This is a genomic window from Streptomyces physcomitrii (assembly GCF_012273655.1).
GTDB lineage: Bacteria > Actinomycetota > Actinomycetes > Streptomycetales > Streptomycetaceae > Streptomyces > Streptomyces physcomitrii.
The window spans coordinates 170,200-227,870 of the sequence record NZ_JAAWWP010000001.1 but is presented as its reverse complement, the minus strand read 5'-3'; the positions used below and the strand labels follow the sequence as shown (position 1 = coordinate 227,870).

At 72.2% G+C, this 57,671-nt stretch carries 45 protein-coding genes, 3 tRNA genes and 3 pseudogenes (2 of these 51 only partly in view); 36 read left to right on the top strand and 15 right to left on the bottom strand.

Features of this window, described 5'->3' with window-relative positions; all coding sequences use genetic code 11:
* Together HFV08_RS01005 and HFV08_RS01000 are read left to right on the top strand one after the other, a co-directional pair.
* On the top strand, positions 1-236 hold the end of the coding sequence (locus tag HFV08_RS01005) for an SDR family oxidoreductase (RefSeq protein WP_168534840.1). 742 nt of this gene lie to the left of the window's left edge; 236 of the gene's 978 nt are visible here — the last part of the coding sequence; its start codon lies off the left edge, out of view; the stop codon is at positions 234-236.
* Positions 237-372: 136 nt separating this feature from the next.
* Positions 373-1,128, top strand: a complete 756-nt coding sequence (locus HFV08_RS01000) for a nuclear transport factor 2 family protein (RefSeq protein WP_168534838.1) — start codon at positions 373-375, stop codon at positions 1,126-1,128.
* Between the two features lie 47 nt (positions 1,129-1,175).
* On the opposite strand, the gene HFV08_RS00995 is transcribed toward HFV08_RS01000, so the two are convergent.
* Positions 1,176-2,069, bottom strand: coding sequence for a spermidine synthase (locus HFV08_RS00995; protein ID WP_376770538.1), 894 nt, complete (start codon positions 2,067-2,069; stop codon positions 1,176-1,178).
* An 81-nt stretch (positions 2,070-2,150) separates the two neighbouring features.
* Entirely contained in the window at positions 2,151-2,609 is a 459-nt protein-coding gene (locus tag HFV08_RS00990; protein ID WP_246341418.1) for a hypothetical protein, read from the bottom strand.
* A gap of 358 nt (positions 2,610-2,967) precedes the next feature.
* On the opposite strand from HFV08_RS00990, the gene HFV08_RS00985 reads away from it, so the two are divergent.
* The 7 genes from HFV08_RS00985 to HFV08_RS00955 all read left to right on the top strand — a co-directional run bounded on the left by HFV08_RS00985 (position 2,968) and on the right by HFV08_RS00955 (position 11,242).
* Entirely contained in the window at positions 2,968-4,455 is a 1,488-nt protein-coding gene (locus HFV08_RS00985) for a tetratricopeptide repeat protein (RefSeq protein WP_168534836.1), read from the top strand.
* A gap of 360 nt (positions 4,456-4,815) precedes the next feature.
* Entirely contained in the window at positions 4,816-5,802 is a 987-nt protein-coding gene (locus HFV08_RS00980) for a phosphatase PAP2 family protein (protein ID WP_168534834.1), read from the top strand.
* Positions 5,702-7,120: a hypothetical protein gene (locus HFV08_RS00975; RefSeq protein WP_376770550.1), complete on the top strand. Its 1,419-nt coding sequence runs from the start codon at positions 5,702-5,704 to the stop codon at positions 7,118-7,120. The genes HFV08_RS00980 and HFV08_RS00975 overlap by 101 nt, the downstream gene beginning before the upstream one ends.
* Positions 7,117-8,934, top strand: a complete 1,818-nt coding sequence (locus HFV08_RS00970) for a hypothetical protein (protein ID WP_168534832.1) — start codon at positions 7,117-7,119, stop codon at positions 8,932-8,934. The genes HFV08_RS00975 and HFV08_RS00970 overlap by 4 nt, the downstream gene beginning before the upstream one ends.
* A 92-nt stretch (positions 8,935-9,026) precedes the next feature.
* Entirely contained in the window at positions 9,027-10,328 is a 1,302-nt protein-coding gene (locus tag HFV08_RS00965) for an AAA family ATPase (RefSeq protein WP_210429753.1), read from the top strand.
* A 246-nt stretch (positions 10,329-10,574) separates the two neighbouring features.
* Complete coding sequence (locus HFV08_RS00960; RefSeq protein WP_168534828.1) at positions 10,575-10,943, top strand: DUF8844 domain-containing protein; 369 nt, start codon at positions 10,575-10,577, stop codon at positions 10,941-10,943.
* 101 nt (positions 10,944-11,044) lie between these two features.
* Complete coding sequence (locus tag HFV08_RS00955; RefSeq protein ID WP_168534826.1) at positions 11,045-11,242, top strand: hypothetical protein; 198 nt, start codon at positions 11,045-11,047, stop codon at positions 11,240-11,242.
* Positions 11,243-11,293: 51 nt separating this feature from the next.
* Here the strand turns inward: HFV08_RS00955 and HFV08_RS00950 are convergent, their stop codons facing one another.
* On the bottom strand, positions 11,294-12,016 hold the full coding sequence (locus HFV08_RS00950; protein WP_168534824.1) for a DUF2470 domain-containing protein: 723 nt from the start codon (positions 12,014-12,016) through the stop codon (positions 11,294-11,296).
* Positions 12,017-12,247: 231 nt separating this feature from the next.
* Between HFV08_RS00950 and HFV08_RS00945 the strand changes: the two genes are divergently transcribed.
* The 3 genes from HFV08_RS00945 to HFV08_RS00935 all read left to right on the top strand — a co-directional run bounded on the left by HFV08_RS00945 (position 12,248) and on the right by HFV08_RS00935 (position 14,078).
* A complete protein-coding gene (locus HFV08_RS00945; RefSeq protein ID WP_168534822.1) occupies positions 12,248-12,982 on the top strand; it encodes an SAM-dependent methyltransferase in 735 nt (244 codons plus the stop codon).
* 164 nt (positions 12,983-13,146) lie between these two features.
* Positions 13,147-13,986: a bifunctional DNA primase/polymerase gene (locus HFV08_RS00940; RefSeq protein ID WP_168534820.1), complete on the top strand. Its 840-nt coding sequence runs from the start codon at positions 13,147-13,149 to the stop codon at positions 13,984-13,986.
* A gap of 18 nt (positions 13,987-14,004) precedes the next feature.
* A tRNA-Lys gene (locus tag HFV08_RS00935) sits at positions 14,005-14,078 on the top strand.
* A 93-nt stretch (positions 14,079-14,171) separates the two neighbouring features.
* Here HFV08_RS00935 and HFV08_RS00930 read toward each other — a convergent pair.
* Positions 14,172-15,548, bottom strand: coding sequence for a M6 family metalloprotease domain-containing protein (locus HFV08_RS00930; RefSeq protein WP_312885257.1), 1,377 nt, complete (start codon positions 15,546-15,548; stop codon positions 14,172-14,174).
* 709 nt (positions 15,549-16,257) lie between these two features.
* Here HFV08_RS00930 and HFV08_RS00925 point away from each other — a divergent pair.
* Positions 16,258-18,234 carry a putative bifunctional diguanylate cyclase/phosphodiesterase gene (locus HFV08_RS00925; protein ID WP_168534818.1) on the top strand — a complete coding sequence of 659 codons (1,977 nt, stop codon included), beginning with the start codon at positions 16,258-16,260 and terminating at the stop codon, positions 18,232-18,234.
* A gap of 30 nt (positions 18,235-18,264) precedes the next feature.
* Here HFV08_RS00925 and HFV08_RS00920 read toward each other — a convergent pair whose 3' ends face one another.
* A complete protein-coding gene (locus HFV08_RS00920) occupies positions 18,265-19,368 on the bottom strand; it encodes an LLM class flavin-dependent oxidoreductase (protein WP_168534816.1) in 1,104 nt (367 codons plus the stop codon).
* 284 nt (positions 19,369-19,652) lie between these two features.
* Entirely contained in the window at positions 19,653-20,150 is a 498-nt protein-coding gene (locus tag HFV08_RS00915; RefSeq protein ID WP_168534814.1) for an FBP domain-containing protein, read from the bottom strand.
* Positions 20,151-20,310: 160 nt separating this feature from the next.
* On the opposite strand from HFV08_RS00915, the gene HFV08_RS00910 reads away from it, so the two are divergent.
* The 4 genes and pseudogenes from HFV08_RS00910 to HFV08_RS32455 all read left to right on the top strand — a co-directional run.
* Positions 20,311-20,883 (top strand): TetR/AcrR family transcriptional regulator, encoded by a 573-nt coding sequence (locus tag HFV08_RS00910; RefSeq protein WP_168534812.1) that lies wholly within the window; start codon positions 20,311-20,313, stop codon positions 20,881-20,883.
* Positions 20,884-21,655: 772 nt separating this feature from the next.
* Positions 21,656-28,690, top strand: coding sequence for an HYD1 signature containing ADP-ribosyltransferase family protein (locus HFV08_RS00905; RefSeq protein ID WP_210429699.1), 7,035 nt, complete (start codon positions 21,656-21,658; stop codon positions 28,688-28,690).
* Between the two features lies 1 nt (position 28,691).
* Positions 28,692-28,982: a DUF6881 domain-containing protein gene (locus tag HFV08_RS00900; RefSeq protein WP_168534810.1), complete on the top strand. Its 291-nt coding sequence runs from the start codon at positions 28,692-28,694 to the stop codon at positions 28,980-28,982.
* 84 nt (positions 28,983-29,066) lie between these two features.
* Positions 29,067-29,444 (top strand): annotated as a pseudogene (locus HFV08_RS32455) (polymorphic toxin-type HINT domain-containing protein); the annotation flags it as partial.
* 817 nt (positions 29,445-30,261) lie between these two features.
* On the opposite strand, the pseudogene HFV08_RS32680 reads toward HFV08_RS32455, so the two are convergent.
* Positions 30,262-30,387 (bottom strand): annotated as a pseudogene (locus HFV08_RS32680) (tyrosine-type recombinase/integrase); the annotation flags it as partial.
* Positions 30,388-30,535: 148 nt separating this feature from the next.
* Between HFV08_RS32680 and HFV08_RS32450 the strand changes: the two are divergent.
* A pseudogene (locus tag HFV08_RS32450) lies at positions 30,536-31,048 on the top strand (polymorphic toxin-type HINT domain-containing protein); the annotation flags it as partial.
* A complete protein-coding gene (locus HFV08_RS00875; protein ID WP_168534804.1) occupies positions 31,045-31,329 on the top strand; it encodes a hypothetical protein in 285 nt (94 codons plus the stop codon). The pseudogene HFV08_RS32450 and the gene HFV08_RS00875, both read left to right, overlap by 4 nt.
* Positions 31,330-31,854: 525 nt before the next feature.
* On the opposite strand, the gene HFV08_RS00870 is transcribed toward HFV08_RS00875, so the two are convergent.
* Positions 31,855-32,334, bottom strand: coding sequence for an ATP-binding protein (locus HFV08_RS00870; protein ID WP_168534802.1), 480 nt, complete (start codon positions 32,332-32,334; stop codon positions 31,855-31,857).
* A gap of 156 nt (positions 32,335-32,490) precedes the next feature.
* Here HFV08_RS00870 and HFV08_RS00865 point away from each other — a divergent pair, with 156 nt between their 5' ends.
* From HFV08_RS00865 to HFV08_RS00855, 3 genes are read left to right on the top strand one after another with little or no spacing between them, the layout of a single operon-like run.
* A complete protein-coding gene (locus HFV08_RS00865) occupies positions 32,491-33,381 on the top strand; it encodes a helix-turn-helix domain-containing protein (RefSeq protein ID WP_168534800.1) in 891 nt (296 codons plus the stop codon).
* Complete coding sequence (locus HFV08_RS00860; protein ID WP_168534798.1) at positions 33,378-33,566, top strand: DUF397 domain-containing protein; 189 nt, start codon at positions 33,378-33,380, stop codon at positions 33,564-33,566. The genes HFV08_RS00865 and HFV08_RS00860 overlap by 4 nt, the downstream gene beginning before the upstream one ends.
* Positions 33,567-33,585: 19 nt before the next feature.
* Positions 33,586-33,774: a DUF397 domain-containing protein gene (locus HFV08_RS00855; protein WP_376770537.1), complete on the top strand. Its 189-nt coding sequence runs from the start codon at positions 33,586-33,588 to the stop codon at positions 33,772-33,774.
* A 96-nt stretch (positions 33,775-33,870) separates the two neighbouring features.
* Here the strand turns inward: HFV08_RS00855 and HFV08_RS00850 are convergent, their stop codons facing one another.
* Positions 33,871-34,608, bottom strand: a complete 738-nt coding sequence (locus tag HFV08_RS00850; protein WP_168534796.1) for a maleate cis-trans isomerase family protein — start codon at positions 34,606-34,608, stop codon at positions 33,871-33,873.
* A gap of 33 nt (positions 34,609-34,641) precedes the next feature.
* Complete coding sequence (locus HFV08_RS00845; RefSeq protein ID WP_168534794.1) at positions 34,642-35,541, bottom strand: maleate cis-trans isomerase family protein; 900 nt, start codon at positions 35,539-35,541, stop codon at positions 34,642-34,644.
* Between the two features lie 237 nt (positions 35,542-35,778).
* Between HFV08_RS00845 and HFV08_RS00840 the strand changes: the two genes are divergently transcribed.
* The gene (locus tag HFV08_RS00840; RefSeq protein ID WP_168534792.1) at positions 35,779-36,726 is read left to right on the top strand and encodes a D-2-hydroxyacid dehydrogenase; all 948 of its coding nucleotides are present in this window, start codon (positions 35,779-35,781) and stop codon (positions 36,724-36,726) included.
* Between the two features lie 159 nt (positions 36,727-36,885).
* Positions 36,886-38,289, top strand: coding sequence for an amidase (locus tag HFV08_RS00835; RefSeq protein WP_168534790.1), 1,404 nt, complete (start codon positions 36,886-36,888; stop codon positions 38,287-38,289).
* A gap of 31 nt (positions 38,290-38,320) precedes the next feature.
* On the opposite strand, the gene HFV08_RS00830 is transcribed toward HFV08_RS00835, so the two are convergent.
* Positions 38,321-38,824, bottom strand: coding sequence for a DUF3830 family protein (locus HFV08_RS00830; RefSeq protein WP_040249030.1), 504 nt, complete (start codon positions 38,822-38,824; stop codon positions 38,321-38,323).
* A gap of 117 nt (positions 38,825-38,941) precedes the next feature.
* Between HFV08_RS00830 and ehuB the strand changes: the two genes are divergently transcribed.
* From ehuB to HFV08_RS00805, 5 genes are all read left to right on the top strand, one after another.
* The gene (gene ehuB, locus HFV08_RS00825; protein WP_040249032.1) at positions 38,942-39,874 is read left to right on the top strand and encodes an ectoine/hydroxyectoine ABC transporter substrate-binding protein EhuB; all 933 of its coding nucleotides are present in this window, start codon (positions 38,942-38,944) and stop codon (positions 39,872-39,874) included.
* Positions 39,871-40,608: an ectoine/hydroxyectoine ABC transporter permease subunit EhuC gene (gene ehuC, locus HFV08_RS00820; protein WP_040249035.1), complete on the top strand. Its 738-nt coding sequence runs from the start codon at positions 39,871-39,873 to the stop codon at positions 40,606-40,608. Before ehuB ends, ehuC begins: the two co-directional genes overlap by 4 nt.
* Positions 40,605-41,252 carry an ectoine/hydroxyectoine ABC transporter permease subunit EhuD gene (gene ehuD, locus HFV08_RS00815; RefSeq protein WP_168534788.1) on the top strand — a complete coding sequence of 216 codons (648 nt, stop codon included), beginning with the start codon at positions 40,605-40,607 and terminating at the stop codon, positions 41,250-41,252. Before ehuC ends, ehuD begins: the two co-directional genes overlap by 4 nt.
* On the top strand, positions 41,242-42,057 hold the full coding sequence (gene ehuA, locus HFV08_RS00810) for an ectoine/hydroxyectoine ABC transporter ATP-binding protein EhuA (protein ID WP_168534786.1): 816 nt from the start codon (positions 41,242-41,244) through the stop codon (positions 42,055-42,057). The genes ehuD and ehuA overlap by 11 nt, the downstream gene beginning before the upstream one ends.
* Before the next feature lie 162 nt (positions 42,058-42,219).
* Positions 42,220-42,293: transfer RNA gene (locus HFV08_RS00805), tRNA-Lys, on the top strand.
* 133 nt (positions 42,294-42,426) lie between these two features.
* Here HFV08_RS00805 and HFV08_RS00800 read toward each other — a convergent pair.
* Together HFV08_RS00800 and HFV08_RS00795 are read right to left on the bottom strand one after the other, a co-directional pair.
* Positions 42,427-43,143 carry a nucleoside/nucleotide kinase family protein gene (locus HFV08_RS00800; RefSeq protein ID WP_168534784.1) on the bottom strand — a complete coding sequence of 239 codons (717 nt, stop codon included), beginning with the start codon at positions 43,141-43,143 and terminating at the stop codon, positions 42,427-42,429.
* Positions 43,144-43,352: 209 nt separating this feature from the next.
* Positions 43,353-44,495: a hypothetical protein gene (locus HFV08_RS00795; protein WP_246341417.1), complete on the bottom strand. Its 1,143-nt coding sequence runs from the start codon at positions 44,493-44,495 to the stop codon at positions 43,353-43,355.
* A gap of 330 nt (positions 44,496-44,825) precedes the next feature.
* Here HFV08_RS00795 and HFV08_RS00790 point away from each other — a divergent pair, with 330 nt between their 5' ends.
* From HFV08_RS00790 to HFV08_RS00780, 3 genes are all read left to right on the top strand, one after another.
* On the top strand, positions 44,826-45,395 hold the full coding sequence (locus HFV08_RS00790; protein ID WP_168534780.1) for a dihydrofolate reductase family protein: 570 nt from the start codon (positions 44,826-44,828) through the stop codon (positions 45,393-45,395).
* Between the two features lie 248 nt (positions 45,396-45,643).
* On the top strand, positions 45,644-46,810 hold the full coding sequence (locus tag HFV08_RS00785) for an outer membrane protein assembly factor BamB family protein (RefSeq protein WP_168534778.1): 1,167 nt from the start codon (positions 45,644-45,646) through the stop codon (positions 46,808-46,810).
* Between the two features lie 491 nt (positions 46,811-47,301).
* Positions 47,302-48,168: a hypothetical protein gene (locus HFV08_RS00780; RefSeq protein ID WP_168534776.1), complete on the top strand. Its 867-nt coding sequence runs from the start codon at positions 47,302-47,304 to the stop codon at positions 48,166-48,168.
* Between the two features lie 273 nt (positions 48,169-48,441).
* Here the strand turns inward: HFV08_RS00780 and HFV08_RS00775 are convergent, their stop codons facing one another.
* Together HFV08_RS00775 and HFV08_RS00770 are read right to left on the bottom strand one after the other, a co-directional pair.
* On the bottom strand, positions 48,442-49,356 hold the full coding sequence (locus HFV08_RS00775) for an SPFH domain-containing protein (protein WP_168534774.1): 915 nt from the start codon (positions 49,354-49,356) through the stop codon (positions 48,442-48,444).
* Positions 49,357-50,581: 1,225 nt separating this feature from the next.
* Positions 50,582-52,114, bottom strand: a complete 1,533-nt coding sequence (locus tag HFV08_RS00770) for a peptidoglycan-binding protein (RefSeq protein ID WP_168534772.1) — start codon at positions 52,112-52,114, stop codon at positions 50,582-50,584.
* Between the two features lie 205 nt (positions 52,115-52,319).
* On the opposite strand from HFV08_RS00770, the gene HFV08_RS00765 reads away from it, so the two are divergent.
* The 4 genes from HFV08_RS00765 to glxA form a co-directional block, all read left to right on the top strand.
* A tRNA-Lys gene (locus tag HFV08_RS00765) sits at positions 52,320-52,393 on the top strand.
* 116 nt (positions 52,394-52,509) lie between these two features.
* Complete coding sequence (locus tag HFV08_RS00760) at positions 52,510-53,298, top strand: FadR/GntR family transcriptional regulator (RefSeq protein WP_168534770.1); 789 nt, start codon at positions 52,510-52,512, stop codon at positions 53,296-53,298.
* 327 nt (positions 53,299-53,625) lie between these two features.
* Complete coding sequence (locus tag HFV08_RS00755) at positions 53,626-55,842, top strand: glycosyltransferase family 2 protein (protein ID WP_246341416.1); 2,217 nt, start codon at positions 53,626-53,628, stop codon at positions 55,840-55,842.
* Positions 55,843-55,895: 53 nt separating this feature from the next.
* Positions 55,896-57,671, top strand: the 5' portion of a protein-coding gene (gene glxA, locus HFV08_RS00750) for a radical copper oxidase GlxA (RefSeq protein ID WP_168534768.1). It continues 162 nt past the right edge of the window; only the first 1,776 of its 1,938 coding nucleotides appear in the window; the start codon lies at positions 55,896-55,898; its stop codon lies off the right edge, out of view.

The window sequence follows — 57,671 nt, the reverse complement described above, 5'->3', positions numbered from 1 at the left end:
CGTCCGCGCCCGCGGACTTCGCCCTCTCCGAGACCCCGCGCTATGTCGGCCGCGCGATCGTCGCGCTGGCCACCGACCCGGAGCGCACCCGCTGGAACCAGCGCTCCCTCGACGTCGGGAGCCTGGCCAGGGAGTACGGCTTCACCGATGTGGACGGCTCGCAGCCGGACAGCTGGCGCTATATCGAGGAGGTGCAGGAACCGGGGCTGGCGGCGGACTACGCGGACTTCCGGTAGGGCGGCGAGGCGGACGCGGCGGAGGTCGGCGAAGACAGGGGCCGGTGAAGGCAGGGGTCTGCGAAGGCAGCGGCGGGCACCGGAAGTCACCGGCCGGCCTTGACCTCAAGTCCGGTTCAGGTCACACGATCGAGGCATGACTTCCTCCACGTATCGACGCACCGATCCGGGACCGGCCCTCGCCGACCTCGTCAGCCGCTACTTCGCCTCCCTCGACGACTGCCGTACGGACCTGGAGTGGGCCCGGCGCTTCTTCACCGAGGACGCCACCACGGTGACGCCGATCGGCACCGTCGCGGGGGTGGCGGAGATCGCCGCGCACACGCGCACCGCGCTGGGCAGATTCGCCGCCACCCAGCACCTCTCCGCCGACCTCGTCAGCCGCTATTTCGCCTCCCTCGACGACCGCCGTACGGACCTGGAGTGGGCCCGGCGCTTCTTCACCGAGGACGCCACCACGGTGACGCCGATCGGCACCGTCGCGGGGGTGGCGGAGATCGCCGCGCACACGCGCACCGCGCTGGGCAGATTCGCCGCCACCCAGCACCTCTCCGCCGACCTCCTGCTCTCCTCCGGGACGCCGACCGGGACCGGCGACCGGCCGGAGACCCGGGAGCCCAAGGAACCCGCGGAACCCGCGGAACCCGGCGAGGTCAGCCTCGCCTGGAACGCGCTGATGACGCACATCCACCGTGCGTCCACCCTGGAGCGACGGGGCCCCGAGGCGGCTCCGCTGTTCACGGTGGGCGGCCGGTGCCGCGCCGAGGCCAGGCTCACCGAGCGGGGCTGGCGCTTCACCCGCCTGTCCATCACCCCGCTCTGGCACACCGGTCAACCGCCCGTCCTCCCCGAGGAGTTGGAGCGGGAGCTGCCCCAGATTCCGGGCGGCTGACCGCGCCGTCGCCATTCGAGGGCGCCGGAGTGCGGGGCGGGCCGCCGCTACTCGAAGGCGCCGGGCGGTGGGGCGGGGGAGGCGACCGCGTCCGCGTCGGTGACCGGGGCGGCGCCGCCCGTGAAGTCGGTGAGTTCCCGGGCGTGCAGCAGGCGTCCGGGGTGCGGGTCCGAGGCCGCGCGGCGGGTGAGTTCGGCCACCGGCAGCGGGACCGCGGAGCAGGCGAGCACCGCGTTGCCGAAGCGCCGGCCGCGCAGCACGGCCGGGTCGGCGAGCAGGGCCAGCTCCCCGAACACCCCGGCGGCGGTGGCGATCTGGCGCCGCAGATGGGTCAGCGGCGGGCCGTCGGCGAGGTTGGCGGCGGCGGTGCCGGTCGGCGCCAGGACCCTGCGCAGTTCGGTGTAGAACTCCCCGCTGGTCAGATGCGCCGGGGTGCGGGCACCGCCGAAGACATCGGCGAGCACCAGGTCCGCCCAGCCGTCCGGCAGCCTGCCGAGGATCTCCCGGGCGTCGCCGGTGCGCACCCGGATCCGGGCGGCGGGGTCGAACGGCAGCTCCCGGCGCACGAGGTGGACGAGGGCGCCGTCGCGTTCGGCGACCTGCTGGGTGGAGCGGGGGCGGGTGGCGGCGACATAGCGGGCCAGCGTGCAGGCGCCGCCGCCGAGGTGCAGCACGCGCAGCGGCGCACGCGGCGGCGCGAGGGTGTCGATGAGGTGGCCCAGCCTGCGCTGGTAGGCGAAGCCGAGATACGCCGGGTCGTCGAGGTCGACGTAGGACTGCGGGGCGCGGTCGAGGAGCAGGGTCATGGCGCGCGGGCGCTCCCGGTCCGGGACCAGCTCGGCGAGCCCGCCCTCGACCTGCTCGGCGATGGTCCACGCGGCGCCGGCGGATCGCCTGCCCCTGTCCTTCGCGGCACCCTTCGCCGCTCGCCTGCCCGCCACGGGCCCATTATCGGCCGCCGCTCCCGGTGGGGCGCGACGGCCCCGGGACGGCACCTCGGGGGAAGGTGCCGCCCCGGGAGATCAGCGGCAGTTGTCGGCTGCCTCGATGGTGCGCGCCGCCTCGCCGAGCGCCGCGCGCAGCTCCGCCGGGTCGGTGACCGGGTCGGCGTCGCCCGGCGGGACCAGCCAGTCGGTGCCCTTCGGCGGCGCCTCGGCCGCGCGGCCGAGCGGGAGCCCGCCGCCCGCGGTGCGGGTGCAGTCGCTGCCGGGCACGTCCCAGCACTCGGCGGTGCCCCGGGGGACCACGAAGCTCAGGGTGTCGTGGTCGTCGTCGTGCAGGACCGGGCCAACCCCCTCGCAGGACTGGCGGCGCAGGATGTCCACGGCCTCAAGTCCCTGCCGGGAGGGCACGGTCACCACCTCGCGCGGGTCGGCGGCGGCCCGGCACTCCGGCGTCGGCGGGGGTGGCAGGGCCGCGGCCGTCGGGTGCGGCGCACGCGATGTGTCCGCGGGCGCGGGCAGCGCGCTCTCCACGGGCATCGGCGTTCTCGCTGTGCTGGTCTCGCACCCGGGCTCCCACACGAAAAGCCTCCTCGCAATTCCCTGCTGTGCTTGCAGGAACGGTTCGCTCGGTCTCCGCATGGTTCAACGCCGGGCGGCGCGGGCGGCTACGGCACAACACCACCGCAAAGGATGGCAGTTCATGGCACATCGCGGGTCGGATATCCGTTTTGTACAGAAACTAGGTGTATCCAATCCGTCACACACGGTACGTTCGGGCCCGCCGGTGCGGCCGGCGGCACCGGAGCCGCCGGGACCGGGACACGAGAGGCCCGGACCGCGCCGTACACCGGAGGTCGGGCCCGCAGCCGCGGGAGAGTTCGCAGGGAGAGGTCACATGGCGTCTTCACCGGTCACCGGGCCGGCCCCCGTACCGGGCGGACCCCGGCCCAATCTCGCCTTCCGGGAACTGCGCGGACCGCGCTCACCGGGCGAGTTCGCGGCCGCGGTGCGCCGGGCGGCGCGCGAGATCGGCGAGCGCGTCAGCTGCGACGCGCGGTACGTGGGCCGGGTGGAGGCGGGCGAGATCCGCTGTCCCAACTACGCCTACGAGCGGGTGTTCCGGCACATGTTCCCCGGCCGTACCCTGGCGGACCTGGGCTTCGCCGCCCGCTCGGCGGTCCGCGGCCGGAGCCCGTCCGCGGACCGGGCGAAGCCCTCGGGAACCGCCGGTCTCCCCGGCCCCCGGAGCCCCGGCGCACCGCCGGAGCGGCACGGCGGACCGTACGGGACGCGCCGCGGCGCCGAGATCGACAGCGGTACCGAGATCCAGAGCAGTACCCGGAGCGATGAGGAGAGCGACGTGCAGCGTCGCGCGTTCATGACCGGCGGCACCGCCGCCTTCGCCGCCGCGCTCGGGCCCTTCGGCCCGGGCGCCGATTCCGCCGTCGCGGTGCGCAGGGCCGGGGAGAGCGAGGTGCGCGCGCTGGAGGAGGCGGTCCGCGGCATCCGGCTGCTCGACGACCGGCACGGGGCGGACGGACTGTACCGGCGCGCGGGCGCACCCCTGCGCGCCGCCTACGCGCTGCTCGACGCGGGCGCGAGCCGGGGCTCCACGGCCGGTCGGCTGCACGCGGGTGCCGGTGAACTCGCCCTCTCCGTAGGCTGGTTGGCCCATGACTCGGGGCGCCACGAGGACGCGCGCTCGCACTACGCGGAGGCGCTGGCCACCGCCCGGATCGCCGGGGACGCGGCCCTGGAGGCGCACGCCTTCAGCAATACGGCCTTCCTCGCCCGGGACGCGCACCGCCCGCGCGAGGCGGTACGCGCGGCGCAGGCCGGTCTGCGCGCGGCCCGGGAGCTCGGCTCGGCCCGGCTGCTCAGCCTGCTGACCCTGCGCGAGGCGGGCGGCTGGGCCGGGCTCGCCGACCGGGCGAGCTGCGTACGCGCGCTGGCGGCGGCGCGGTCGCTCTTCGCCGCGGGCCCGGCCGAGGCGGACCCGGAGTGGATGAGCTTCTTCGGGGCCGCCGAGTTCGAGGGGTTGCAGGCGCAGTGCTGGTCGGCGCTGGGCGACTGGCGCACCGCCGCCGCGCACGCCCGCCGCGCGGTCGGCCTCCAGGACCCGCACTTCACCCGCAACACCGCCCTGTACACCGCCGAGCTGGCCCAGGACCTGGCCCGGGCCGGACGCCCCGACGAGGCGGCGGCCGAGGGCGGCCGGGTGCTCGACCTGCTCGGCGTGGTGCAGTCCACCCGGATCCAGTCCATGCTCGCGAGCGCCGCCCGGGTCCTGCTGCCGCAGCGCAAGGCCGCGGGCGTCGGCGACTTCCTCGCACAGCACACCGCGTTCCTCGAACGGCAGACCGCGCTGCCCCGCCGGGCGTGAGCTTCGCCACGTCCCGCCCGCCGGCACGCACGGGCCGCACGGCGCCCGGGAACGACCCGCGATACTGACGGCCCGTGTCCGGGCGGCCCGATGCCCCCGGCCGCGCCCGGCCGTTCGTACGGGCGTGCGGTGAAGGTCGTGCGCCCGGGCTGTGCGCGCCCGGGAACCCGCTGGAACAAATGGGTCGGAAACTGGCAGGATTGCCCACTTGTGGCGCGTGCCGCCCCGCGTGCCCCGTGCAACCCGGGGCGGTCCCACTGCGTCTTTGTCGACCGGGGCGCCCCCTGGTCGCACTCGCAGGGACCCTAAGGTGGGGCGACTGGGCCGCGGGCCGCAGCAGCCAAGGAGGAGGGCGATCACATGCCGCACAGCAACGCGGCGGACCCCGGCGCACCGGAGAAGACACCGCTGCGCTGGTGGACCGAACTGCCGCTGCTGGTGTTGGTGTATGCCGCCTATACCGCGGGACGGCTGCTGGTCCGGGGGAACGAGGAGGCCGCCGTCGACCACGGCCTGGCCATCCTGCGCGTGGAGCAGGCGCTCCGCATCAACGCCGAGCACCCGCTGAACCGGCTCTTCCGCGCCGAGACCTGGATCGGGGTCCCGGCCGACTTCTGGTACGCCTCGCTGCACTACGTCCTGACCCCGGTGGTCCTGGTGTGGATCTTCCGGCGCCGCAAGGACCTGTACCGCCGGGCGCGTACCTGGCTGATGACCTCCACCATGGTCGGACTGATCGGCTTCACGCTGCTCCCGACCTGTCCGCCGCGGCTCCTGGACGCCAAGTACGGCTTCCTGGACACCATGGCGCAGTACTCCGACTACGGCTGGTGGGGCGGCGAGGCGAGCGCCCCGCGCGGCATGGGCGGCATGACCAACCAGTTCGCCGCGATGCCGAGCCTGCACGTCGGCTGGGCGCTGTGGTGCGGGGTGCTGCTCTGGTACTGCGGGCGCGGTCCGCTGATGAAGACCGCCGCGGTGGTCTATCCGCTCGGCACCACCATCGTCGTGATGGGCACCGCCAACCACTACTTCCTGGACGCCGTCGCGGGCGCCGCCACCATGGGGGTCGGCCTGCTGCTCACCCGTCCCGTGCTGCGCCTCGCCCAGCGGGTACGCGAACTCCTCGGCGGGCGCCCGGTGAAGACCGCGGCGCGGCCGTCCCGTTCGGTGATTGTCGGTGCCGAGTGCCAGACTCCGGTGGGTGAGCGAATTCCCGGACAGCGCCAGGAGGCGCAGCAGCCAGGTGCCCGTCCCGCGGACTCCACCGAGGAGTCCGGCCGGGTCGGCGCCCGCGAGCCCGACCGGGCCGGCACCGGCGAGGGCGCTCCGGCAGCGGCTCGCTGAGCTGCGGGGCCCGGAGCACCCGCCCCGGCCCCTGGACGCCCGCGCCCTCGCGGCCCTCGCCGCCAACCCCGGCTGCCGCCGCCGCGCCCTGCTCGACGGCGCGGGCGTGGACAAGACGGCGCTCGCCGCGGCGATCGGCTCCCCCTCCGCCTTCGGCCAGTCGCAGTTCGCCCTGGTACGGGGCAATGCCTTCGAGGCACGGGTCAAGGCCGACGGCGGCGCCGCCCTGCTGCGCCTGGTCCACGCGCACACCGCCCCGGAGACCGAGGCACCGGATCCGGCCCGCTCCCGGGTGCCCGATCTCGCAGCGAACGGGCCCGAGGGCCGGGTGGGCCGTACCGCGCTGGCGCTGCGGGAGGCCGTGGCGGCGAAGGCCTGGACCCTGCTCGACCATCCGCTGCTCACCCTGGACGTGGCCGGTTCACCCGCCTATCTGGAACCGGACGCCCTGGTGGTCCACCCCGGCGGTCGCTGCACCGTCGTCGAGATCAAGTCCTTCCCGATGATCGACGGCACCGCGGACCCGGCGAAGGCGGGCGCGGCGGCCCGGCAGGCCGCGGTCTACGTACTCGCCCTCGAAGGCCTCCTGCGGCGTCTGCCGGAGGAGGACCCACCGGAGCCGGAACGACCGGCGGCCGAAACCGGCGAGCAGGCGCGGGCCGGTGAGCAGACACTGACCGGCGAGCAGACGGGGACCGGCGAGCAAGTGCTGCTCGACGACAAGGTGCTGCTCGTCTGCCCGAAGGACTTCTCCAATCTGCCCGCCGGGGCCCCGGTGGACATCCGCAGGCAGCTGTCGGTGACCCGCCGCCAGCTCGCCCGGCTGACCCGGGTCGAGGAGATCGCCGAGGAGCTGCCCGAGGGCACCAGCTTCGACATCGGGCGTCCGCCGCGGGAGCTGACCGCCTCCCTGGAGAAGGTGCCCGCGGCCTACGCCCCCGAGTGCCTGGCCGCCTGCGAACTCGCCTTCCACTGCCGGGCCCGTTCGCGCGCCGAGGGGCAGGTCACCGTCCTGGGCCGCGGGGTACGGGCCGAACTGGGCGCCCTGACCACGGTCGAGGAGGTCCTCGCCACCGCCCGCGGCGCCCGGTGCCCCGGCCCGGATCGACAGGGCCTCGACCCGGCGTCCGCGGAGCCGACCGCCGCCACGGCCACCCCCGCCCCCACCGCGGCCGACCCCACCGCCCGGGCCCTGCGCCGCGCCGCCGCCCTGCGCGCCGAGGCCCTGGCCGGTGCGGGGCCGAGGCACAGTGCGGCCCTGGAGCACGGTCACGGTCACGGTGCGGGCGCCGGGCAGGGCGGGGAGGAGCGCGCATGAGCCTGCTCACCGACCTCGCCCGCCTCGAAGCGGTGCACAGCGGCCGGGCCCAGCCGGCCGCGACCGTGCTGCACCGCCACCTCTCGCCCCGCCCGCTGGTCCTGGTGCCGCTGACCACCGCGGGCGAGACCGGCGCCCCGCTCGGCGCCCTCCTCGGCACCGACCGCGAGGCGCCCCGGCTGCTGCTGGTACCGCAGCCCCGCGACCGCGAGCTGCGCTTCACCTTCCTGACCCGGCTCGCGGATCAGGTACTGCCCTACGTGGAGGAGTACGCCCGGGACGCGGAGGTGCCCGAGCCGAGCCGGGCCCGGCCGAAGAAGGCCGCCGAGGACGGCGAGGAGGCCGAACCGGAACCCGAACTCTGCACGGACGCCCCGCAGTTGATCGTGCCGAGCCGGGGCGGCATCGAGTGGGTGCGCCTGCTCGGCCGCTCGATGCGCTTCCGCCGCACCGCCGAGCAGGACCCGGAGAGCAGCCACCCCGCCCCGCCCCATGTCCCCCTGCTGGGCCGCTGGTTCACCCACTACGCGGAGCGCTCCCGGGTGCCGGGGTCGAGCCTGCTGCTCGCCATGACCGACCTGCTCTCCCGGCACTGGGCCACCGGTCAGAGCAGCCTGGAGGACCAGCACCTCGGGGCCCTGCTCGCCTGGATCGACGCCCGGCCGGACGACCCCGGCGGCAGGGGCGGCGCCGAGGCCGCCCTGCACGCCGAGACGGCCCGCGACGCGCGCGGCCAGCTGTACTGCCCCCCGGCGGGCCCGGCCACCGACCCGGCCTTCGACAACCGCCTGCTCGCCCCGGCGATCGAGGCCTACGACCGGGCCCGCGGCGCCTACGCGGCTGCCGGGGACGGCACCGCGGCGGACCGGGCGCTCGGCCAGGTCTCCGCCGCCGAACGGGAGATCGGGGCGCTGGTGGAGTCGGTCACCCGCCCCGCCTGGGAGGCCGTCTGGCGGGGCGTCGACCTGCTGCGCACGCTGCCGCCCGCCGCCCACACCGAGGAGCGCTGGATCCGCGACCGCTGGTCCTTCACCGCGCACCGCGACCGGCTGGCCGCGGGCGAACCCCCGCAGCCGCGCCGCGACGACGCGGTCACCGCCGCCCGCAAACTCGCCACCCGGGAACGCGAACAGGCCCGCCTGGAAGCCCAGGAGGCCCTCGACGACCCGCTGGCGATGGCGGTGCGGCGGCTGTCCGGCGAGGCCTTCGCGGGCGAGGTCACCGAGGTGCTGCCCGCCTGGTCCGAGGGCAAGCGCCCGAGCCCCCGCCCCCTGGTGACGATCCGCACCGAGGACCGCCCCTACCTCGCCGAGGGCATCAAGGCGTACCGCTCCCTGGACGGCAAGCAGCAGACGGCCGAGTTCGTACGGTACGAGGCGGAGTCCGTACCGTCGGAGAGGAAGTCCGCGGGGGACGCGGAGACATCCGTACGGGACGAGAAGGAGTCCGTACGGGACGAGAAGGAGTCCGTACGGGACGAGGAGACGGTGGAGGGCGCGGACGGAGCCTGGGACGGAGCCGGGTCCGGGTCCGGGGAGCGGGCCGCGGTGGCTGTCGAGGCGCAACTCGCGGCGGAGGGGGCGTACTCGGTGGTGCTGCGGATCACCGATCGGATGGGCCGGGCCCGGGAGCCCGCGCCGGGTTCGGTGCCGGAGAAGGGCGACCGGGTCTGCTTCACGCTCTTCGCCCATGAGCAGCGCGGCGGCGGCCGGCTGCCCGAGCCGGAGGACACCCCCTGGACGCACGGCGGCCCGCCCGGCGCGGACGCCCCCGCCGAGGCGCCCGATCCGCTCACCGGGGAGGACCTGCTGTGACCACCGCGCCCGCCACCGGCCGCCCGGACCCCGGGCCGGGCCCGCGGGACCCGGCCGAGTTCGCCGCCGCCGACCCGGGCGCCGCCGCGGACCTGGCCACCGCGCGGATCCTGCACCACACCCTGCACGGCGAGGCGCGCGGGGTGGTCGTGGACTCCCCGCCGGGAGCGGGCAAGTCCACCCTCGTCGTCCGGGCGGCCCGCGAACTGGCCGCCGCGGGACGGCCGTTGATGGTCATCGCGCAGACCAACGCGCAGGTCGACGACCTGGTCCTGCGGCTCGCCGCCAAGGACCCGGAGCTGGGCGTCGGACGGCTGCACAGCAGCGAGGCCGAACCGTACGACCGCGCCCTGGACGCGCTGCCCGCCGTACGGACCTCCGCGAAGGCGGGCGATCTGGCCGGGCTCGACGTGGTGCTCTCCACGGCGGCGAAGTGGGCGCATGTGCGCACCGAGGAGCCCTGGGGCCACGCCATCGTGGACGAGGCCTACCAGATGCGCTCGGACGCCCTGCTCGCGGTGGCCGGGCTCTTCGAGCGGGCCCTGTTCGTGGGCGACCCGGGCCAGTTGGACCCCTTCGCGGTGGTCGGCTCCGAGCAGTGGGCGGGCCTCGCCTACGACCCCTCCGCCTCCGCGGTCTCCACCCTGCTCGCGCACAATCCGGAGCTCCCGCAGTTGCGGCTGCCGGTCTCCTGGCGGCTGCCCGCCTCGGCCGCGCCGCTGGTCTCGCGGGCCTTCTACCCGTTCACGCCGTTCACCAGCGGCACCGGACCCGGGGCGCGCGGGCTCGACTTCGCGGTGGCCTCGGACGGTTCGGGCCCGGACCGGGTGATCGACGAGGCGGCCGGCTCCGGCTGGGGCCTGCTCGAACTCCCCGCCGCGCGCACCCCGCGCACCGACCCCGAGGCGGTGGACTCCCTGGCCCGGGTCGTCGCGCGGCTCCTGGAGCGCGAGGGCCGGGCGCGTTCGGAGACGGCCGAGGAGCCGGTGCCGCTCACCGCGGCCCGGATCGCCGTCGGCACCGCCCACCGCGACCAGGCCGCCGCGGTGCGCGCCGCCCTCGACCGGCTCGGCGTCCGGGGCGTCACGGTGGACACCGCCAACCGCCTCCAGGGCCGCGAGTACGAGGTCACCGTGGTCCTGCACCCGCTGTCCGGGCGGCCCGACGCCACCGCCTTCCACCTGGAGACCGGCCGCCTGTGCGTGCTCGCCTCCCGGCACCGCCAGGCCTGCATCGTGGTCTGCCGCGCGGGCGTGCCCGAACTCCTGGACGCCCACCCCTCGACGGAGCCGGTGCAGCTCGGCGTCAGCGTGAAGTTCCCGGACGGCTGGGAGGCGAACCAGGCGGTACTGGCCGAGCTGGGCGGGCACCGGGTGGCGTGGCGGCCCGGCTGAGGCGCGGCGCGGGCCGGTGCGAGGCGGGCCGATGCCGTACGCGGCGGGCGGCGGCCGGGGCGGCGTCATCCGCACCCGGCACCGTGCCACGGCGCCCGGCGGGCGGATCCGAGCCCTCACCCGGACCGGCGGACCGGAGAACCGGCCCTCTTGCGCCGACCAGGACAATGGAGGGTGGTCCGCTCGCCGAGGGGTGGCGGGCGGCGGGTCCGTGCCCGGGCCGAGGAACGTACGAGGAGGATCATGATGGCGGAGCCCGAGCGGCCCCGGACCGAGCCGCGGCTGCGACCCGCACCGCTGCTCTTCGAACCGGCAGCGGCGGCGTCCGACCCGGAGCACTTCTTCGACCTGGAGTCGATCGAGGACCCGCACCACCTGCTGGACCGGGCGACCGAGCTGACCCACGCCTTCCGCGCGGCCACCGACCGCTCGATGGAGTTCCAGGCCCTGGCCGCCGCCCAGCTCGCCGACCCCCGCCGCTTCGACCGCCTCACCCCGGGGAGCATCGCGGACCGCGCCGGGTGGACCGAGGACTACGCCCGCAAGATGATCGAGTTCGGCCGGCGGCTCCAGCGCGGCGGCGAGGGCGGACTCGGGGACCAGGCGCTCGGTTAGCGGAGGTCCTCGGCATCCCGCACGGCGCCCGGCACGAACTCTCGCCGCGCCACTTCCGTCCCGGCAGCCATGCCCCGCCCCGTCCTGGGTAGTCGAGCCCCATGGACGAGGGCGGAGCGGAGATCACCACCACCGAGTGCCGGGGCTGCGGTGCCCAGGTGTCGGGGCTCGGCGGGCGGTACGCTTGCGGGGTCTGCGGCTGGGTCAACCACTGGTCGCAGGGCAGCGGTGACCTGCCGGGCCCGGAGGCGGACCCGGACCATCCGCGCCCCGGCCGCCGCGGGCGCACACCCGCCTGAGCGGACGCCCCTCCGGACCCGCCCGGCTGATGGACGTACGCGGCGGGCTGTTCAGCGACGCGGTGCGAGGCGGTGCGGGCAGGCCGCCGCGCGGTCGAGCAGCAGATGCAGGCGCTCGACGGCCTCGCCCGCGTGGGTCGCGGGCTCGGGGAAGACCAGGCGGGCGTCGCAGCCGCCGCGGAAGCGTTCGAGGCGCAGCACGATGCCGTACCGGTCCAGGCGCAGCGGACGTACCCGCACCACCCCGAGGAGCTTCTTCACCGGCAGCAGCCGGGAGAGCAGTTCGACGGCGTCGGCGTGCGCGGTGTCGAGGTGGCCGAGCATGTCCGCCTCGAAGGTCGCCAGCGGATCGGGCTCGGCGGCGGCGAGTTCGGCGGGCTCCACGGTGTACGGGCGGTTGTGCTCCTCCAGGCAGGCCCGGGCGAGCGTGAAGGAGAGGACGCCCTCCTCGGCGCCCGGGGCGAGGCTTCCCGCGAGGGTGAGCCGGGCGCGGACCCGGTCGCGTACGACGCTGGGGGCGATGTCGGTGAACTCCATCACCGCGGGCAGGCTGGTCTCCGGCGCGGCCCGCACCTCGGCCACCAGGTGGCTGTCCGGCGGGTCGTGCAGGGTGAGGCCGCCCGCCGCGTCGACGGAGTGCAGACCGACCAGTTCGACCCGGTGGCCGTGGGTGGTGACGGTCAGGGAACCGGCGGCCGCGAGCACCGAGCGTGCCCGCTCGGCCGGGGTCGGTTCCGCGGGCTTGGGTTCCGCACTGCGGTCCACAGAAGTCATGCGCTGCGCTCCCACCTTCGACTTAGGTGAGGCTTACCTTAATTACCCTCGCTCCGCTTGGGAAGCCCACCCCCTCCGTACGGGTCGCCCGGCCCGGCCGTACGGGTTCCGGCGGCCCGGCGGAGAGCAACTCCGGCCGCCGGTCGGGCCGTTCGGCCCCCCGGGCGAGGCGCGCCGCCCGGCCCCCGAAATGAGGTGCGCGCCCCGCCCCCGTACTGGCACGCTGCGCCCGTGAACCGACAGGAGCTCTCCACCCTCGCCCACCGCCGCCACCCGATCAGCGCCCCGGTGGACGAGGCCGCCGCGGACGAACTGCTGCGGGCCGCCCTGCCGGAGGGGGAGGGCCGCGCGCTCGACCTCGGCTGCGGCTCGGCCGCCTGGCTGCTGCGCGCGCTGGCCGTGCACCCCGGGCTGCGGGCGACCGGCGTCGACCTCTCCGAGAGCGCGCTGCGCACGGCCCGCGCCGAGGCCGAGCGGCTCGGCCTCGGCGACCGCCTCGCACTCCATCGGCAGGACGCCGCGGAGTTCCGTTCCGCGCGGCCGTACGACCTCGTGCTCACCGTCGGCGCGAGCCACGCGCACGGCGGACTGCTGCCCGCCCTCGAAGCCGCCCGCGCCCACCTGGCCCCCGGCGGCGCGGTCCTCCTCGGCGAGGGCTACTGGGAGCGCACGCCCTCCCCGGCGGCGGTCGAACTCCTGGGCGAGCTGCGGGACTTGGCGGACACGGTGGCCGCGGTCGGCGCCGCGGGCTGGACCCCGGTGCACGGCCACACCAGCACCCGGCGGGAACGCGACGCCTACGAGTGGTCCTGGACCGGTTCCCTCGCCGCCTGGGCCCTGGACCACCCGGAGCACCCGGACAGCGGCCAGGCCCGCGAGGCGGCGGAACTCCACCGCGAGGAGTGGCTGCGCACCTACCGGGACTGCTTCGGCTTCGTCTGTCTGGTCCTGCGGCGCACGGGGTGAGATCCGCGGGCCCGCGGCTTCCGTGAGGGAAGTCGCCGGGGTGCACGCACCGTGAGGGCATATGCCTGAGGCGCAGGCGCAAGATACTCCGGTCCGGGTCTTCCTGTCCGGCTTTCCCTCAACTCACGGGAATCGCGCGCTCACTGCGAGTACACATATTCCGTATGAGCAGCACTCGGCATCCCGCGACCGCGTCCCCGGGGACGACCTCCTCCGAGCCCCGTACCGTCCTGCCCGCGGAAGGGGAGCCCCGCCCGCTGCCCGCGGCGGCCGACCGCCCGCCGCACCCGCTCTTCGGCGGCCTCGGCGACCTCGGCGATCCGGGCGTCCACGACTACGGGCCCTACGGCTGCGAGGACTTCGGCTGGGGCGGCCTCGCCCCCTGGGACGCGGAGGGCTCCGGGGAGGCGAGTGCCCGCGCCGAGGGCGCCGCCTGGCTGGCCTCCGCCGCACCGCACCCGCGCAGCACCCTCGCCCTGTGGCGGGAGCACCCCGGCACCCCCGTCGTCCTCTCCTGCGGTCCGGTCTTCGACGTGGTGAACGCCCCCGCCGTCTTCGGCCGCCGGATGCTCGACCAGCTCTGGGCGGCGGGCTCCGGCGGCCCCGGACCGGTCGCGTCCCACCACGGCCGGGTCCTGCTCTTCGCCGCCCCGGGCACCGCCGCCCGGCTGCCCTCGCTGCTGCACTGGGAAGAGTGGGGCTCGGCGGGCCGCCACCCCGGGGTGCCGCCGCTGCTGTGCCACGGCACCGGGGACGCGGTGACGGTGCCGCCGCCGGCCGCCGCCCCCACCCCCGGGACCGCGGCCCGCGCCGGGGCCCGCCCCGACTCCCGCTGGCTGGTCGCCCCGGAGTGCCGGCGGCCCCGGCTGCCCGGTGCCGAGGTGCTGCTGTGGGCCTGCGTACGGGCGGCCCGCTCCAGACCCGCGCGGGGCGCATCGGGGCAGGCGGGAGGCCTCGGCGGGGACGGGGTTGTCGATTTTTCCCCGCACCGGAGCGGATGCTAAGGTCTACGACGTCAGCAGGCGCCGCTAGCTCAGTTGGTTAGAGCAGCTGACTCTTAATCAGCGGGTCCGGGGTTCGAGTCCCTGGCGGCGCACAGACGGTGAGAAGCCCCTCGCAGCAGCGGGGGGCTTTTCGCATGCTCCCGTCAGCAGGCAGCCCAGGCCCGCCTTCCGGTACGAACCAGGGCTCAGCCGGGCTGGATCCGTACCTTCCAGTCGCCCGCGCCCGTGCGGCCCTCCACCGCGATCCGCAGCGGTTCGCCCGGCACCTTGAAGCTCTCGCCCGCCCGCAACGGCGCGTCCGCGAGCGGCGGGTAGACCGACTCGCCCCAGCAGGCCTCGGTACGCGGGTGGGTGTCGACCACCTCCACCGGGCCCTCGCCGGAGGCGGTGCGGACCCGTACCCGGTAGAGCAGTACGCCCTCGGTGCAGGTGGTGTGGTCGTTGCCGGTGCGGCTCCGGGCCTCGATGGCGAGGGCGCTCTCCCGGCCGGTGCGCACGACGGCGAGCTTGCGGACCGGGGGCCCGCTCCCGCCGGGGAGCAGTCCGGCGGGAGCACCTTCGGCCGGAGTGCCTTCGGCGGCGACGGCCGAGCCCGCGGTCGGCGCCGGGGAGTCGCGGCCGACCAGCGGCCGGGGCCTCGGCCGCAGACGGGGCTGGTCGGGGGCGGGCGCGCGGGAGACCGGTTCCAGGGCGAGGCGCTGGGTGCCGTGGACGCAGGCGACCTGGTCGTCCTTGAGCCAGCCGAAGCGCCACTTGTGCCAGGCGAAGAAGTCCGGCGCCAGGCCGAACTGACTGCCCATCAGATCCCAGTCGCCGACATACGTGTCCCAGTCCCCCTTGCCGTCCGCCGGGCGGTGGTAGAGGTCGGGCAGGTCGAAGACATGGCCGGTCTCATGGGCGAGGACATTGCGGTCCGGCGGATGGCGCTCGAAAACGGTCACCACCCGGCGCAGATCCGTACCGTCGGCGCGCAGTGGACGAGCGAAGTTGACGACTTTTGTCGCGTCCGAGTCCACTCCGGGCGCCTCCGGGTCGGCCACGAAGTAGACGACGTCGTACCGGGAGAAGTCGACCCGCGGATCGCTCGACTTAAGGGCATCGCGCAGATAGGCGCCCCGCTTCTCGGGGTTCCAGTCCCGGCGCACCTCGTAGTCGGTGGACGGCTTCGGCATCCGGATCCAGCGGTGCTGCGGGTGCGCGCGCAGCCGGAACTGCCCGTAGGAGGCGCGCGCGAAGAAGGTGCTGGTGGCGGGGAAGTGGTCGGCGGCGAGGGCGCGGGTGCTGTGCAGGCGGCCGGAGTCGGGGAAGGAGAGGAAGACCATCACCGCGTCGAGGGTGCGCCGCGGGCGCGGATAGGCGCTGTTCCAGGTGTCGACGCCCTCTGAGTGGTGGGCCGCCGTACGGGTGAGCTGGCACAGCCCGGCGCCGGTCGCGGCGACGGCGGGACCGGCCACCAGGGAGGTGGCCGCGAGCGCGCTCAGCGAGGTGGCAGCGGCGGCGGCGCTGCGCAGCCGGGGCCACTCCCCCCGGGTGAGCCGCCGGACGGGGAGCGGACGCGGCACGTCGACCTCCGGGTGCGGAATTCGGGTCAGCGCACCCAGACTGTTGTCATTTCATGTGATTTGTCCTGTTCATTGAGCCCGGCCGGGTGAGCACCCGTCCGCCCGACCCCCCACCGCCAGACGGTCACTGACGGCTATTCGGCAGTGCCGACCGATCCGCTCCCGCGTACCTACGCAGGGCAGCGGGGCCGGCTCCGAAGAGAAACGAAGGAACGGGAAGCGGAAGGAAGGAGCGGAACGGAAGCGGGGGGAGGAAGCCGCGCCGCCCGAAGCAGGAACGGGGGCCGGGAGCGAAAGCGGCACAGAGCCGGAAACGGAACCGAGACGGAAGGGCCGGACGCTGATGCGGAAGCGGTCGGGTGGACGCGCAGGCCGGGCGTGTACCGGTGGCGCATGCCGCGGGTCGCGGCTGGAAGGGCCCGGTGAGCAGCCACTATGATCGGCACACTTTCCCGGCGGTGCCCGGGCCCCGTGCCCGGACCGGAGCGCGCGCATGCGAACTGACCGAGCCCGCGCCGGAACCCCCGGCGGACCGGGACCCACACCCGAAGAACCGGAACCCGCCATCGACCCGGCAACCGGCCCCGGACCCACCGCCGGCACCGATCCGGGACCCACCACCGGAACCGGCCCGGGACCCACCGCCGGATCCGGTCCGGGTACGGCGGCCGGATCCGGTCCGAGTACGACAGCACTGCGGGAGCGAGCGGTGAGCGGAACCTCCGAAGGACCCGCCTCGACGGCCGGTCACGCACGCGCCACCCTCACGGAGAGTGAGCCCGGCCGCTCCCCCACCGCCCCGGTCAACGCCACGGCCCCCGCCGCCCCGGCCCGCCGCCCGGACTCCCACCGCACCCCGCACCACGCCGCCTTCGCCGCCGCTCCCCTCGCCCTCGCCGTCGTGGACCGCGAGGGCACCGTGATCGACGCGAACGAGGCCTTCCACTCGCTGTTCGGCACCGGCGGATCCCTCAGCCGGGCCGATGCCTCCCCCACCCGGGCCGACGGATCCCTCGCCGGAGCGGACACGTCCCCGACCGCCGCCGGGGAACCCCCGCCCGGCCCGGCCCCCCTGCTCGCGGCCGAGCTCCTGGACCTCGCCGCGGACCAGGACACCTGGGAGGCCTACCGCGAGGTGCTGCGCGGGACCCGGCCGCGGCTGCGCTGCACCCGGCACCTCAAGCACCCGGACGGGAACTCGCTCTGGGCGCAGGTCGGCGTCGCGCCGCTGAGCGGGGGCGGGGAACGCGGCGCCGCCCTGGTCTCGGTCACCGACATCAGCGCCCGCCGCGATCTCCAGGCCCGGCTGCGGCATCTGCAACGGCACGACCCGGTGACCCTGCTGCCCAACCGCGCCCTCTTCTTCGAACGGGTCACCGCCGCCCTGGAGCCGGGCGCCCGCGGCGGCACCGGGCGGATCGGCCTGTGCTATCTGGACCTCGACGGCTTCAGGGCGATCAACGACACCCTCGGCCACCGCCTCGGCGACCGGCTGCTCACCGCGGTCGCCGAGCGCCTCACCCGCTGCGCGGACCGCACCGGCTCGGCGCGGGGCGGCACTCCCCTGGTGGCGCGGCTCGGCGGGGACGAATTCGCCCTGCTCGTCGAGGACTCCACCGGTACCGAGCAGCTGGCCGACCTCGCCCGCGCGGTGCTCGCCGCGGTGCGGGAGCCCTTCGACCTGGCCGGGGAGCGGCTCGCGGTCTCGGCCTCCATCGGGGTGGTCGAGCGCCCGGCCGAGGCGACCACCGCCACCGCCCTGATGCAGGCCGCGGACACCACGCTGTACTGGGCGAAGGCCGACGGCGGATCCCGCTGGACCCTCTTCGACCCGGAGCGCGACGCCCACCGGGTGACCCGGCAGGCGCTGTCCTCGGCACTGCGTCCGGCGGTGGAACGCGGGGAGTTCGTCCTGGAGTACCAGCCGCTGGTCGGTCTCGGCGACGGCAGGCTGCACGGGGTGGAGGCGCTGGTGCGCTGGCAGCACCCGCAGTACGGGCTGCTGCCGCCGAATCGGTTCATCTCCCTCGCGGAGGAGGACGGTTCGATCGTCCCGCTGGGCCGCTGGGTGCTCCGTACCGCCTGCGCCCAGGCCCGCGCCTGGCAGTTGGCCCATCCGGAGGGCCAAGTCCCGTACGTCAGCGTCAATGTGGCGGTGCGTCAGCTGTGGGATTCGGATCTGGTGGCGGATGTCGGGAAGGTGCTGCGGGAGACCGGACTCCCGCCCGGACTGCTGCAGTTGGAGCTGACCGAGTCCGCGGTGATGGGCTCCTCCGGCCGCCCGCTCAAGGCCCTGCGGGAGCTGAAGGAGCGCGGGGTGCGCATCGCCATCGACGACTTCGGCACCGGCTACTCCAGCCTCGCCTACCTCAGCCGCCTGCCGGTCTCCGCGCTGAAGCTGGACGGCTCCTTCGTACGGGCCTTCCGCCAGGGGGAGTCGGCGCAGGAGCGGGGGGACGCGGAGGGCGTGACCCACCCCGCCGACGAGGTGATCGTGGAGGCCATGGTGCAGCTCGCGCACCGGCTCGGGCTCACCGTCACCGCCGAGTGCGTGGAGACCGCCGGGCAGGCGGCGCGGCTGCGCGAGATCGGCTGCGACACCGGCCAGGGCTGGCTCTACTCCCGCCCGGTGCCACCGGAGCACATCACCGCACTGCTGAACTCGCCTTCCCCGCCCCGGACTTGAGTCCGGGAAGCCGCGCCTGCCCGTACTCCCCTACGCGTCCGGCATCCCGTAGGCGTCCGCGATGAGGTCGACGGAGCGCAGCCGGGTCGAGAGGCTGTGGCCGACGGTGGAGAGCATCAACTCGTCGGCGCCGGTGCGCTTCTGGAGGTCGTCGAGCTCCGAGCGGACCCGGTCGGCGGTGCCGTGCAGGACGTTGGACTGCCAGCCGGCGACGACCTCCTGCTCCATGGGGCTGAACCGATAGGCGGCCGCGGTCTCCGGCGTGGGGATCAACCCGGGCCGCCCGGTGCGCAGATGGACCATGTTCAGCGCCGCCGCCCGGAATTCGCGGACCGCCGTCTCCTCGTCGTCGGCGGCCAGGGTGGAGACACCGATCAGGGCGTACGGGGAGTCGAGCACCGCCGAGGGCCGGAAGGACTGGTGGTACAGGTCGAGCGCGGGGAGGGTGTTGCTCGCCGCGAAGTGGTGGGCGAAGGCGAAGGGCAGCCCGAGCACACCGGCCAGGCGGGCGCTGAAGCCGGAGGAGCCGAGCAGCCAGATGGACGGCCGGGCCGCGGACTGCACCCCGCCCGGCGCACTGCCCTGGACCGGCCCGGGCACCGCGTGGATACGGGTGTACGGGTGGCCGTCCGGGAAGTCGTCGTCGAGGAAGCGGGTGAGTTCGGCGAGCTGCTCGGGGAAGTCGTCGGCGCCTTCCCGGAGTTGGGTGGTCCGGCGCAGCGCGGCGGCGGTCGCCCCGTCGGTGCCGGGCGCCCGCCCGAGGCCGAGGTCGACCCGGCCGGGGGCCAGCGCCTCAAGGGTGCCGAACTGCTCGGCGATGGCCAGCGGCGCGTGGTTGGGGAGCATCACCCCGCCGGAGCCGAGCCGGATGCGGGAGGTGTGCGCGGTCAGCCGGGCCAGGACGACCGCCGGTGAGGAGGAGGCCACGGCGGGCATGGAGTGGTGCTCGGCCACCCAGTAGCGGTGGTAGCCGCGCCGCTCGGCCAGCTCGGCGAGGCGCACGCTGGTGGCCAGCGAATCGCTCGCGGTGTACCCGGCGCCGACGGCCACCAGATCAAGCACCGACAACGGCACCGGCGCCGTCCCCGCCACTTGGCCGCGGATCTCGTCCCTGGCCGCGTCCGTCTCGCCCACTGCGGTGCCTCCTGTGCCGTTGCCCTGTCCGGTCCCGCTTGCCGTGTCCGGTCCCGGTGCCTCTCCCGCCCCGGTGCCGTACCCCGCCGCAGGGCGGCGATCCGTACGGAGCCGGTCCGCGGGAGAGGTCGTACGGGTGCCGGTGCGGCCGCGCGTACGCGCCCGCGGTGGGCGCGTACTCCCCGTGAGCAGGCGAACAGGGCCGGATCCGTGGATATTCCACCCGGTGTCCCGCCCGGGGCCGCCGCCGCCCCGGACCCGCTCGATGCCCCGGCTCCGGAGACTCAGGCGGCGAGCCGGTCCAGGAAGGCGGACAGATTGGTCATGGTCCGCCGGATCTGCTCCTCCAGGCTGAGCGACTCCTCGAAGCGCTCGCCGCCCGCGGCCGGGGTCTTCTTGCCGCGCAGATAGAGCGAGCAGGCCAGGTCGGTGCAGATGTACAGCCCGGCCGAGTTGCCCTCGCGCCCGGCCTTGCCCGCCTTGGCCGCCGTCATCAGCGAGACGCCGCCGGTGGGGTGGGTGGTCAGGCACAGGGTGCACATGCTGCGGCGGTGCTGCCCGCGGGCCCGCGCCGGGTAGCGCAGCATCACCCCGGTCAGCCTGCCCTCGCGTTCGGCGACCAGGCAGCAGCGCTCGGGGGCCGCCGGGTCGCGCCAGCCGAGGAAGTCCAGGTCCTCCCAGGGCTGCTCGGCCAGGTCCCGCGGCAGCGTCATACGGGTGGCCTCGCCCTTGGTGCAGTTGACGAACGAGGCGCGGATTTCCTTCTCGGTGAGCGGTCTCATGCCTCGGAAGCTAACTCTCCCTAGGCATACTAGGCAAATGGTTAAAGCAATTAGGTTCCTCGGGGTCTGGGTACCGTACCCGGAGCCCGGCCCGACCCCGGGGCCCGGCCGCCGCCCGGACCCACCGGGCCACGACCCGGACCGAGCGAGGAGAACGACTGTGCCCAGGGCGGGAATCACCGCGGAACGCCTCACCCTCGCCGCCGCGGACCTCGCCGACGAACGCGGCTTCGACAAGCTGACCTTCTCGGCCCTGGCCCGCCACTTCGGCGTGAAGGACGCGAGCCTCTACTCGCACGTGCGCAACCTCGCCGAGCTGCGCACCCGCATCGCCGTCCTCGCGGGCACCGAACTCGCCGAGACCGTCGGCGACGCCCTCGCCGGCCGCTCGGGCAGGGCGGCCCTGACCGCCTTCGCCCACGCCTACCGCGACTACGCCCTCGGCCACCCCGGCCGCTACGCCGCCACCCAGCTCCCGGTCGACCCCGAGGTCCTCGCCGCCCACCCCGGCCCGCTCACCAAGATCGAGCTGACCTACGCGATGCTCCGCTCCTACGGCCTGACCGAACCCGACCTCACCGACGCCGTACGCCTGCTGCGCAGCACCCTCCACGGCTTCGTCACCCTGGAGTCGAGCGGCGGCTTCAACGCCACCCGCCCGGTCGAGGCCTCCTGGAACCGCACCGTGCAGGCACTGCACACAACCCTGGAGAACTGGCCGAAAGAGGCCTGAGCAGACCGCCACGAAAAGCCGGGGCCGCCTCCTCACACCCCTCCACCCCGAACGGAAATCGCTTACCCCCAACGGGAGTTGAGCCGATCACCGGCATCCCTTCCGAGCCACGGCCGGTCACGCTTCGGCATGTCCGGAAAACAGCCCGTCACCGATTGTTGTGCTCCAGTTCACATTGACGCCAGTGGATCAGCAGCGTTGACTCACTCCGCCTATGAAGATTCTGTGACCTTGGGGTGGGGACTGTGAGGTTGTGGCGGGGGAGCCGGCGTGCCCGGATCCGGGAACGGCGAGCCGGGGCCATGACTGTGCGGTGCTCGCACGCCCGAGCCGATGATGTCGGCCTTCAGCACCACCAAGCGACCCGAGCACTCGCCCTCGACGGTCGGATCCCTCCGCCGGTCTCCGTCAAGTGCCGTACGCAGAGGGGCGGTTGACGAACCCTCGACGGGCCGGGCCGCCCCGGCCCGCCCGGGCCCCGTGGCGTGGCCCGCAGGCAGTCGGCCGGGGTCGCCATGGTGAGTTCAGCGGCCACCACGACGCCGAGACGGTTGCCGACGTCCGCGCTTCCCAGGGTGTGCGGGGCGGATCACCGCTCGCCCATCTCGCCGCAGGTGCGGCGACTTCCCCACCGGCTTACTGGGACCCGGCACCGGCTGGGCGCCCCCGCTCGCGGGCCGAAGACCACCCGCACCGTGCCATCCCTCCTCAGGCTTTGCCTCCTCCGGCCGCCGAACATGCCACGGCGCCCAGACAGATGGACTCCCACACGATGAGACCGCTCTTCCCGCCCGCGCGCGGACACAGATCCCTGCGCACCGCCGCCCTCGCGATGTCCGCCGCCCTGCTGGCGACCCTGCTCCAGGCGACCTCGCTCCCGCAGGCCACCGCCGAGGACGGCAATGGCCTTGCCGCGCTGCCGAAGTCGGAGAAGCCCGTCGCGGGCAGTCGACCCGCGAAGGTCGAACCCCGCACCCTCGCCAAGGGCCCCCGGGTCCCCGCCGAGAAGCCGAAGCGGACTTGGCCGAAGGCCGTGACGGCGCGTGCGGAGCTGCCCGGCGGGGCCAAGGCGGACGGCGGCGAGCTGGTCGGCGTACCGGGGACTCCCCTGCGGGTCGGCAGGCCGCAGGTGAAGAAGCAGGCGGCGCCCTTCGCGCCCGCCCGGGTCGAGGCACGCGTCCTCAGTGCGAAGCAGTCGCACCGCGCGGGAGTGGGCGGACCGCTCTTCAGCATCAGCGCGCAGCAGGACGGCACCGGGGCCCGCCCGAAGCCGAAGCCGACCGGCGGCCCCAACTCCCCCGCACACACAGGCAAGTGGAAAGCCGAGGCCGGAGACAAGAGCGAGGCCGAGGCCGAGACCCCCCTGACCGTCGCGATCGACTACGCCCCCTTCGCCCAGTCCTTCGGCGGCTCCTACGCGAACCGGCTCCGCCTGGTCCAGCTGCCCGCCTGTGCCGTGACCGACCCCGGCGCCGCCAAGTGCCGTACCGCGCGCCCTCTCGCCGCGGCCCACGACCCCGCCCGGCACACCCTGACCGCGAAGTCGGTCACCGTCTCCGGTGCGGCGCCCGCCGTGCTGGCCGTCACCGCGGCGGCCGAGGGCGACAAGGGCACGTACAAGGCGACCGACCTGGCGCCCTCCGCCGCCTGGCAGACGAACCTCAACACCGGTGATTTCAGCTGGTCCTACGACATGCCGGTGCCGGATGTGCCGGGCGGGCTCAAGCCCACGGTGGGCCTGTCGTACTCCTCGGCCTCGATCGACGGCCGGACCGGCGGCACCAACAACCAGGGCTCCTGGGCCGGTGACGGCTTCGACCTGGCGCCCGGTTTCATCGAACGGCGCTACAAGCCCTGCGCGGACGACGGGGTGAAGAACGCCGACGGCGACAAGCCCGGCGACCTCTGCTGGGACTACGACAACGCCTTCCTGACCTTCAACGGCAAGGGCGGCGAACTCGTCCCCACCGGCAGCGACGACGAGTTCAAGCTCCAGCAGGACGACGGCACCCGGATCAAGCGGCTGAAGTCCGCGGACCGCGGCAACGGCGACAACGACGGCGAGTACTGGCGCCTGACCAACCCCGCGGGAATCCGCTACTACTTCGGCTACAACCGGCTGCCCGGCTGGAGCGAGGGCAAGGAGACCACCGGTTCGACCTGGACCGCGCCGGTCTACGGCGACGACTCCGGCGAGGACTGCCACCAGGCGGCCTTCGCGGACTCCTGGTGCCAGCAGGCCTGGCGCTGGCAGCTCGACTACGTGGTCGACCCGCACGGCAACGCGGTCGGCTACCACTACACCAAGGAGACCAACTCCTACGGGCGCAACCTCAAGGCCGAGGACGACACCCCCTACACCCGCGGCGGCTACCTCGACCGCATCGACTACGGGCTCCGCTCCGACCGCATTTTCGCGGACAAGCCGCTGGCCCAGGTCGTCCTCGGCAACGCCGAGCGCTGCCTGCCGGAGTCCGGGGTCACCTGCGCCGCCGACACCATCGACGCCAAGGCCTCGTACTGGTACGACACCCCCTGGGACCTGAACTGCAAGGCGGACACCACCTGCGACAAGGGCCGCCTGGCGCCCTCCTTCTGGACCCGTAAGCGGCTCACCGACGTCACCACCCAGGTGCTCAAGGCGGACGGCACCTACGGCCCGACCGACACCTGGAAGCTCAGCCACCGCTGGGGCATGGCGGACACCGACTACCAGCTGCTGCTCGACTCCGTGCAGCACACCGGCCAGTCCGCCACCCCCGCGGTCACCCTGCCGAAGACGACCTTCGCGTACACCCAGCTCGCCAACCGCCTCGACAAGACCGGCGACGGCTACGCGCCCTTCATCAAGGCGCGGCTGTCCACGGTGGCCGACGAGAGCGGCGGGCAGATCGACACCGCGTACTCGGCGCCCGCCTGCGACTGGGGCGCCCTGCCCACCCCGCAGACCAACACCACCCGCTGCTTCCCGCAGTACATCGGCGGGGACAGCGAGAGCGACCCCGAACTGCACTGGTTCAACAAGTACGTGACCACCACGGTCACCTCCACCGACCGCACCGGCGGCGCCTTGGACCAGGTGACCCAGTACCAGTATCTGGACGGCGCGGCCTGGCACTTCGACGACTCCGACGGGCTGACCAAGGAGAAGAACAAGACCTGGTCGCAGTGGCGCGGCTACGGCCATGTGCGGGTCCTGACCGGCGGCCAGGGCGGCAGCGCCGCGATGCGGACCCAGGAGGACTCGTACTTCCTGCGCGGCATGGACGGGGACCGCAAGGACAAGAGCGGCGGCACCAAGGAGGTCAGCGTCGCCCTCGGCGCGGGCGAGGGCGATCCGCTCACCGACCACGCCTCGGCGGCCGGTTTCGGCTACCGGACCGCCGAGTACGACAAGCCCGGCGGCAAGATCCTCACCAAGACGGTGAACCGCCCCTGGCACCACCAGACGGCCAAGAAGGTCCGCGACTGGGGCACCGTCACCGCCGACCTCACCGGCACCGGCCACACCAAGACCTGGGCCTCGCTGGACGACGGCGCGGGCGCCGAATGGCGGACCACCTCCACCTCGCGGACGTACGACACCGTCGCCGGACGCATCACCGAGGCCGACGACTTCGGCGACGGCACCACCGCCGCGGACAACCAGTGCGTCCGCACCTCCTACGCCACCAACAGCGAGGACAACATCCTCGGCCTGCCCGCCCGGGTGGAGACCGTCGCCACCTCTTGCGGATCGGCCACCGACCGCTCCGAGGACGTCCTCTCCGACATCCGCACCGCCTACGACGGCAAGGGCTACGGCGCCGCCCCCACCAAGGGCGACGCCACGGCCAGCGCGACCCTCAAGTCCCACACCGGCACCAAGGCGACCTACCTCGAATCCGGCAGCACCTTCGACGACTACGGCCGGGTCCGCACCACCACCGACCTGACCGCCGACGTCACCGCGGAGGGCGACGGAGCCCCGGTGCGCACCCCGCGCGCGGACGGCCGCACGGTCACCACCGCGTACACGCCCGCGACCGGACTGCCCACCCAGACCAAGGTGACCACCCCGCCGGCCAAGGCGGGCGACGCGGCGACGGCGCAGACCACCACCACGGCCTTCGACCCGCTGCGCGGCCAGCCCCTCACCGAGACCGACACCAACGGCGCGGTCACCGACTTCCAGTACGACGCCCTCGGCCGCAACCGCAAGGTCTGGCTCACCGACCGCCGCCCCGGCCAGGTCCCGAACTACGAGTTCGTCTACACCCTCACCGAGGGCAAACCGGCCGCGGTCGCCACCAAGACCCTCAACCACAGCGGCGGCCAGATCACTTCGTACGCCCTCTACGACGGCTTCCTGCGCCCCCGCCAGACCCAGGCGCCGGGCCCGAACGGCGGCGCGCTGCTCACCGACACCTTCTACGACGAACGCGGCCTGGCCGCCAAGACGTTCGCCACCTACTACACCAACTCCAAGCCGAGCACGGGGCTGTTCGAGCCCGCGGACGCCCTGGCGGTGGAGACCCAGACCCGGACCGCCTACGACGGCCTCAACCGGCCCGTCCAGGTCCAGGACATCGCGGGCAACGGCGACGGCGGCAAGATCCTCGGCACCACCAGGACCGTCTACGGCGGCGACCGCACCACCGTCATCCCACCGGCCGGCGGCACCGCCACCACCACCCTGGCCGACGCCCGCGGCCGGACCACCGAACTGCGCCAGCACCACAGCCGCAGCGCCGACGCCCCCTTCGACACCACCGCCTACGCCTACACCCCGCGCGGCGAACTCGCCGAGGTCACCGACCCCGCGGGCAACTCCTGGTCCTACGGCTACGACCAACTGGGCCGCCAGACCCGCGCGGTGGACCCCGACAAGGGCACCACCACCAGCCGCTACGACGACCGGGGCCAGCTCACCGGCTCCTCGGACGCCCGCCCGTCCAGCCCCGACCTCGCGTACGTCTACGACGGCCTCGGCCGCAAGACCGAACTCCACGAGGACTCGGCGAGCGGCCCGCTGCGCGCCAAGTGGGTCTACGACACGGTCAACGGCGCCAAGGGCCAACTCACCGAATCCACCCGCTATGTGGACGGCGAGGCGTACACCTCCAAGGTCACCGTCTTCGACAGCCGCTACCGGCCGATGAAGACCTCCCTGGTGATCCCGGCCAAGGAGGGGGCGCTCGCGGGGACTTACCAGACCGGCAACAGCTACTGGCCGTCGGATCTGCCCAGAGGTCTCAGCTACTCCGCGGCGGGTGCCCTGCCCGGGGGCGGCGGCACCTTCACCTACGACCCCGAGACCCTGCGCCGCACTTCGGTGTTCGACCGGGGCTACACGGCGGCCACGTCCTACACCCTGACCGGCAAGCCCGCCCAGCTGACCATGACCGGCGGCGGCTCGGCCCTCAAGACCCAGGTCACCAACACCTACGAGTTCGGCACCCAGCGCCTCGCCAACTCCCGGGTGGACCGCGAGAACCAGCCCGGCGTCGACCGCAGCGCGAGCTACCGCTACGACGAGGCCGGCAACATCCTGTCCGTCTCGGACGTCTCCCGCGACGGCACCGACAACCAGTGCTTCCAGTACGACGGGCTGCGGCGCCTGACGAAGGCCTGGGCGCAGGGCACCGCCGAGTGCAAGGACGCCCCGGCAGCAAGCGCGCTGGGCGGACCGGCGCCGTACTGGCACGACTACGCGTACAACAAGAGCGGCCAGCGCCTCACCGAGACGATCCACGACCCGGCGGGCACCACGACCAAGGACCGGCAGCGCGCCTACGCCTACCCGGCCCCCGGCAGCGCCCAGCCGCACACCCTGAGCTCGGTCACCGAGACCACCGGCGGCGAGACCCGCAAGGACAGCTACACCTACGACGAGGCGGGCAACACCCTCACCCGGCCGCGCGGCGGCGCCGCGCAGACGCTCGGCTGGGACGCGGAAGGCCATCTGGCCAAGGTCAGCGAGCCCGACGGCCAGGGCGGCAAGCGGACCACCGAGTACCTGTACGACACCGAGGGCAACCGCCTCATCGGGCGTACGCCCACCGAGACCACGCTCTACCTGGGCCACACCGAGGTCGTCCTGCGCAAGGGCGCCACCACCGCCGAGGCCACCCGCTACACCGACCTCGGCGACGGCAACCAGGCCGTCACGAAGAACGACGGCACGGTCTCCTTCACCCTGGCCGACCACCACGGCACCGGCCAACTCGCCGTGGACGCCAAGACCCTCAAGCTCACCCAGCGCCGCGTCCTGCCCTTCGGCGACCTCCGCGGCACGGCCCCCAGCGCCTGGCCCGGCACCCGAGGCTTCGTCGGCGGCACCGACGACACCGCCGGCACCGGCCTGACCCACCTGGGCGCCCGCGAGTACGACACCGCCCTGGGGCAGTTCCTGAGCGTGGACCCGCTCATGGAAACCGACAAACCGCAGACCCTGAACGGCTTCTCCTACGGGGCGCAGAACCCTCTCTTCTTCACCGACCCCTCCGGCCTGGGCCTCGCCTGCGGCGGCAGCACGGGCCTCGGCTGCGGCTCAGGAGTGGTGACCCGCGGCGACGGAAGCAAGTCGAAGAACGGCCGGCCTACGGGGGGCGGGGTCATCAACCCCGTCCGAAACCCCGCGCCGGCCACCTCCCCGGCGCCCTCCTTCGCGGTCGGCTACGCCCGGGATGGCCAGCCCACCATCGCCGGGGTCCGCGTTCCGTCCGAAAGGGAACTCGGCGTCATCTTCCCCGAGAACTCCTACACCCAGAACCTCATGAACTGGGGAGACCAGGCCTGCCGCGACGACTCGTCCTCCGCACTGTGCGACGCCGTGGAGACTCTCGGGTGGATCCAGCCGAAGGGAGACTGGCTGGAGCTCATCGGCTATCGCGACGCCGTCCGCTGCAAGAACGGCAGCGTGAGCGGCTGCGTCTGGACCGCCCTCGGCGTCGTCCCCATCGGAAAGCTGAGCACAGTGGCCCGGGCGGGCAAGGCCACAGAGAGAACCGCCGAGGCGAGCCGCCTCACCAGCTGTCTCCACAGCTTCGTCGAAGGAACAGAAGTCCGCCTGGCCGACGGCACCAGCAAGGCCATCGAAAAGATCAAGAAGGGCGACAGGGTTCTCGCAACCGATCCCGACACCGGAAAAACCCGGCCACAAGAAGTCGTCGCCACCATCGTCACGCAACACGACAAGAACTTCGTCCAGCTCACGACCAGCACCGACGGCACCACCAAGAAGGACTCGCTCACCGCCACCACCACACACCCTTTCTGGTCTCCCTCCGAGGGCGACTGGATCGACGCCGGAGACCTGCACCCCGGCATGACCCTGCGCAGCACCGACTCCGACCACACCGTCACCGTCACAGCCACCCGCCACTTCACCAAGAAGCAGACGACATACGACCTCACCGTCAGCACGGTGCACACGTACTATGTGCTGGCGGGTAAGACTCCGGTACTCGTTCACAATTCTGGTGGCTGCCCTCCCGAAACCCTCATTCACTACACCGATGAAGCGGGGATGAATGGGATCGTAGGAAGCAAGAAATTGAATGCCTCAACCAAGGAGGTGAGCCCGAAGGATGCGCGCTATGGTGACGGGCAGTATCTCTCTGATATCGCTCCCGGAACGAAGACATGTGGGCAGCTGTCACGATGCTTTCTCGGGCATCCATTCTCTGGGCGACGGTTCACTAACTACGTCGAGATTGATGTCAGGGGATTGAATGTCGTCCAGGGAAGAGACAACGTCTTTGTGATTCCCAATCAAGGATCTTTGGATCTGAACGGGCGAATAATCGGCTACGGAGCGAACTGAGATGCGATACCTCAAGGTGCTATGGCGCCACAACTTGCCTGATGAGCCGGTCGAGCTATATAGCGAGCTTGACGATGCGGGGTACGAGATCCGCAAGGTGGAGATCTATCGGGACGGACGTCGGGATTTCGCGGACGGTGAATCCTTCTCGGGAGTAACTACGCTTGGAGAGGGCCCGCTTCCGAGCTTGGAGGAAATTGCCGAACAGGAAGAATTTTCTCCGTCACACATCGAATCTGTGCAGTTCGAAAACGTATGGCGTCAAGCTGTAGCCGATTCCGGTAATTCGTGATCACAGGTGAGGATATACTTCGTTGCTCAAGTGCCTGATCTTGCAGATCCTGGCGCCCTTGATTTCATGACGAAGAACTCATCTATCGAGGACATCAAGGTCGGCGACAAGGTCCTCGCCACCGACCCCGAAACCGGCAGGACCGTCACCCGCCTCATCCGCACCGAGGCCGACAAGAAGTTCAACAAACTCACCCTCACCACCGAAGACGGCACCGAATCCCTCACCGCCACCCACGAACACCCCTTCTGGTCCCCCTCCGAAGGAGACTGGGTCCCCGCCTCACAACTCACACGAGGCATGACCCTCCGCACCTCCAACGGCACCCACGCCACCATCAAGACAAACCACCCCTTCACCCGGCACGCACGGACCTACAACCTCACGGTCGAAAACGTCCACACGTACTATGTGCTGGCGGGAGCCACGCCGGTACTCGTTCACAATTCCGGGCCGTGCGGAATTTCGACCCGTCACGAGAAGGCTGGTGATATCGGCTCCTGGACGGGATCAACAATCCTGGCGACGGAGACGGAATCCTCGTCTCGCGTGACGGCACGATTCTTGGAGGGCATCATCGCAAGGATGAACTCCAAAGAAGGATCCAGGACGGACGTATCGACCCGGATACTGAAATACGCATTGATGTCTACGATCCGGAGTAGTGCCTGATGGCTCTGATTCATTCAACTGACCCTGACTTTCGAGTATGCCAGATCAGCTTCGAAACGCTGTTGGCGATCCAGATGGAAGCGGAGGAGCGATCATGGGCAACTCGGTGGTCCTCGGTGGACGCGCTCCGCAGTCAGGTCAAAGATGGCACTGTCGTCCTCCAAGCGCTGATGCGGGAGGAGCTAGGGGGGGCTGTGCGGGCGTACAGGTGCCTCGTGTTGTTCTCGTCCGCAGACGGCAAAGAAGCTGGCGGAATTACCACGATCGATCTTGATCCGGCAAGGTTCGAATCGTTGGAACGGCTTGACCGTGACCCGGATGTCCGGAAGGTTCTTGTTCGAATGTTCTCTCTTGCAACAGGTGGGATTTCGATGCTCTCGAAGCAGTAGGTTCCGAGGGTTCTATGTTTGAACCTCTCCGACTCGATGTCGAGTTGGTCAGTTCAATGGAACTCGGGGATTCGATCTCAATCGGAGCCTCATTCTTGAAGGTCTCTGAATTGAAGAATCTTGAAGCACGGAGATTCTTCACTGTGGCCCAAACGCCTCTGGGGCCCGCTGATGTCAGCGGGCCCCAGAGGCGTTTGACGGCAACGGTGACAGCAACGTCAGTGGACGACAGCTGCGGTGGGCGGGTCGTCCGGGATGTCGGTCAGGCCGAGGATGCTGCCGAGGGTGTCGATGGCCTGGCGCTGGAGGCGGAGCCGGACGTGGGCGTAGACGCCGATGGTGACACATCAGCAGCACCACTGCTGCCAGGCGGCAAGTAACAGCGCTACAGGCCAACCCGACGCCAGGAACGGCCCGCAACCGTACCCACACGCAGATAGGACGCCGAACAGGCTGGTCCAGCTCGCCATCTGAACCACCGAATCCCTCACCACCACCCACGAACACCCCTTCTGGTCCCCCTCCGAAAATGACTGGATCCCCGCCTCACAACTCAAACGAGGCACGACCCTCCGCACCCCCAACGGCACCCACACCACCATCAACACCAACCACCCCTTCACCCAACACGCACGCACCTACAACCTCACAGTCGAAAACGTCCACACGTACTATGTACTCGCCGGGGCCACGCCCGTACTTGTTCACAACAGCAACTGCCCGACAACCCCAGTTGGCGGGAGGGGTACGAACTTCCGCAATCTTTCGCCAAATGAACCGGCAACAATCGCGGGGCGCGATTACACCGGACATGCGATTGACCGGATGCAGGAGCGCGGCCTCATGCCGTCGGTAGTGGAAAACACGATTCGTGTCGGCGAAAGCATGCCAGGGAAGCGGGCCGGGACCACGGCCTACTACGAAGCGGAGAATCATGTGACGGTGATTACGGATACCGCAACTGGGCGGGTTGTCACCGTTAGCTCCGGAAGGATCAAGCAGTGAGTGATAGTCCCAATGCGCAGTGGCTGCGCGAAGGTGTACGTCAGTCGATTCAGAAATATCGTGCCGGTGGGATTGCACTCCGGGTTCTGATCGACGACCTCGACTCGGTTTCGTCGGATCTTGAGGGTTCTCCATTGGGCGAGGACCTTCGCTCGCATTGGTGGGTCCTTGAGGAGATCTATGCTGTTGCTCTTGATCGAGGTGATCTTCAAGGACTGCCTCGCGAGGACGAGCTGGCTATTGAAGAGACCCTCGATGCGCTAGAGCGGCTGTTGAGTTAGATATGCCGCCGTGAGCAGTGATCTTTAGGGTCCGGCTTGACCGGTCGACATCGGTCAAGCCGGCTGGTTGACGTGCGGATGCGGAAAGCGGGCCGTCGCCATCCGGAAAATTCTAAGATCAGTAGCAGAAGCAAAGTTGAAGCCCCGTCAGGTGAGTCCTGGCGGGGCTTCTGGGGTAGTTGACGGCAGTAGTTGACGGCAACGTCAGCGGACGGCGGCTCCGACGAGGGGTGATTCGTCGCCGTCGGCGGGCCCGCTGGTGAGCTCCGCGGGGTTGCGGACGGCGAGCCCGAGGAAGTCGATGGCGCCGCGCTGGAGGCGGAGTCGGACGGGGCGTGAACGCCGGCGGTGGCGCCGGTGCGGGTGTGGTCCAACAGTTCCTTGAGTACGGCGAACTCCTCGCCTGAGGCGTGCTCCAGGGCGGACTTGAGCGCGAAATGTACGGAGGTCGGGGGTCTGGGGTGGGAGCTGCTTGGAGTGGGGGTTTTCGGTGGCGTGGCAGAGGGGCTTTTCGCGGGCGGTCCGTCAGAAGTCGCCGGGGGCCGGCTGGACGTCCACCTCCGCCCACACCGTTTTTCCGCTCGGTGGGTATGCCTCGACTCCCCAGCGGTCGGCGAAGGTGGCCACCAGGAGGAGGCCGCGGCCGGATTCGGCGTCCGGGGTGGGGGTGGAGGACGGGAAGTCGGGGTGGCGTTCGCCGCGGGCGTCGGTCACCTCGATGCGGAGTTCGCCGGGCAGGGCGGTGGAGCGTGCCCCCGGTGCAGGGGCCGCGTAGCCGAGGGCGAGGCGGAAGTCGCGGCCGGGGAGGCGGCCGTGCTGGACGGCGTTGGCGGCGAGTTCGGCGATGATCTGGCGGGCGCGCTCGGCGGTGTCCTGGGCAAGCCCCCAGTGGGCGAGCTGACCGTCCGCCAGCAGCCGGGCCCTGCGTACCCCGAGCCGGGTCGCCGGGAAGAGCTGATGGAACATGCGTACGGTGACGGGGAGTTGGGAGGTCACGGAGTCCATGGGGTTCACGGTGGGGGGCGCGGGGGCGCGTTCACCAGGGAGGAACCCCGTACGGTGGGTCAGCGTACGGACACAAAAGGTGGACGGTACGCCGCTGTCCGGGGTAACTCTGGGTGAGTCGACCGGAGTTCACCGTAAGCACCCGGAGGTGGCCGCATGCCCGAGATCCCCGAGCCCACAGAGGGCGAGCGCGAGGAAGGGGAGGGGCAGGGCCAGCCCGCGGGGCGGGACGAGCGAGAGCCCCAGCCTTCGGACAGCTTGCGGACCTTCGGAGCGGTCGTCCAGGCCCTTCGGGAGCATGCCGGGCTGAGCCGGGCTGAGTTCGCCACCCTCGTCCGCTTCTCCAAGCACACCGTGGAATCGGTGGAGTTGGGGCGCCGCATGCCGGATGAGGACTTCGTCGAGCGGGCCGAGGATGCGACAGGGAACACCGGCGCGCTGCGCATGGCCTTCCGTCGGCTGTCGCGAGGAGAACCGGGACTTGCCGCCTGGTTCCAGCGTTGGGCGCGGCTGGAGAAGAGGGCGCTCTACCTCAGTACGTACGAATGCAGGCTGGTCCCGGGGCTGTTGCAGTCGAGCGGATACTCGCGCGTCGCCTTCGGCAACAGCATTCCGCCGCTGTCGGACCAGCAGTTGGAGGCACAGGTGCGATCCCGGCTGGGGCGACAGCGACTGATCCACGAGCACACCAACGTCTCCTTCAGCTTCGTGATGGAGGAGTTCATCGTGCGCCGTCAGCTCGGCGGTCCTGAGGTGACGCACGAGCAGCTCGGACTCATCCTCTCCCTCGGTGAACTCCGCAATGTCACCGTGCAGATCATGCCGACCGCCAGTGTCGAGCACGCCGGGCTGGACGGCCCGCTCGCCCTGCTCGAACTGCCGGACGGCAAGCGGCTCGCGTACTCCGAAGGACAGAACAACGGACGGCTGATCTCCGAGGTGAGGGAGGTCGCGATCCTGCATCAGCGGTATGCGACACTCCGCACACAGGCTCTCAACCACGACGCTTCCATGAGCCTGCTGAGGGAGATCAGGAGAGCGCTATGAGCAGCAGCAGTGAACTTTCGTGGTTCAAGTCCAGCTACAGCGGCACCCAGGGCGACAACTGCATTGAGGTCGCCATCGCCCGTGAGGCCATCCACATCCGTGACTCCAAGGACACCACCCGCCCGGCCTTCTCGGTCGCGCCGCAGGCCTGGGCCCAGTTCGTCGAGCACACGGCCACCAGCTGACACTCACGCGAGGAGCGCCATGCACCCCATGACCCGCCTCCACTGGTTCAAGTCCAGCTACAGCGGAACGGAAGGCGACAACTGCGTCGAAGTCGCCGTCGCCCAACTCTCCGTCCACGTACGGGATTCCAAGGACACCGAGCGCCCGCCCTTCTCGGTGAGCCCTCACGCCTGGGCCCGGTTCATCGAGCACGCAGCCGCCGACTGATCCCGTACGCAAGCGAACACGACCACGGGCCGCCCCGAACTCCCGGAGCGGCCCGTAGTCGTATCGACGCGCGGTTGTGTTGCCGAGCAGATGGGCTCAGCCCGGCATCTGGACCACCGGTTCGCGGGTGAACAGGCGCCCCAGTTCAGGGGCGTTGACGCGGCGGTCGGCGAGGCGGAGGGCTTCCCAGGTGGTGACCTGGTTGGCGGTGAGGACGGGCTTGCCGAGTTCGGTCTCCAGGTCGCGGACGTAGGCGGCGGTGTGCAGGGCGGTGTCCGGGAGGAGGACCGCCTCGGCGTCGGGGTGGTCGCCCGCGCGGGCCATCTCCAGGACCTCCGGCCACTGCCAGGTGCCGACCTCGGCGGCGGTGATGATGCCGCTGCCGCGTACCGAGAGGACGTCGGCGCCGGCCGCCTTGAGGAAGTCGGAGAAGAGTCCTGCGACGTCCTCGGGGTAGGTGGCGGCGACCGCGACCCGCTTCACCCCCAGTTCGCGTACCGCGTGGGCGAAGGCGAAGGAGGTGCTGGAGGCGGGCAGCCCGGCCGAGAGGGCCAGCTTGCGCACCTGCTCGTGGGCGCCGTCCCAGCCGTAGACGAAGCTGCCGCTGGTGCAGGCCCAGACCACCGCCTCGGCGCCCGCGAGGCGCAGCTCCTCCACGCCCGCGGCGAGCCGGTCCGCGGAGCCCATTTCGAGCAGCGCGTCGACCCGGTGGGCGTCCTCGCCGATGTCGGTGTGCACCAGGGGCAGCCTGATGTCACTGCCGAGCAACTGCTCGATACGGGGATAGTCGTCCTCGGCGGAGTGGCCGGGGTAGAGGATTCCGATCGCGGTCACGTGCAGTTCAGCTCCTTCGCTCTGGCCGCCCGGCTAGGGCCATGGTGGCTGTCCCTCCTGCAGCGAGTCCTGCAGCGACTCCCGCAGGGCCTCCGGCAGGGAGTCCTGCAGGGGGACCTGTCCCCCCGCCGCGGGCGGCGTGTCCAGCGGCGGTGTCTCCAGCGGTGCCGCGCCCGGGCGCGCGCTCGGGTCGAGCAGCGCCTGGTACGGCCCCACCGCACGCGTACCCAGCCTGCGCAGTGCTGCCCACATCGTGACCTGGTTGGCCGAGATGACGGGCATCCTGAGCTCCGCCTCCAGCTGCGGGATCACGTCGTACGTCGGCAGGTTCGTACAGCTGATGAACAGTGCGTCGACCTCGTCGGCGAACCCACTTACAGCATGCCTCGCCATGTCCACCACGTCGCGGTAGGGGACCTTCCAGATGTGCCGGGTCAGGCCCATGAAGGCCCGCCCGAGGACGGTGACGCCGCCCTCGGCGAGATAGTCCTCCAGGGAGTGGGTCACCGACATCGTGTAGGGGGTGACGAGCGCGATGCGGCGGGCGCCGAGTTCGTCGAGGGCTTCCAGGAGGGCGCCGGAGGTGGTCAGCGAGGGGACCTCGCCGGCCCTGGTCATCGCCTCGCACATGGCCAGCTCGCCGGCTCTGCCGCCGACGAAGCTGCCCGAGGTGCAGGCGTAGGCGAGTACCTCGGGCCCGGGGGTGCCGAGTGCGCGCACCGCCTCGCCGAGGGTCTCGTGCTCACTCACCAGCCGGGCGAGGTCGAGGCTGACCTCCACCGGCACATAGGGGGTCCGTGTGACGTGCAGCGACACCTCGTCGGGTACCCAGCGCCACAGCTCACGGTCGAGCGCGAAATCGAAGGGGGCGACCACTCCCACACCGCGTTGCGGGTGGGGCCCACCGAGATAGGAGAGATAGGAGACGTCCATAGCAGGCCCCTCTTCTCGGGCGTGCGGAGGGCCGGCCAGCGGTGGCCGGAATTAGGGAATGACCGGCACATGCCGGGACGTCGGGACGGGGCGATGCGGATCGCAAAAAGGGTCCGTGTTGACGAAGGTAGGTTCCGGTGCCAGCGTGGTCAATCCGCAGTTCTCAGCCGCCCGATCGGCATGATCCGATACGCCTCCCAGAGAAGCGGACACGCATTGCGAAACGGTTTCCCCGCCATGACAGAACCGACCCTTCTCGTGCTCGACGCGGAGCCGCAGCCCCGTCTCGGGAAACTCACCGGAAAGGCACGGATCCTCCACGCCGACGAGGACTCCCTCGCAGGTCAGCTGCCTGAGGCGGATGTCCTGCTGGTCTGGGACTTCCTCTCGCACGCGGTGCGCGAGGCCTGGCCGGGCGAGGGTCCGCGGCCACGCTGGGTGCACACCGCGAGCGCGGGCGTAGATCATCTGATGTCCCCGGAGCTGGCCGCCTCCGACACGGTGGTGACCAACGCGCGCGGGATCTTCGACCAGCCCATCGCGGAATATGTCGCCGCGCTCGTTTTGTCGATGGCGAAAGATCTTCCGCGCACCCTGGAACTCCAGAGGGCGCACCAATGGCGCCATCGGGAAAGCCGGCGGGTGGCCGGAACTCGCGCCTGTGTGGTGGGTTCGGGTCCCATCGGCCGGGCCATCGTGCGCACCCTGGAGGCGCTCGGGATCACCACGGCGCTGGTCGGCCGGACCGCGCGCGGCGAGGTGCACGGTCCGGAGGACCTGGACGCGCTGCTGACGCGTGCCGACTGGGTGGTGTGCGTGGCGCCGCTGACCGAGGACACCCGCGGCATGTTCGACCGGCGGCGCTTCGCGCTGATGCCGCCCTCGGCGTGCTTCGTCAACGTCGGCCGGGGACAGCTCGTCGTGGAGTCCGATCTCGCCGAGGCGCTGGCCGAACGCCGTCTCGCGGGTGCCGCCCTGGACGTCTTCGAGCGGGAGCCGCTGCCCGCCGGGAGCTCGCTGTGGGAGGCCCCGGGGCTGATCGTCTCGCCGCACATGAGCGGCGACACCGTCGGCTGGCGGGACGATCTGGGCGAGCAGTTCGTCGCGCAGTTCGAGCGGTGGACCGCCGGGCAACCGCTGCGCAATGTCGTCGACAAGGAGCGCGGGTACGTTCCCGGGCACTGAGCCCGCCCGCGGGGCCCGGAACCCTACGGCCGCGCGAGAGGTGCCGTCCGGGCCGTGCGAGAGCTTCCGTACGGGCCCCGCGGGCGGCGGAGCGCGTACGGGCGAGGGACCGGTCCGGCGGCCGCCGGGCCGGGAGGCGAGCGTGAACCGAGGAGTGCGATGAGCGACCTCAGCCGGCTGACGGCGACCGAGCTGGTGGCGGGGTACCGCGGCGGCGAGTTCAGTCCCGTCGAGGTGGTGCGGGCGGTGCTGGCGCGGATCGAGGAGACCGAGCACGCGGTCAACGCCTTCGTGCGGGTGCACGGCGAGGAGGCGCTGGAGCAGGCGCGCGCCTCCGAGGACCGGTGGCGGCGCGGGGAGCCCGCGGGCCTGGTCGACGGGGTGCCGGTCACCGTGAAGGACATCCTGCTGCTGCGGGGGGCGCCCACCCTGCGCGGCTCCCGTACCGCGCCGACCACCGGCGAGTTCCCCGAGGACGCCCCCTCGGTGGCCCGGCTGCGCGAGCACGGGGCGGTCTTCGCGGGGAAGACGACCACCCCGGAGTACGGCTGGAAGGGGGTCACCGACTCGCCGCTCTCGGGGGTCACCGGCAATCCGTACGACCCCGCGCGGACCGCGGGCGGCTCCAGCGGCGGCAGCGCGGCGGCGGTGGCGCTCGGCTGCGGGCCGCTCTCGCTGGGCACCGACGGCGGCGGCTCGGTGCGGATCCCGGCGGCCTTCAGCGGGATCTTCGCGCTGAAGCCGACCTACGGGCGGGTGCCGCTGTACCCGGCGAGCGCCTTCGGCACCCTCGCGCATGTCGGCCCGATGACCCGGGACGCCGCCGACGCGGCTCTGATGATGGATGTGATCAGCGGCCCCGACCCCCGCGACTGGTCCCAACTCGCCCCGTCCCAGGGCGAGTTCACCCAGCAGCTGGACGGCGGGCTGTCGGGCCTGCGGATCGCCTTCTCCCCCGACTTCGGCGGGCAGGTCGAGGTGCAGCCCGAGGTGGCCGCGGCGGTGCGGCGGGCCGTGGAGCGCCTGGAGGACCTCGGGGCGCACGTCGAGGAGCGGGACCCCGGCTTCGCGGACCCGGTGGCCGCCTTCCACACCCTGTGGTTCAGCGGCGCCGCCCGGGTCACCCAGGGCCTGAGCGAGGAGCAGCGCGCCCTGCTCGACCCCGGGCTGCGGGAGATCTGCGAGGAGGGCGCCCGGCACAGCGCGCTGGACTACCTGGCGGCGGTGGACGTACGGATGGATCTCGGCCGCCGGATGGGCGCCTTCCACCGCGACTGGGACCTCCTGGTGACCCCGACGCTGCCGCTGACCGCCTTCGAGGGCGGCGTGGAGGTGCCGCCCGGCTCGGGCCTCACCCGGTGGACGGGCTGGACCCCCTTCACGTACCCCTTCAACCTCACCCAGCAGCCGGCCGCCAGCGTGCCCGTCGGCCTGGACGCGGCCGGGCTGCCGATCGGGCTGCAGCTGGTGGCGGCGCGGCACGAGGACGCCCTGGTGCTGCGGGCCGCGCACGCGCTGTACGCGGCCGGGGCGGCGGGGGTGCCGGAGAGCACGGCCCTCTGAGCGGGGCCCGGGCGCGCTCGGAGGCCGGGGCTCAGGCCCGCTTGAAGGTCAGGGACTCGCCGAGGGCGCCCGCGCGCCACAGGTCCTGGCAGGCGTCGGCCATCCGGTCCAGGCCCTCGACGACGCTGCCCCAGACGATGCCCGGGATCCAGCCGAGGTCGCCGTTGAGGAGCAGGTTGTTCCGCTCGTAGAACAGCGCCAGGTCCACCAGGGTGGCCCCCGCCTTCACCTCGGCGCCCGCCGAGGCGTAGCCGTAGGCCTGACTTCCCAGCTGGGTGCCGTTGAAGGAGAAGTAGCAGAGATCCCCGGGGATGGGCGTGACCGTGGGGTTCTCCATCGGGGGCTCCTGGGCCGCGAAAGGCTCGAAGAGCGCATAGATCTCATTGCGGGCATACTTCGCGTGATAGACGTCCCCTCCCAGCGGGAGTGCGTCCCACACCGCCTGACAGGTCAGGGGCGCGCGGTCGTCGAGAAGCTTCGCAGTGCAGTGGACACCGCGCTTGGGAAGGGAGACCTCGATGAATCGCTCAGTCATGGACCAAGTCATGAACCATGGGTGCTCCTGGGGTCAAGGGGGCTCGGGAGGCAGGGCCCACAGAAGGGGCCGAAAGTGAACCGCATACTCCGCATGCATTGGGGTAGCCGCGCGCCCATGGCTCCGACTTCGGAAAGACAACACCAACGGGAACCGGGTGGCATGCGCCGCCGGTCGCTGTTCGCGGGGGCGGCAGCGCTCGGCTCGGTGGCCGCGCTGGGCGCCGCCGGCTGCAGCCGCGTACCCGACGAGGGGACGGTCGAGGGCGGCAGCCTGCTCGACAAGCTCCGCGATTCGGGCACGGTCAAGATCGGCGTCGCCGGTGAGAAGCCCTTCGGCTACATCGATGCGGACGGCGAGGCGACCGGGGAGGCGCCCGCGATCGCGAAGGTCATCTTCAAGCGGCTCGGGATACCCGACGTACGCGCGATACCGACGCAGTTCGGCTCGCTGATACCCGGCCTCAAGGTCCAGCAGTTCGACGTCGTCTCGGCGGGCATGTACATCAACCCGGTCCGCTGCGAGCAGGTCCTCTTCTCGGACCCCGACTATCTGATGCTCGACGCCTTCATCGTCCGCAAGGGCAACCCCAAGGGCATCAAGAGCTACGAGGACATCGCCAAGCGGGGCCTCAAGCTGGCCAGCGGCACCGCCTACGCCGAGGTCGACTACGCGAAGGCCGCGGGCGTCAAGGACATCCTGATCCTCCCCGACCAGGTGGCGGGCCGCGACGCGGTCGCCCAGGGCCGGGTCGACGCCTTCGCGGGCACCAACGTCACCGTCAAGGACGTGGTCAAGGGCAGCCCCCGGGTCGAGGCCAGCGAGGCCTTCCAGCCCGAGGTCGACGGGAAGCCCGCCTACGGCGCGGGCGGCTTCGCCTTCCGGCTCTCCGAGAAGAACTTCCGGGACGCCTTCAACCGGGAGCTCCACAAGATGAAGAAGAGCGGCGAACTGCTCCGGCTCGTGAAGCCCTTCGGCTTCACCGAGGAGGAGATGACCGACCTCACGGTCAAGGACCTCTGTCCTCCCGCCGAGGGAGCCGCCTCATGATGTCGGAGAAGTTCTTCACCGAATGGTTTCTGCCGGGCATCTGGATCACCGTCCAGGTCACCGTCTACAGCGCCGCTCTGGCGCTCGCCGTCTCCTTCCTGATCGGCACCCTGCGCACCTCGCCGCTGTGGATCGTCCGGTTCGCCTCCGGCACGTACTTCGAGATCTTCCGCGGCACCTCCGCCCTGGTCATGATGTTCTGGATGGCCTACGCGGTGCCCTCGCTGCTCGGCATCCAGTTCGTGCCGATGGCCGCGGGCGTGCTCGCCCTCGGGCTCACCTACGGGGCGTACGGCTCCGAGATCGTGCGCGGCGCGCTCGCCGCGGTCGCACCGGCCCAGCGCGAGGCGGGCATCGCCCTGAACTTCACCAAGGCCCAGCGGCTGCGCAAGATCGAACTGCCGCAGGCCTGGCCGGAGATGATCCCGCCCTTCAACAACCTGCTGATCGAACTGCTCAAGGGCACCGCCCTCGTCTCCACCATCGCGGTGGCGGACATGACCTTCGCGGGCAATCTGCTGCGTCTCGCGAAGGGCGACAGCGCGCCGATCTACACGCTGCTCCTGGTCATCTACTTCGTCTTCGCCTTCCTGCTCACCCGGGGCATGCGGCTCCTGGAACGGCAGGCCAACCGGCGGATGGGCAAGACGCCCCCGGAGAAGACCGGCTTCCTCAGCGGCCTGCGCAGCAAGTCGGCGACCGACGCCGTCACGGGTACGGGAGGTGCCAAGTGAACTGGGACTGGCAGGTCGTCGACGACTTCATGCCCAAGTTCTGGGACGGGGTGCTGGTCACCCTCCAGGCCCTGGGCTGGGGCACCCTGATCGCCTTCTCCCTGGGCCTCGTCTGGGCCATCGCCCTGCGCTCGGACCAGAAGTGGATCACCTGGCCGGTGGCGGCGGTCACCGAGTTCATCCGGAACACCCCGCTGCTCGTCCAGCTCTTCTTCCTGTTCTACGTGGTCCCCGAGTGGGGGCCGACCATGTCCCCGCTGACCACCGGCATCATCGGCCTCGGCCTGCACTACTCGACGTACACCGCCGAGGTCTACCGGGCGGGCATCGAGGGCGTACCGGTCGGGCAGTGGGAGGCCGCCACCGCGCTGAGCCTGTCCAAGCGCCGGACCTGGACCGCGGTGATCCTGCCGCAGGCCATCCGCCGGGTGATCCCCGCACTCGGCAACTACGTGGTCGCGATGCTGAAGGACTCCCCGATGATCTCCGCCATCGGCGCGCTGGACATGCTGGGCGAGGGCCGGGCGTTCAGCGACACGACCTTCACCACCGAGGCCCTCACCGTCGTGGGTGTCGCCTTCATCGTCATCGCCTACCCGGCTTCTCTTCTCCTCCGAGCCCTGGAGCGTCGTCTTGTCCGCTGACCAGAACCTCACCAAGGACCAGTCGAACCCCGCGGTCGACGGCAAGGAGCTGATCCGCTTCGACAAGGTCACCAAGCGCTTCGGCAGCAATGTCGTCCTGGACGAGCTGGACTTCTCGGTGAACTCCGGCAAGCACGTCACCCTGATAGGCCCGTCCGGATCGGGCAAGACCACGATCCTCAGACTCCTGATGACCCTGCTCAAGCCCGAGGAGGGCACGATCAGGGTCGGCGGGAAGTACCTCACCCACGAGGAGCGGAACGGCAAGCTGGTCAAGGCCGGCGAGAAGCACATCCGCGAGGTCCGCAAGAACATCGGGATGGTCTTCCAGCAGTTCAACCTCTTCCCGAACATGAGCGCGCTGCGCAACATCACCGAGGCGCCGGTCAGCGTCCTGGGCCTGCCCAAGGACGAGGCCGAGGAGCGGGCCCGCGAGCTGCTCGACATGGTGGGCCTCGGCGACAAGACCGACGCCTACCCGACGCAGCTCTCCGGCGGCCAGCAGCAGCGGGTGGCCATCGCCCGCGCGCTCGCCATGCGCCCGCAGGTGCTGCTGCTCGACGAGGTCACCTCGGCCCTCGACCCGGAGCTGGTGGCGGGCGTCCTCGACGTCCTGCGCGACATCGCGCACACCACCGACATCACGATGCTCTGCGTCACCCACGAGATGGGCTTCGCCCGGGACATCTCGGACCAGGTCCTGATGTTCGACTCCGGCCGGGTCATCGAGTCCGGCACGGCGGAGAAGATGTTCAACGAGCCGGAGCACGAGCGCACCCGGGAGTTCCTGAGCGCGGTGCTGTGAACCGGTGAGCCGCGGCGCACGGGGAACCGGTGGGCCGAGGCGCACGGGAACCGGTGGGCCGAGGCGCACAGCCGGTGCGAGGGCCCCGGCGGGCAGCACGCCCGCCGGGGCCCTCGCCCGGTCCGGAGCACCCCCGGGGACCAGGTACGATTGTCCGGTCACGCGCCGCTAGCTCAGTTGGTTAGAGCAGCTGACTCTTAATCAGCGGGTCCGGGGTTCGAGTCCCTGGCGGCGCACAGTGAAGGCCCCTCGCGAGAGCGGGGGGCCTTCGTCGTTCCCGGCGCGGCGGCACGGGAGCGGGCTCGCGCGGCGCGGCGGTACGAGGGCGGGCTCGCGCGATGCGGCAGTACGGGGCGGCTCGGCGGCGGTTCAGGAGTCCGCGGGCAGCGGCGGCGGGGTGAGGACGCGGTCCGCACGCGCCCGGGAGGCCTCGACCAGCTCGGCGTTCGGGTCGTCGTTGGCGGCCACCCAGGCGCGGGCGGCGCCCGGGGTGCGGCCGTGGTGGACGTGCCGGTCCAGGAGGCGGGCCCGGCGCACCGCGCTCGGCGCCGCCACGTACCAGCACCCGGCCATCAGGGCGCGGGCCTCGCGCCAGCCCGGCAGGTCGCAGGCGAGGTAGTTCCCCTCGGTGACCACCAGCCGGGCGGTCGGCGGGACCAGGTGCCGGGCCGCGACCGGCTCGTCCAGGGTCCGGTCGAAGTCCGGTACGTAGACGCCGTACGGGCTCGGCTCCGCCGCCGCGGCGCACACCCGCGCGAGGAGCGCCGCGTACCCGTGGACGTCGAAGCTCGGCTCGGAGCCCTTGCGGTCGCTCAGGCCGAGGCGGCGCAGCTGCGCGTTCGACAGATGGAAGCCGTCGAGCGGGAGATACGCGGCGGTGCCGGGCCCCCTGACCTGCTCGACCGCGGCGGCAAGCGCGCGGGCCAGGGTGGACTTCCCGGCGCCGGGCGGACCCGCCAGCCCCAGTACGGCACGGGGGCGGCCCTCGGTCAGCCGCCAGGCCTCGGCGGCCAGCTGGTCGAGAGTGCCGGGAGCGGGGACGCCGTCCGTGGCGCCGGGTGCCTCGGGGCCGGGGGTGTGGTCCATGGCGGGCGAGCCTAATGGAGCCGGGGGCGGGGGCGGGCGGGGACAACCGCCGGGGGCGGCGCCCGGCCGGGTCAGTCGGTGGCGCCCGGCCAGAGCAGTCGGTGGCGCCCGGCCCGGTCAGTCGGTGGCGCCTGGCCAGAGCAGTCGGTGGCGCCCGGCCAGAGCAGTCGTCGGCGACCGGCTGGATCAGTTGTCGCCCACCGGCCGGGTCACTCGTTGGGGCGGCGCTTGCCCGGGTCCTTGATGCGGGCGAAGGCCTTGGTGATGCGGCCCGTGGCGGAGCCCTCGGGACGGGTGCCGGGAGCCGGGCCCGGTGCGGTGGCGCCCCGGGAGTCCCCGGACTCGGCCATCGCGGCCCGGGCCAGTTCGGCGGCCTCGCGGTAGAGGTCCCGGGACTTCGTCATCGCGTCGAGCGCCTCCGCGTAGTGGGCGACCAGGGCCCGCGCGTGCGCCAGCTCCTCCTCCATGGTCAGCAGGTGCCAGGTGCGGCGCCTGCTGGTGACGGCCTGCTCCGCCTCCGGGGACAGCTCCCGCGGCAGCCCCGCGAACTCGATGATCTTCGCGAGGAGTTCGGTCGGCTGCGAACCGTCCAGGAAGACACTGCGTACGCCGAAGCGCTCGGTGTCGTACTCCGGGCCCGGCGGCGAGGTCGGCAGCACCACCGCGCCGCCCCTGGGCACCACCACGCGCAGGTCCTTCACCGCGTAGTTGACGATCTGGAACTGCTCCGGGGAGGCGCGGTGCTCGACCACCCGGTGGCGCAGGCTCGGCGGCAGGAAGGCGGTCAGCGGGCGCTGCCCGTGCGCGTCGGGGGTCATCGCCTCGTGCACCACGAGGTGGATGTACCAGCTCTGGCGCGCGCACTCCTTGAGCAGGGTGCGGATCTCCTTGTCGTCGGCGGGCAGCGGGTTGGTGGCGCGCAGCCTGAGGCCCGCGACCGGTTCCCGGTCCCAGGGCACGCGCTCGCTGTCCGGCCAGAACATCGTCGCGGGCGAGGGCCAGTCCAGCCGCCAGGCCCGGTCCGCCTCGGCGACGAGCACCCAGGAGACCGCCTGGTCGTCGCGGCGTCCCCCCGGTTCATATGTGGTCAGGCGGGCGCGTACGACGACGTCCCCGTCCACCCGCCACCGGGCCTCGAAGAGCCGCCGGGCGAGGGCGCCGGGCGCGGTCACCGGCTCCTCGTGGGGGCCGCCGATCACGGGCCGGGCGGCCTCGGCGGGGTCGAGGTCGAGGAAGTCGTCGATCACCCCCGCGGACTTCAGCGCGATGAGATTGCGGCGGACGTCCACTTCGGGCTCGGCACCGGGATGGCGCCCCTGGCCGAGCCAGGTCGTGGCGGGGACTGGGGTCAAGGAGGTCCTTGTCTTCGGCATGGTCTTCCGGGGGCTACTGGGGGTCTTCGGAGGTCTGCTGGGAGGCAGGGGACGGCCCCCAGTATGGTCCGGGGACTCGGCGGACGTCTCGTGTATGCGCCGTGCGCGCGCCGCGCCCGTGCCGGGTACGGGCCCTTCGCGACGCCTCGCGGGCCGCGCTGCGGGCCGGGCCCGGGAGGCGTACGTTCCCGAATGTGATCGGTTGTGGCGGTGACGGTGTCGGTGCCCGTGCCGGTGCCGGTGATGTTGTCGGCGTGGTCGGCACGGTCGGCATTGCCGGTGTGGTCGGTGGAGGCGAGGAGGCCCGCGATGGGCAAGGTGGTGCTGGATGTGTCCGTGTCCCTGGACGGGTTCACGGCCGGGCCGGATGTCCGGGACGAGGAGCCCATGGGGGACGGCGGCGAAGGGCTCCACGAGTGGCACGCCGGGGAGGGGCCCGGGGGTGAGGCCGACCTCGCCGTCGCACGGGAGCTGGACGCGCGGACCGGGGCCGCCCTCATCGGACGGCGCACCTTCGACCTCGGTCTGCGCCCCTGGGGCGGCACCCCGTGGCCCGGCGTACCGAGCTTCGTGGTCACCCACCGGACCAGGGAGGATCTGGTCGGCGGCAACGGCGGGACCTTCGCCTTCGAGGGCCTGGAGGCCGCCACCCGGCGCGCCAGGGAGGCCGCGGGCGGCAAGGACGTCCGGGTACTGGGCGCCGAGACCGCCCGCGCGCTGCTCAGGGCGGGCCTGCTCGACGAGGTGCACCTCCACCTCGTCCCCGTGCTCCTCGGCGGCGGCACCCCGCTCTTCGCCGGTGAGCGCGCCGGACTGACCCAGGAGGGGGCGGCGATCACGGGATCGGTGACCCATCTGCGGTACCGGGTGGATCGGTGATCCTTCTGCGGTACCGGATCCGGAAGCCCTGAGGCCGAGAGGACCGTATCGGGCACGCCCCGCCGTCACCGACCGTCGCGCCGCCTTGCCTCAGCGTGGTCCCCGTATGGGAGGGTCTTCACGAGTGTTGCGGGACCAACTGCATCCGTGTGCAAGCCTGTTGGGGCCTGCCGCGGTGTCCGGAACGGGGGTTCGGGATGGCTGGACGGTTGTCAGAAGGGCGGCAGCGGCGACCCGGCCGCCGGAGGGTGCTGCGGCTCGGCCTCGGCGCGGTGGCCGCGTGGGGTGTCGGCGCCGCCGCAACCGGTTGCTCCGACGGCGGCTCCGCGGCGGACGGCGGCGGCGACCGGGGCAGGCCGAGCGGCGACAAGGGCGGCTCCCCCGCGCCCGGACCGCGGCGTCCCTGGCGTCACGCCATCGGGGGCTGGCTCGAGTCCTCCCCCGCGGTGGCCGAGGGGATGGTCTACCTCGGCAGCGACAAGAAGGTCCTCGCCCTGGACGCCGCCACCGGCCGGCAGAAGTGGGCGTTCCCCCTCGCCGACCGGGCCGTCTCCTCGCCGAGCGTGGTCGGGGGACTCGTGTACATCGGCAGCGACGACAAGAACGTCTACGCGCTGGACGCCGCCACCGGCGAGCAGAAGTGGGCGTTCCGCACGAAGAGTTGGGTCCACTCCTCGCCCGCGGTGGTCGACGGGGTGCTGTACGTCGGCAGCTGGGACAGCGGCGTCTACGCCCTGGACGCGGCCACCGGGGCGAAGAAGTGGGTGTACGCCACGGACAAGTGGGTCTCCGCCTCCCCCGCAGTGGCCGAGGGGGTCGTCCATATCGGCAGCAACGACGGCAAGGTCTATGCGCTGGACGCCGCCACCGGCAGGAGGAAGTGGGCCTTCACCACCGCCCACGACTTCGTCGCCTCGCCGGCCGTGGCCGGGGGGACCGTCTACGTCGGCGCCCGCGACCAGCGCCTCTACGCCCTCGACGCGGCCACCGGTGAGAAGAGATGGGCCTTCGACTCCGGCGGCTGGATCACCGCGAAGCCCTGGGTGGCCGAGGGCGCCGTGTACTGCGGCAGCGAGCGGTCCCTGCACCGCCTGGACGCGGTGACCGGCCGGAGGAGGTGGACCTTCACCGCCGAGGGCGGGCTCGGCGCCGCCGCCACCGTGGCCGGCGGGGTGGTCTACCTCGGCAGCCGCGACAAGCGCCTGTACGCCCTGGACGCCGCCACCGGGAAGAAGAAGTGGGCCTACACCACGGGCGGGGAGATCGACTGCGCCCCGGCCGTCGTGGACGGGGTGGTGTACATCGGCAGCAACGACGGCAGCCTCTACGCCCTCGACGCCGCCACCGGAAAGGGCCCGGCCGCGCCCTCGCCGACCGGCCCCGCGCCCGGCTGGTCACCGCCGGGACGCCACTGACGGGTCCCGGCACCGCCTCCGACCACCACCGTTCCGTACACCTTCCCGGAGATCCCATGGCCACGAATCCGCCCACTCCGCCCTCTCCCCCACCCTCGTCCTCCGGCCCGGACGTGCCGGACGGGGCCGGGCAGCCAGACGGGGCCGGTCAGGCAGACGGGGCCGGTCAGGCAGACGGGGCCGGTCAGGCAGACGGGGCCGGTCAGGACGAGCGGACCGAGCAGGCCGAGCAGGCCGGGCGGACCGCGCAGACCAGCCGGGGCGACCAGACTGACCAGACTGCCCAGACCGGCCAGACCGATCGGACCGGTCCTGCACCGGGCGGCGCCCCCGGCTCCGGCCCCGTCCCCGCCTCCGCCTCCGCCGCGCGGCCTGAGGCCTCGTCGGGCCCCTTACCGTCGCGCCCGAGCGGCTGGAGTGCCTGGGCCGACGACCGGCTGCCGGGCTTTCGCGGGCTGCCGCCACGGCAACGCGCGGTGTACGGGGCCCTGGTGGCGGTGGTGGTCGTGGCGGGCCTGGTCTTCGCCTACTACGCCGCCTTCGTCCTGGACCGCTCGACGGCCAGGGAGCGGGCCCGCTCGGACAAGCAGGCGGAGAGGTCGGTCGACCGCGAGCAGCCCGCCTTCGTCGCCACCGTCACGCCCCACGACTACGAGCAGGAGATGCCCGAGGTCATCACGGTGCTGCTCGACCGGAAGCTCACCGCCCGCGAACAGGCCGGGCTCACCGCGCTGCGCGGCGAGCCGGAGCGGGTGTGGGCGTTCCTGAAGCCCCTGGGCGGCCGCATCCTCGAACACCCCTCGGGGCCCATGGAGTTCAGGGACGGCGAGCACACCCGCGGCCAGTTCCGGACCTTCGAGCTCAACCTCAACAGCGACCGCGGAGCCGGACTCACCGTCAACCGCATGACGGCCGTCAAGGACGAGTGCCGCGCACCCGGGGCGCGGACCGTCGTCCACATCCCCTCCGCGGGATCCGAGCCCCGGCAGGGCCTGCTCTGGGACCTGACCGGCGGGAAGGAGGTCAGGCCCAGGGGACCGTACGCCCTCGACGAGGGCGCCTCGCAGGGGCAGTTGTACTTCCGCCAGAACGTCGTCGAGCTGGGCAACGGCCAGTCCAACATGGCCTTCCGCATCCAGTCCGAGGCGTCCACCCACACCTGCGCCTGGCACATCGTCGCCTCGTACACCGACACCACCGGCGCCCACCGGCAGCGCATCCCGAGCGGCACCGGCACCTTCACCGCCGAGGCCATCCCGGCGCGCCCCACCCAGTACTTCGAGTGGGTCACGGCGACGGGATGGGGCTGCATCGGCGAGCTGAGCCAGCGGGGGTGCGGGGCGACCGACCTGCTGTAGGCCGCCGACCGCCCGTCCCGTGCCGGTCCGCCGCCGGTCCTCTGCCGATCCGCCGCTGGGCTCCGGCTCTCTGCTCAACTCCGGGCCGCCGCTGGGCTCCGGGCCGCCGCTCGGTTCCCGGCCGCCGCTCAGCTCCGGGCCGCTGCTCGGTTCCGGTCCTGCGGTCAGCTCTGGCCGCCTGCTCAGTCCCGGTCCGTTCCGGGTCTGATCCGGTCCGTTCCGGGTCTGATCCGGTCCGTTCCGGGTCTGATCCGGTCCGTCCCGGTCCTGCGGTCAGTCCTCGGCCGCGGAGCCGTCCGCGACCCGTGCCGAGCAGAAGGCCACGGTCAAGTCCCGTACGAGCGCCTTGCGTTCGTAGTCGTCCAGTTCGACCAGGCCGCGGCTGGTGAGGCGGTTGACGGTGTCCTCCACCGAGTCGAGCACCGAGCCGACCAGCGCGTCCCGGTGCTGGGCGTCCCAGGCCGCCGCGCGGTGCCTGCGTACCGCCGCCGCCACCTCGGGCGCGTAGTCGAGGGAGACCGCCTGGACGGAGAAGACCTCCAGGCCGATCGGGCGCCCCTCGTCGGCCACCAGCCGGGTCAGCTCCTCGCCGACCGCCTCGGCGTCCCGGAGGCTGGGTCCGCTGAGGTACCGGCCGGGGGCGTTGCGCCCGGTGTCGGCGGGCATCTGCGGGAACACCCGCGCCACGACCGCCTCCACGCACTCGCGCAGATAGGCCTCGTGCCCGTCCACCGAGAGCAGCGCCCGCGCGGTGTCCTTGATCCGCCAGACGACCAGCACGCTCACCTGGACCGCGAGGCCCTGGGCGTCCACCGCCGGCATCGGCTCGCTGCGCCAGTGCCGCAGCCGTACGTCGGCCCGGCGGCGGTGCATCAGCGGGCTGACCCACATCAGGCCGGTGTGCCGGACGGTGCCCCGGTACCGGCCGCACAGGGTCAGCACCCAGGCCCGGCCCACCCGGCCGCGGGCCAGACCGGCGAGGCCGAACAGCGCGAACAGCAGGGAGACGACGAGCACCAGGCCCTGCACCGGACCGAGCCCGCCCGCCGACAGCGCCGACAGCCCGGCCGCCCGCGGCAGCAGCCCCGACCAGGCCAGCGCGTAGACACTCCCGGCGAGCCCGAGCACCCCGGCGGTCAGTCCGACCGCGGCGGGCAGTACGGGCGCGGGGTGCTCCGCGGGCACCATGTCCGTCCGCGGTGTCCGCCGCGCCTTCGGCTCCAGGAAGGAGAGCGCCTGGCGGTCGCGGTCATCCGGAGTCCGGCTCGGCTCGTCCGCGGACTGGTGATCCGAGGACCGCCGATCCGGGGACCGGCGATCCAGGGACTGCCGATCCAGGGACTGCCGATCCGGGGATGGGCGATCCGGGGATGGGCGATCCGGGGTGTGGCCATCCTGGGACTGGTGATCCGAGGCCTGCCAGTCCAGGGGCTGGCCGGGGTCGCGTCGGCGGTGGCGGCCTCGGGGCGGGGCGGTCGGGGTGGCGGAGGCGGGGGGCCAGGTGTCGGACGCCGTACGACTGTCAGGTGCCGTACGACTGTCGGGAGCCGTACGACTGCCAGGAGCCGTCCGGCTGTCAGGAGCGGTTCGGCTGTCGGGGGCGGGCCGCGTGCCCAGGGCCTTGCCCGAGGTCTCGTGCGCGGGCTCGGAGACGGCCGGTGCCGGGCGTGAGAGGTCGTACCGCGGCAGGGTCTCCGTGGCCCGTGCCAGCGCCGAGCCGGGGAGGTCGTGGCCGGGCGCCGGGGTGGCGGCCGGGTCAGCGGTGAACGGGTCGGTGCGGGTGGAACTCAGGGGCAGCGCGGGGTCCAGGGGGAGGAGCTGGGGGTCTCGGGGGCCTCGGGAGCGCAAGTCCGCTGAGCGGGAATCCATGGAACGGGAATCCGTAGCGCGGGAGTCCGTTGAGCGCAATGACTTCGAGCGGGAGTCCCGGGAGTGGAGATCCAAGGGCTGCGAATCGAAGGACCGGGGATCCCGGGACCGTCGACCCGGAGACTGCCGATCCTTGGACCGCGGAGCCATGGACCCCAGCTCCGCGGACCTCGCCTCCCCGACCGCCGGCCCCGGCTCCTTCCCCTCACCTGGGACCGAACCCCTCGACTTCGCCGTCCCCGTTGCCGCACTCCCCGTTGCCGCCGTCGCCTCAGCCGTCCTCTTCGTCCGAGCCGTCGTCGGCCCCGCTGTCTCCGCCGTCCGCGCGTGCTCTGCCGCTCCCGGCTCCTCGGCGGGGAGCATCGTGTCCGCGTCCACCGGTTCCGGGCTGCCGGTGTGCGGCGTCTCGGGGGTCCCGGTCGTGTCCGTAGTCCTCATGGCTGCCTCCGCCTTCGCAAACGATCGCCGTCCACCCCCCTGCATCAGAACCCCGCCCGACCCCCAGTCCCCGTACGACAAACCGCCGAGTCCCCCGAGCGGCCGGTCAGGAGAACAGTCGCTGCCAGGTTTCCGGGCCCGGAACGCCGTCCGCGCGTGAGCCCCGCCAGCCCTGGGCACGCTGGAAGGCCTCCACCGCGCACCGGTCGCTCTCGGTCCAGCGCGAGCCGGGACCGGAGGGGTAGAACCTGCCGTAGCCCCGCTTGACCAGTTGGCGGCTCAGCCGGGCGATGTGGATGCTCGACTTCCCGGGCCGGAAGGCCGCCCGCCCGGGGAAGTCCGGGGCCGCCCGCTTCTCCGCCGCGTCCGGTCCGGGTGCCGTACGCCCGGCGGTCCCGCCCGTTCCCCCTCCCCTCGGCCGCTCCACCCCGCCGACGCGAGCCCGAGCACCCTCCCGGGCCCCCGCCCCCACCTCCGGATCCGCACCCGCGCCCTTGTCGACAGCGCCCACTCCGGCAGCACCCACACCCACACCCACACCCACGATGTCCCGTCCCTTCCCATGCATCAGGTAGTCCCAGGTCGCCGGACCCGGGATGCCGTTCGCCTCGGTGCCCCGCCAGCCCTGGGCGCGCTGGAAGGCCGCCACCGCGCGGCGGTCGGCCTCGGTCCAGCGCGGCCCGGGGCCTTCGGGGTAGAACTGGCGGCCGCCGCGGGCCGCGAGGAGTTCGCCGAGCCGGGTGATACCGGCGTGCCGTACGCCCGGCGCGAAGATCTTCAGGCCCGGGAAGACCGTGACCGCGTCCGCGCCCGAGGTGCCGCCGTGCGGGGTGAGCCCCCGGTACCGGTAGGGGACGTAGTCCTCGGCGTGCGACCAGTACGGGTACGGGGTCTTGCGGGCCAGGGTGTGCGGGCGGGTCTGCTCGTAGGCGAGGTAGGAGCGGTGCGAGGGGTCGCTCCAGCCGCCGAAGACGGTGACGTGCGAGCCCTTCCCGGGGTCGGCGGGGTTGTGGAAGAGCAGGATGTCGCCGGGCTCCAGATCCTCGCGGGCGATCCGGGTGCCGTAGCGGGCGAGGCCGCCGGTCCCCACGTTGGTGCCGAGCTGCCAGACCATCGAGACGAAGCCGGAGCAGTCCTGGCGGTAACCGTCGCGGTGGAACTCGCCCATGCTGTACGGGACTTCGGCGGTCACCCACTTCTTGGCCCGGTCGATGATCGCGGCCCGGGTGGTGGCCGCGGGCACCGTCCCGTAGGCGGTGCCGTGCAGCCCGCTCCGGCCGCCCTGCGGGGTGCCGGGCTCCGCGTCGGCACGGGGCGCCCCGGGTGCCGAGGCGGTGCGCGCCGGGAGGGCCCCCGCCCCGGCGGCCGTACCGAGGACGCTGCCCGCCGCCGCGACGGCCACCAGCGCGCGGCGAGCACCGCGCGGGCCGCCGCCCTGCCGGAAGCCGCCTCGCCCGGAGGCGCCCCACCGGGAGAAGACGTCGCCGGATGGGCCCCACCAGGAAGCACCCGGGCCCGAGCCGGACCCCTGCTCACCGGCCCCCGCGTACCCGCACCCCGGGCACCGGCAGTCGCCGTCGGCGGGCTCGTACTCCTCGAAGACGGGGGGCCGGAAGGGCACCGGGGCGGGGACCGGCATGCGATTTCCCTCACATTCAGGAGGCGGGTGGCGGGGGCGGGGAGCGGGCCTGTGCGGGCACCCTTCCCCCACTACTCGGAAAAGCTGCATATTGCTGGACCAGAAGGGGGAATGCGGGGTTCTCCGGAACATCCGTGATAAAGGGGGCCGTCGAAAACTGGTCGGGAGCACCCCGGGAGTTCGGGTAGAGTTCTCGCGTCAGCAGGCGCCGCTAGCTCAGTTGGTTAGAGCAGCTGACTCTTAATCAGCGGGTCCGGGGTTCGAGTCCCTGGCGGCGCACCGACAGCAGCAGGCCCTCCGTGCAGACGGGGGGCCTGTTCGCGTAGCGGCCCGGTGAAGGGTCGCGTACGGGCTTCAGGGGTTCCCTTCGAACACGGTGCGGATACCTTTGGCCCATGGCGCGCGACATCCAGGAGCGGATCAAGAAGCTCATCATCGACCAGCGGCTGCCCTCGGGGGCCCCGCTGCCCACCGAGCCCGAGCTGATGAAGCTGCTCGGGGTGAGCCGCAACTCGGTCCGCGAGGCGCTCAAGGCGCTTCAGGCCATGGGCCTGGTCGACATACGGCACGGCTTCGGCACCTATGTCGGCCAGATGTCGATGGCGCCGATGATCGAGGGCCTCGCCTTCCGCACCGTCGCCGGGCACTACCGGGGCGAGGACAGCCTGCGCCAGCTCCTCGAACTGCGGGAGGCGGTGGAGACCGGGCTGGTCGCCCAGCACGCCTGCCGGCTGCCGGAGGAGGACCTCGCCGAGCTGGAGGCCCTGGTCGACCGGATGGACGCGATGGCCGAGGCGGGCGCGGAGCTCGAACTCGCCCAGACCGACCGGGACTTCCACGCCGCCCTCTACCGCGGGCTGCGCAACCCCCTGCTCAGCGAGCTGCTCGAAGCCTTCTGGGACGCCTTCCACCGGGTGCAGCGCGACCTGGTCGACGTACCGCAGGACCCGCGCACCACCTGCCGACGGCACCGGGACATCCTCGACGCGGTGCGCTCGGGGGACGTGCTGCGGGCGGAGCGCGCCCTCCGGGACCACTTCGGCCATCTGCGGACCCGGCTCGGCCCGCCCCGGTCCGGGCAGCCGGTGGCAGGGGGCGCGGAAGGCGAGGACGTGCGCAGCCGCGAGTCGCCCCGCGATCCGGTGGCGGTCGGCGGCAGCTCCCTCGCGGCCCGCGAGGTCTGAGCCACCGGGCGGCGGCAGGCCGGGCGGTGAGCGGCGAGCCCGCCCGGTAAACAGCTGGTTCCGCTCTTGCGATCAAGCGGGTGGGCGTAGAAACCTGTCCGGGGATCATGGCCCCGGAGCCGCGCGTTCCGCGTGCGGTTCCCGATCAGGCTCCCGATCCGGACGAAAGACCCGGGTCCGCCGACCGCGAGGGGCTTGATGCAACCGTACGGAAGCCGTCCGCTGTCTAAGGTGACGGGTGGCCGTGCGGTACCGGCGCGGCCAGGGGGACCGGAACGGACACTCGAGAACAACGACTGCGCAATCCTGCGCGCGGGGGGATGACTGATGACGTCGACGCCGGACGGCGGCCGACCCGTGTCCGATGACCCCGCGCAGACGACGCAGCTGAGGCTTCCCGGCCTGCGCACGGCGGGTCTTCGGCGTCTGAAGAAGGAACTCCCGCGCTACGACTACGAGCACTACAGCCGCCTCGCGGGCCCTCTGCACCAGCCTGACCCGAACAAGCCGTATACGGTGCGGTACCGCTCGCTCCTCTCACAGGAACCGCACAAAATCCGCGCCGCGCTCATGCTCGGCGCGGCTCCGCTGCTCTCGCTGATCCTGCTCGGCTGGCTGCTCCAGCCCACCCACTGGACCGAACGCGACTACCCGGCCTACGACTTCCTGCCCGCGCTCGACATCGTCATGCTCGTCTCGATCGGCCTGATCGAGTTCTTCCGCTGCATGAACGTCCTCTCCAACGCGCACGCCACCCTCGTCGCCCGGGACCCCATACCCGTGGTCCCCGAGTCGGGGACCCGGGTCGCCTTCCTCACCTCCTTCGTGCCCGGCAAGGAGCCGCTGGAGATGGTGACGAAGACGCTGGAGGCCGCGGTGCGGATCCGCCACCGCGGCCTGATGCATGTCTGGCTGCTGGACGAGGGCGACGATCCCGCGGTGAAAGAGGTCTGCCGCCGCCTGGGCGTGCACCACTTCACCCGCAAGGGCGTCGCCGAGTGGAACCAGGCCAAGGGCCCGCACCGCGCCAGGACCAAGCACGGCAACTACAACGCCTGGCTCCAGGCGCACGGCGGGGACTACGACTACTTCGCCTCGGTCGACACCGACCACGTACCGCTGCCGAACTACCTGGAGCGGATGCTCGGCTTCTTCCGCGACCCGGATGTCGGATTCGTCATCGGCCCGCAGGTGTACGGCAATTACGACACCTTTGTCACCAAGGCCGCCGAATCGCAGCAGTTCCTCTTCCACGCGCTGATCCAGCGGGCCGGCAACCGCTACGGCTCACCGATGTTCGTCGGCACCTCCAACGCCGTACGCATATCGGCCCTGAAGCAGATCGGCGGGCTGTACGACTCCATCACCGAGGACATGGCGACGGGCTTCGAGATGCACCGTCACAAGAACCCGGCGACCGGCCGCAAATGGAAGTCCGTGTACACCCCCGATGTGCTCGCGGTCGGCGAGGGCCCGAACGCCTGGACCGACTTCTTCACCCAGCAGCTGCGCTGGTCGCGGGGGACCTACGAGACCATTCTGAAGCAGTTCTGGAAGGCGCCCTTCACGCTGCCGCCGGGCCGCTTCTTCAACTACACGATGATGGTCATCTTCTACCCGATGTCCGCGCTCAACTGGATTCTCGCGGGCCTGAGTTGCGCTCTCTTCCTCGGCCTCGGCGCCTCCGGTGTGAACATCGACCCCTCGATCTGGCTGATGCTCTACGGAAACGCCTCGGCCCTGCAGATCGGGCTGTACGTGTGGAACCGCCGCCACAACGTCTCGCCGCACGAGCCGGAGGGCAGCGGCGGTGTCGCCGGAATGGTGATGTCCGCGCTGTCCGCCCCGATTTACGCGCGTTCCCTGATGGACGCGGTGCTGCGCCGCAAGAGCAAGTTCGTGGTGACCCCGAAGGGCGATTCGGCGAGCCCGGACACGCTGTTCGGCACCTTCCGCATCCATCTGTTCTTCATTCTCGTCTTCGCCTCCTCGATGGTGGCCTCCTTCTTCTTCGGGCACTCCCACCCGGCGATGCTCACCTGGGCCACCTTCGCGCTGCTGATCACCGCGGCGCCGATCTTCGCCTGGCGCTCGGCGCTGCGGAAGGAGCGCCGCGGGCGCACCCGGCGCGGCGCGCACAGCCGCCGCTCCGGCACTCCCCCGCCGCCCCGGCCCGCGCCCGCCGCACCGGAGCCCGGGCGCCCCGGCCCGGGCGCCGCCGACCGGCAGCCGCCCCGGGAGGCCGGCCACATCCCGGAGGACGACGGCCCGTCGGCACCGCCGCACGAGCAGCGCCCGCAGCGGCACGCGCCCGCCTACGCGGCCAGGGGAGCGGGGCCCGCCGAGACGCCCGAGCGCCCGCTGCCCGCCGAGTACGACGCCCTCTTCCGGGACGCGGCGCCCGCCGCCCGGGCCCGCGGCGCCGGTGACCGGCCCGGCTACGGCTATCCGCCGCGGGTGCCGCGCCAGGAGTCCCGTACCCGGGAGTTCCCGGCGCAGGACGGGGCCGACCAGACCATGCGCCTGCCGCGGCACCCCGAATGAGCCGCCACGCCTGACACGAAGTACGCGCACATCTCGAGTATCACGGGGTTCACGTGAAAGACCGCTCCCGCAGCCGCCGCATACGCCGCATCGCGATCGTCTCGGCGGTCGTCGTCGCGCTCGCCGGAATGAACGGACCGGCGGCGTACCGGTTCGTCTCGGAGGAGTACCACGACTACACGATCAACAAGCCGGAGTACAAGGCCGACAACGGCCACTGGGATGTCATCGACTTTCCCGAGAAATACCGGCTGAACACGATTCACGCGGCGCTCCTGCACACCGGGAAGATCCTGCTCGTCGCGGGCAGCGGGAACAACCAGGAGAACTTCGACGCGAAGAAGTTCGAGACCCGGCTCTGGGACCCGGAGAAGCGGACGATCAAGAGCATTCCCACCCCGGTCGACCTCTTCTGCACCGGCCACACCCAGCTGCCGAACGGCAATCTCCTCATCGCGGGCGGCACCCAGCGCTACGAGAAGCTGAAGGGCGATGTCACCAAGGCGGGCGGCCTGATGATCGTCCACAACGAGGACCCCGACAAGCCGGTGACGCTGCCCGCCGGAACCCGTTTCTCGGGCCGGACCAACGGCAAGACCTTCGTCTCCAAGGACCCCGTCGTCATCGAGCGCGCGAAGAAGGTCTTCGACGAGGAGACCGGGGAATTCGAGCGCAACGACCCCGGCCTCGGCCGCGTCTATGTGGAGGCGCAGCGCAGCGGCACGAAGTACGAGACCGGCACCCAGGACAACTACCGGGTGCAGGGGCTCACCGGTTCCGACGCGCGCAATGTGTACGGCATCGCGCAGAAACTCGCCCTGGACAAGAAGGACTTCCAGGGGATCCGGGACGCCTACGAATTCGACCCGCGGGCCGAGAAGTACATCAAGGTCGACCCGATGAACGAGGCCCGCTGGTATCCGACGCTGACCACGCTCTCGGACGGAAAGGTGCTCAGCCTCTCCGGACTCGACGAGATCGGCCAGCTGGTGCCCGGCAAGAACGAGGTCTTCGACCCGAAGACGAGGAAGTGGTCGTACACCAAGGGCCAGCGCCAGTTCCCGACCTATCCCGCGGTCTTCCTCACCCGGGACAGCAGGCTCTTCTACTCCGGTTCGAACGCCGGGTACGGACCGGACGACGTCGGCCGCGACCCGGGCCTGTGGGACCTGAAGACCAACAAGTTCCGCAAGATCCCCGGGCTGAGCGACGCGGACCAGCTGGAGACCTCCAACACGGTGCTGCTGCCGCCCGCGCAGGACGAGCGGTACATGGTGATCGGCGGCGGCGGGGTCGGCGAGTCCGAGAAGTCCAGCAGGAAGACCCGGATCGTCGATCTCCTGGACACGTCACCGAAGTTCACCGACGGACCCGAGCTGGAGAAGGGCACCCGCTACCCGCAGGCCTCCGTACTGCCCGACGACACGGTCCTGGTCTCCGGCGGCTCCGAGGACTACCGGGGGCGCGGCGACTCCAACATCCACCAGGCGCGGCTCTACGACCCCAGGTCCCGCACCTTCGACCGGGTCGCCGATCCCGAGGTGGGCCGCAACTACCACTCGGGCTCGCTCCTGCTGCCGGACGGCCGGGTGATGTTCTTCGGCTCCGACTCGCTTTACGCGGACAAGGCCGGCAGCAAGCCCGGCACCTTCGAGCAGCGCATCGAGATCTACACCCCGCCCTATCTGTACCGCGACTCGCGCCCCACGCTCAGCGGCGGCCCGAAGACCGTCGAGCGCGGCGACTCGGCGGCCTTCACCTCGCCGACCGCCGCCGCGCTGAAGAACGCCCGCCTGATCCGGCCGAGCGCCTCCACCCATGTCACCGAC

What these genes read in the sequence shown, in the direction of transcription:
- HFV08_RS00900 (WP_168534810.1), top strand. Translation starts at nt 28,692, where the DNA reads ATGCGATACCTCAAGGTGCTATGGCGCCACAACTTGCCTGATGAGCCG.
- HFV08_RS00960 (WP_168534828.1), top strand. Translation starts at nt 10,575, where the DNA reads ATGGCGGAGCCCGAGCGGCCCCGGACCGAGCCGCGGCTGCGACCCGCA.
- HFV08_RS00790 (WP_168534780.1), top strand. Translation starts at nt 44,826, where the DNA reads ATGGGCAAGGTGGTGCTGGATGTGTCCGTGTCCCTGGACGGGTTCACG.
- HFV08_RS00835 (WP_168534790.1), top strand. Translation starts at nt 36,886, where the DNA reads ATGAGCGACCTCAGCCGGCTGACGGCGACCGAGCTGGTGGCGGGGTAC.
- HFV08_RS00980 (WP_168534834.1), top strand. Translation starts at nt 4,816, where the DNA reads ATGCCGCACAGCAACGCGGCGGACCCCGGCGCACCGGAGAAGACACCG.
- HFV08_RS00970 (WP_168534832.1), top strand. Translation starts at nt 7,117, where the DNA reads ATGAGCCTGCTCACCGACCTCGCCCGCCTCGAAGCGGTGCACAGCGGC.
- HFV08_RS00760 (WP_168534770.1), top strand. Translation starts at nt 52,510, where the DNA reads ATGGCGCGCGACATCCAGGAGCGGATCAAGAAGCTCATCATCGACCAG.
- HFV08_RS00770 (WP_168534772.1), bottom strand. Translation starts at nt 52,114, where the DNA reads ATGCCGGTCCCCGCCCCGGTGCCCTTCCGGCCCCCCGTCTTCGAGGAG.
- HFV08_RS00860 (WP_168534798.1), top strand. Translation starts at nt 33,378, where the DNA reads ATGAGCAGCAGCAGTGAACTTTCGTGGTTCAAGTCCAGCTACAGCGGC.
- HFV08_RS01000 (WP_168534838.1), top strand. Translation starts at nt 373, where the DNA reads ATGACTTCCTCCACGTATCGACGCACCGATCCGGGACCGGCCCTCGCC.
- HFV08_RS00775 (WP_168534774.1), bottom strand. Translation starts at nt 49,356, where the DNA reads ATGGTGCCCGCGGAGCACCCCGCGCCCGTACTGCCCGCCGCGGTCGGA.
- HFV08_RS00845 (WP_168534794.1), bottom strand. Translation starts at nt 35,541, where the DNA reads ATGGACGTCTCCTATCTCTCCTATCTCGGTGGGCCCCACCCGCAACGC.
- HFV08_RS00985 (WP_168534836.1), top strand. Translation starts at nt 2,968, where the DNA reads ATGGCGTCTTCACCGGTCACCGGGCCGGCCCCCGTACCGGGCGGACCC.
- HFV08_RS00870 (WP_168534802.1), bottom strand. Translation starts at nt 32,334, where the DNA reads ATGGACTCCGTGACCTCCCAACTCCCCGTCACCGTACGCATGTTCCAT.
- HFV08_RS00755 (WP_246341416.1), top strand. Translation starts at nt 53,626, where the DNA reads ATGACGTCGACGCCGGACGGCGGCCGACCCGTGTCCGATGACCCCGCG.
- HFV08_RS00940 (WP_168534820.1), top strand. Translation starts at nt 13,147, where the DNA reads ATGAGCAGCACTCGGCATCCCGCGACCGCGTCCCCGGGGACGACCTCC.
- HFV08_RS00840 (WP_168534792.1), top strand. Translation starts at nt 35,779, where the DNA reads ATGACAGAACCGACCCTTCTCGTGCTCGACGCGGAGCCGCAGCCCCGT.
- HFV08_RS00905 (WP_210429699.1), top strand. Translation starts at nt 21,656, where the DNA reads ATGAGACCGCTCTTCCCGCCCGCGCGCGGACACAGATCCCTGCGCACC.
- HFV08_RS00915 (WP_168534814.1), bottom strand. Translation starts at nt 20,150, where the DNA reads ATGAGACCGCTCACCGAGAAGGAAATCCGCGCCTCGTTCGTCAACTGC.
- HFV08_RS00955 (WP_168534826.1), top strand. Translation starts at nt 11,045, where the DNA reads ATGGACGAGGGCGGAGCGGAGATCACCACCACCGAGTGCCGGGGCTGC.
- HFV08_RS00990 (WP_246341418.1), bottom strand. Translation starts at nt 2,609, where the DNA reads ATGCCCGTGGAGAGCGCGCTGCCCGCGCCCGCGGACACATCGCGTGCG.
- HFV08_RS00865 (WP_168534800.1), top strand. Translation starts at nt 32,491, where the DNA reads ATGCCCGAGATCCCCGAGCCCACAGAGGGCGAGCGCGAGGAAGGGGAG.
- ehuB (WP_040249032.1), top strand. Translation starts at nt 38,942, where the DNA reads ATGGCTCCGACTTCGGAAAGACAACACCAACGGGAACCGGGTGGCATG.
- HFV08_RS00800 (WP_168534784.1), bottom strand. Translation starts at nt 43,143, where the DNA reads ATGGACCACACCCCCGGCCCCGAGGCACCCGGCGCCACGGACGGCGTC.
- HFV08_RS00950 (WP_168534824.1), bottom strand. Translation starts at nt 12,016, where the DNA reads ATGACTTCTGTGGACCGCAGTGCGGAACCCAAGCCCGCGGAACCGACC.
- ehuC (WP_040249035.1), top strand. Translation starts at nt 39,871, where the DNA reads ATGATGTCGGAGAAGTTCTTCACCGAATGGTTTCTGCCGGGCATCTGG.
- HFV08_RS00830 (WP_040249030.1), bottom strand. Translation starts at nt 38,824, where the DNA reads ATGACTGAGCGATTCATCGAGGTCTCCCTTCCCAAGCGCGGTGTCCAC.
- HFV08_RS00855 (WP_376770537.1), top strand. Translation starts at nt 33,586, where the DNA reads ATGCACCCCATGACCCGCCTCCACTGGTTCAAGTCCAGCTACAGCGGA.